The organism is Telluria sp. BA11 (genome assembly GCF_056680305.1).
Genome location: NZ_CM155275.1, coordinates 2471917 through 2528382 on the forward strand (window position 1 = coordinate 2471917; position 56466 = coordinate 2528382).

General features: G+C 65.3%; 53 protein-coding genes and 1 tRNA gene (1 of these 54 only partly in view). 32 read left to right on the forward strand and 22 right to left on the reverse strand.

Annotation, left to right across the window (positions count from 1 at the left end; translation table 11 throughout):
- Positions 1–113: 113 nt before the first annotated feature.
- The 3 genes from AC1MGT_RS10765 to AC1MGT_RS10775 form a co-directional block, all read right to left on the reverse strand.
- Complete coding sequence (locus tag AC1MGT_RS10765; protein ID WP_499504144.1) at positions 114–824, reverse strand: transposase; 711 nt, start codon at positions 822–824, stop codon at positions 114–116.
- Positions 825–1100: 276 nt separating this feature from the next.
- Positions 1101–1781, reverse strand: a complete 681-nt coding sequence (locus AC1MGT_RS10770; RefSeq protein WP_183555085.1) for a response regulator transcription factor — start codon at positions 1779–1781, stop codon at positions 1101–1103.
- Positions 1782–1904: 123 nt separating this feature from the next.
- Complete coding sequence (locus tag AC1MGT_RS10775) at positions 1905–3002, reverse strand: PAS domain-containing sensor histidine kinase (RefSeq protein WP_499504145.1); 1098 nt, start codon at positions 3000–3002, stop codon at positions 1905–1907.
- A 205-nt stretch (positions 3003–3207) separates the two neighbouring features.
- On the opposite strand from AC1MGT_RS10775, the gene AC1MGT_RS10780 reads away from it, so the two are divergent.
- Positions 3208–3456 (forward strand): DUF3297 family protein, encoded by a 249-nt coding sequence (locus AC1MGT_RS10780; RefSeq protein WP_183555080.1) that lies wholly within the window; start codon positions 3208–3210, stop codon positions 3454–3456.
- Positions 3457–3555: 99 nt separating this feature from the next.
- Here the strand turns inward: AC1MGT_RS10780 and AC1MGT_RS10785 are convergent, their stop codons facing one another.
- Entirely contained in the window at positions 3556–6669 is a 3114-nt protein-coding gene (locus tag AC1MGT_RS10785; protein WP_258836829.1) for a DEAD/DEAH box helicase, read from the reverse strand.
- Positions 6670–6903: 234 nt separating this feature from the next.
- On the opposite strand from AC1MGT_RS10785, the gene AC1MGT_RS10790 reads away from it, so the two are divergent.
- Both AC1MGT_RS10790 and AC1MGT_RS10795 read left to right on the forward strand, forming a co-directional pair.
- Positions 6904–9255, forward strand: a complete 2352-nt coding sequence (locus AC1MGT_RS10790; RefSeq protein WP_499504146.1) for a Tex family protein — start codon at positions 6904–6906, stop codon at positions 9253–9255.
- Between the two features lie 10 nt (positions 9256–9265).
- A complete protein-coding gene (locus AC1MGT_RS10795) occupies positions 9266–9715 on the forward strand; it encodes a GNAT family N-acetyltransferase (protein WP_499504147.1) in 450 nt (149 codons plus the stop codon).
- Between the two features lie 21 nt (positions 9716–9736).
- Here AC1MGT_RS10795 and AC1MGT_RS10800 read toward each other — a convergent pair whose 3' ends face one another.
- Together AC1MGT_RS10800 and AC1MGT_RS10805 are read right to left on the reverse strand one after the other, a co-directional pair.
- Positions 9737–10021 carry a hypothetical protein gene (locus AC1MGT_RS10800; protein ID WP_183555076.1) on the reverse strand — a complete coding sequence of 95 codons (285 nt, stop codon included), beginning with the start codon at positions 10019–10021 and terminating at the stop codon, positions 9737–9739.
- A 93-nt stretch (positions 10022–10114) separates the two neighbouring features.
- The gene (locus tag AC1MGT_RS10805) at positions 10115–10513 is read right to left on the reverse strand and encodes a hypothetical protein (RefSeq protein WP_499504148.1); all 399 of its coding nucleotides are present in this window, start codon (positions 10511–10513) and stop codon (positions 10115–10117) included.
- Positions 10514–10545: 32 nt separating this feature from the next.
- Between AC1MGT_RS10805 and grxD the strand changes: the two genes are divergently transcribed.
- Positions 10546–10860 (forward strand): Grx4 family monothiol glutaredoxin, encoded by a 315-nt coding sequence (gene grxD, locus AC1MGT_RS10810; RefSeq protein WP_183555074.1) that lies wholly within the window; start codon positions 10546–10548, stop codon positions 10858–10860.
- 4 nt (positions 10861–10864) lie between these two features.
- A complete protein-coding gene (locus AC1MGT_RS10815; protein ID WP_258836834.1) occupies positions 10865–11467 on the forward strand; it encodes a UbiX family flavin prenyltransferase in 603 nt (200 codons plus the stop codon).
- Positions 11468–11501: 34 nt separating this feature from the next.
- Here the strand turns inward: AC1MGT_RS10815 and AC1MGT_RS10820 are convergent, their stop codons facing one another.
- The 3 genes from AC1MGT_RS10820 to AC1MGT_RS10830 form a co-directional block, all read right to left on the reverse strand.
- Positions 11502–11675 (reverse strand): hypothetical protein, encoded by a 174-nt coding sequence (locus tag AC1MGT_RS10820; protein ID WP_183555071.1) that lies wholly within the window; start codon positions 11673–11675, stop codon positions 11502–11504.
- Between the two features lie 139 nt (positions 11676–11814).
- A complete protein-coding gene (locus tag AC1MGT_RS10825) occupies positions 11815–12228 on the reverse strand; it encodes a hypothetical protein (protein ID WP_258836835.1) in 414 nt (137 codons plus the stop codon).
- A gap of 263 nt (positions 12229–12491) precedes the next feature.
- Entirely contained in the window at positions 12492–13556 is a 1065-nt protein-coding gene (locus AC1MGT_RS10830; protein ID WP_499504149.1) for an MBL fold metallo-hydrolase, read from the reverse strand.
- A gap of 133 nt (positions 13557–13689) precedes the next feature.
- Here AC1MGT_RS10830 and AC1MGT_RS10835 point away from each other — a divergent pair, with 133 nt between their 5' ends.
- The 6 genes from AC1MGT_RS10835 to AC1MGT_RS10860 all read left to right on the forward strand — a co-directional run bounded on the left by AC1MGT_RS10835 (position 13690) and on the right by AC1MGT_RS10860 (position 19116).
- Complete coding sequence (locus tag AC1MGT_RS10835; protein ID WP_258836837.1) at positions 13690–14106, forward strand: MerR family transcriptional regulator; 417 nt, start codon at positions 13690–13692, stop codon at positions 14104–14106.
- Positions 14107–14250: 144 nt separating this feature from the next.
- Positions 14251–15435 (forward strand): isovaleryl-CoA dehydrogenase, encoded by a 1185-nt coding sequence (locus tag AC1MGT_RS10840; protein ID WP_499504150.1) that lies wholly within the window; start codon positions 14251–14253, stop codon positions 15433–15435.
- Positions 15436–15458: 23 nt separating this feature from the next.
- Positions 15459–16658 carry an acetyl-CoA C-acyltransferase gene (locus AC1MGT_RS10845; RefSeq protein WP_499504151.1) on the forward strand — a complete coding sequence of 400 codons (1200 nt, stop codon included), beginning with the start codon at positions 15459–15461 and terminating at the stop codon, positions 16656–16658.
- Positions 16659–16743: 85 nt separating this feature from the next.
- Positions 16744–17412 (forward strand): SDR family oxidoreductase, encoded by a 669-nt coding sequence (locus AC1MGT_RS10850; protein ID WP_499504152.1) that lies wholly within the window; start codon positions 16744–16746, stop codon positions 17410–17412.
- Positions 17413–17431: 19 nt separating this feature from the next.
- Positions 17432–18559 (forward strand): acyl-CoA dehydrogenase family protein, encoded by a 1128-nt coding sequence (locus AC1MGT_RS10855; RefSeq protein WP_499504153.1) that lies wholly within the window; start codon positions 17432–17434, stop codon positions 18557–18559.
- Positions 18556–19116, forward strand: a complete 561-nt coding sequence (locus AC1MGT_RS10860; protein ID WP_499504154.1) for a GNAT family N-acetyltransferase — start codon at positions 18556–18558, stop codon at positions 19114–19116. The genes AC1MGT_RS10855 and AC1MGT_RS10860 overlap by 4 nt, the downstream gene beginning before the upstream one ends.
- 77 nt (positions 19117–19193) lie before the next feature.
- Here AC1MGT_RS10860 and AC1MGT_RS10865 read toward each other — a convergent pair whose 3' ends face one another.
- The 3 genes from AC1MGT_RS10865 to AC1MGT_RS10875 form a co-directional block, all read right to left on the reverse strand.
- Entirely contained in the window at positions 19194–20243 is a 1050-nt protein-coding gene (locus AC1MGT_RS10865; RefSeq protein ID WP_499504155.1) for a S66 peptidase family protein, read from the reverse strand.
- Positions 20244–20486: 243 nt separating this feature from the next.
- A complete protein-coding gene (locus AC1MGT_RS10870) occupies positions 20487–23342 on the reverse strand; it encodes a TonB-dependent receptor domain-containing protein (protein WP_499504156.1) in 2856 nt (951 codons plus the stop codon).
- Between the two features lie 212 nt (positions 23343–23554).
- On the reverse strand, positions 23555–25345 hold the full coding sequence (locus AC1MGT_RS10875; protein ID WP_499504157.1) for an ABC transporter substrate-binding protein: 1791 nt from the start codon (positions 25343–25345) through the stop codon (positions 23555–23557).
- A gap of 215 nt (positions 25346–25560) precedes the next feature.
- Between AC1MGT_RS10875 and AC1MGT_RS10880 the strand changes: the two genes are divergently transcribed.
- From AC1MGT_RS10880 to AC1MGT_RS10890, 3 genes are all read left to right on the forward strand, one after another.
- Positions 25561–26799 (forward strand): nucleoside recognition domain-containing protein, encoded by a 1239-nt coding sequence (locus AC1MGT_RS10880; protein WP_499504158.1) that lies wholly within the window; start codon positions 25561–25563, stop codon positions 26797–26799.
- 10 nt (positions 26800–26809) lie between these two features.
- A complete protein-coding gene (gene dacB, locus AC1MGT_RS10885; protein ID WP_499504159.1) occupies positions 26810–28285 on the forward strand; it encodes a D-alanyl-D-alanine carboxypeptidase/D-alanyl-D-alanine endopeptidase in 1476 nt (491 codons plus the stop codon).
- Between the two features lie 237 nt (positions 28286–28522).
- Complete coding sequence (locus tag AC1MGT_RS10890) at positions 28523–29662, forward strand: GGDEF domain-containing protein (protein ID WP_499504160.1); 1140 nt, start codon at positions 28523–28525, stop codon at positions 29660–29662.
- A gap of 3 nt (positions 29663–29665) precedes the next feature.
- On the opposite strand, the gene AC1MGT_RS10895 is transcribed toward AC1MGT_RS10890, so the two are convergent.
- The 8 genes from AC1MGT_RS10895 to AC1MGT_RS10930 all read right to left on the reverse strand — a co-directional run bounded on the left by AC1MGT_RS10895 (position 29666) and on the right by AC1MGT_RS10930 (position 37937).
- Positions 29666–30277, reverse strand: a complete 612-nt coding sequence (locus AC1MGT_RS10895; RefSeq protein WP_499504161.1) for a M15 family metallopeptidase — start codon at positions 30275–30277, stop codon at positions 29666–29668.
- 14 nt (positions 30278–30291) lie between these two features.
- Positions 30292–31191 (reverse strand): LysR family transcriptional regulator, encoded by a 900-nt coding sequence (locus AC1MGT_RS10900; RefSeq protein ID WP_499504162.1) that lies wholly within the window; start codon positions 31189–31191, stop codon positions 30292–30294.
- Between the two features lie 23 nt (positions 31192–31214).
- Positions 31215–32219 (reverse strand): N-acetylmuramoyl-L-alanine amidase, encoded by a 1005-nt coding sequence (locus AC1MGT_RS10905; protein ID WP_499504163.1) that lies wholly within the window; start codon positions 32217–32219, stop codon positions 31215–31217.
- Positions 32216–33184, reverse strand: a complete 969-nt coding sequence (locus AC1MGT_RS10910; protein WP_499504164.1) for a BadF/BadG/BcrA/BcrD ATPase family protein — start codon at positions 33182–33184, stop codon at positions 32216–32218. The genes AC1MGT_RS10905 and AC1MGT_RS10910 overlap by 4 nt, the downstream gene beginning before the upstream one ends.
- Positions 33185–33220: 36 nt before the next feature.
- Entirely contained in the window at positions 33221–34810 is a 1590-nt protein-coding gene (locus tag AC1MGT_RS10915) for a glycoside hydrolase family 10-like protein (protein ID WP_499504165.1), read from the reverse strand.
- A 90-nt stretch (positions 34811–34900) separates the two neighbouring features.
- Positions 34901–36166: an AmpG family muropeptide MFS transporter gene (locus AC1MGT_RS10920; protein ID WP_499504166.1), complete on the reverse strand. Its 1266-nt coding sequence runs from the start codon at positions 36164–36166 to the stop codon at positions 34901–34903.
- Between the two features lie 48 nt (positions 36167–36214).
- Positions 36215–37093 carry an N-acetylmuramic acid 6-phosphate etherase gene (gene murQ, locus AC1MGT_RS10925; protein WP_499504167.1) on the reverse strand — a complete coding sequence of 293 codons (879 nt, stop codon included), beginning with the start codon at positions 37091–37093 and terminating at the stop codon, positions 36215–36217.
- A gap of 103 nt (positions 37094–37196) precedes the next feature.
- A complete protein-coding gene (locus tag AC1MGT_RS10930) occupies positions 37197–37937 on the reverse strand; it encodes a GntR family transcriptional regulator (protein WP_183555034.1) in 741 nt (246 codons plus the stop codon).
- A gap of 158 nt (positions 37938–38095) precedes the next feature.
- Here AC1MGT_RS10930 and AC1MGT_RS10935 point away from each other — a divergent pair, with 158 nt between their 5' ends.
- From AC1MGT_RS10935 to AC1MGT_RS11000, 14 genes are all read left to right on the forward strand, one after another.
- The gene (locus AC1MGT_RS10935; protein WP_499504168.1) at positions 38096–39424 is read left to right on the forward strand and encodes a serine hydrolase domain-containing protein; all 1329 of its coding nucleotides are present in this window, start codon (positions 38096–38098) and stop codon (positions 39422–39424) included.
- 115 nt (positions 39425–39539) lie between these two features.
- Positions 39540–40775, forward strand: a complete 1236-nt coding sequence (locus tag AC1MGT_RS10940) for a D-amino acid dehydrogenase (RefSeq protein WP_499504169.1) — start codon at positions 39540–39542, stop codon at positions 40773–40775.
- A 65-nt stretch (positions 40776–40840) separates the two neighbouring features.
- The gene (locus AC1MGT_RS10945) at positions 40841–41116 is read left to right on the forward strand and encodes a type II toxin-antitoxin system Phd/YefM family antitoxin (protein WP_499504170.1); all 276 of its coding nucleotides are present in this window, start codon (positions 40841–40843) and stop codon (positions 41114–41116) included.
- A gap of 3 nt (positions 41117–41119) precedes the next feature.
- Positions 41120–41443, forward strand: coding sequence for a type II toxin-antitoxin system RelE/ParE family toxin (locus AC1MGT_RS10950; RefSeq protein ID WP_482896682.1), 324 nt, complete (start codon positions 41120–41122; stop codon positions 41441–41443).
- Positions 41444–41516: 73 nt separating this feature from the next.
- Positions 41517–41975, forward strand: coding sequence for a YchJ family protein (locus AC1MGT_RS10955; protein ID WP_499504171.1), 459 nt, complete (start codon positions 41517–41519; stop codon positions 41973–41975).
- 44 nt (positions 41976–42019) lie between these two features.
- Positions 42020–43627 carry a carboxyl transferase domain-containing protein gene (locus AC1MGT_RS10960; protein ID WP_258836859.1) on the forward strand — a complete coding sequence of 536 codons (1608 nt, stop codon included), beginning with the start codon at positions 42020–42022 and terminating at the stop codon, positions 43625–43627.
- A 10-nt stretch (positions 43628–43637) separates the two neighbouring features.
- Positions 43638–44423 carry an enoyl-CoA hydratase/isomerase family protein gene (locus AC1MGT_RS10965; protein ID WP_499504172.1) on the forward strand — a complete coding sequence of 262 codons (786 nt, stop codon included), beginning with the start codon at positions 43638–43640 and terminating at the stop codon, positions 44421–44423.
- A gap of 15 nt (positions 44424–44438) precedes the next feature.
- Complete coding sequence (bioA, locus tag AC1MGT_RS10970; RefSeq protein ID WP_499504173.1) at positions 44439–45782, forward strand: adenosylmethionine--8-amino-7-oxononanoate transaminase; 1344 nt, start codon at positions 44439–44441, stop codon at positions 45780–45782.
- A gap of 4 nt (positions 45783–45786) precedes the next feature.
- Positions 45787–46974, forward strand: coding sequence for an 8-amino-7-oxononanoate synthase (bioF, locus tag AC1MGT_RS10975; protein ID WP_499504174.1), 1188 nt, complete (start codon positions 45787–45789; stop codon positions 46972–46974).
- A complete protein-coding gene (gene bioD / locus AC1MGT_RS10980) occupies positions 46971–47798 on the forward strand; it encodes a dethiobiotin synthase (RefSeq protein ID WP_499504175.1) in 828 nt (275 codons plus the stop codon). The genes bioF and bioD overlap by 4 nt, the downstream gene beginning before the upstream one ends.
- A 26-nt stretch (positions 47799–47824) precedes the next feature.
- Positions 47825–48850: a biotin synthase BioB gene (bioB, locus tag AC1MGT_RS10985; protein ID WP_332531374.1), complete on the forward strand. Its 1026-nt coding sequence runs from the start codon at positions 47825–47827 to the stop codon at positions 48848–48850.
- Positions 48851–48926: 76 nt separating this feature from the next.
- Positions 48927–50933, forward strand: coding sequence for an acetyl/propionyl/methylcrotonyl-CoA carboxylase subunit alpha (locus AC1MGT_RS10990; RefSeq protein ID WP_499504176.1), 2007 nt, complete (start codon positions 48927–48929; stop codon positions 50931–50933).
- A 41-nt stretch (positions 50934–50974) separates the two neighbouring features.
- Positions 50975–51904: a 2-hydroxyacid dehydrogenase gene (locus tag AC1MGT_RS10995; RefSeq protein ID WP_499504177.1), complete on the forward strand. Its 930-nt coding sequence runs from the start codon at positions 50975–50977 to the stop codon at positions 51902–51904.
- A gap of 3 nt (positions 51905–51907) precedes the next feature.
- Positions 51908–52819 carry a hydroxymethylglutaryl-CoA lyase gene (locus AC1MGT_RS11000; RefSeq protein ID WP_499504178.1) on the forward strand — a complete coding sequence of 304 codons (912 nt, stop codon included), beginning with the start codon at positions 51908–51910 and terminating at the stop codon, positions 52817–52819.
- Positions 52820–52915: 96 nt separating this feature from the next.
- On the opposite strand, the gene AC1MGT_RS11005 is transcribed toward AC1MGT_RS11000, so the two are convergent.
- Together AC1MGT_RS11005 and rsmI are read right to left on the reverse strand one after the other, a co-directional pair.
- A tRNA-Pro gene (locus tag AC1MGT_RS11005) sits at positions 52916–52992 on the reverse strand.
- Between the two features lie 58 nt (positions 52993–53050).
- On the reverse strand, positions 53051–53956 hold the full coding sequence (gene rsmI / locus AC1MGT_RS11010) for a 16S rRNA (cytidine(1402)-2'-O)-methyltransferase (RefSeq protein ID WP_499504179.1): 906 nt from the start codon (positions 53954–53956) through the stop codon (positions 53051–53053).
- An 11-nt stretch (positions 53957–53967) separates the two neighbouring features.
- Here rsmI and AC1MGT_RS11015 point away from each other — a divergent pair, with 11 nt between their 5' ends.
- The 4 genes in view from AC1MGT_RS11015 to AC1MGT_RS11030 are tightly spaced (at most 56 nt apart) and all read left to right on the forward strand, a layout consistent with a single transcriptional unit that may run on beyond the window.
- A complete protein-coding gene (locus tag AC1MGT_RS11015) occupies positions 53968–55284 on the forward strand; it encodes a penicillin-binding protein activator (protein ID WP_499504180.1) in 1317 nt (438 codons plus the stop codon).
- A 1-nt stretch (position 55285) separates the two neighbouring features.
- On the forward strand, positions 55286–55645 hold the full coding sequence (locus tag AC1MGT_RS11020) for a YraN family protein (RefSeq protein WP_499504181.1): 360 nt from the start codon (positions 55286–55288) through the stop codon (positions 55643–55645).
- Positions 55646–55701: 56 nt separating this feature from the next.
- Positions 55702–56298 carry a phosphoheptose isomerase gene (locus AC1MGT_RS11025; RefSeq protein WP_183555000.1) on the forward strand — a complete coding sequence of 199 codons (597 nt, stop codon included), beginning with the start codon at positions 55702–55704 and terminating at the stop codon, positions 56296–56298.
- Positions 56291–56466 carry the 5' portion of a BON domain-containing protein gene (locus AC1MGT_RS11030; protein ID WP_499504182.1) on the forward strand. The gene runs 472 nt beyond the window's last position, so only the first 176 of its 648 coding nucleotides appear in the window; the start codon lies at positions 56291–56293; the stop codon falls past the right edge of the window. Before AC1MGT_RS11025 ends, AC1MGT_RS11030 begins: the two co-directional genes overlap by 8 nt.

Here is a 56466-nt window from a genome sequence, read left to right on the forward strand (position 1 = left end):
TTCTGGTTTGTAAGAGTACTCGTCATTGCAACCTAAGCTCTTGATTTTAAATAGGTTTTCGCAATAAAAAACGGCACGAATAACCGTGCCGTTGTGTCGGGAATTGCGCTGTTTCAGGCTTGTGCGAACGGCGGAAGGGGCGGATTAAAAGGTCGGCCACGCTTGGCTGGCAAGATCTGGCGTTGTGTTTTTTGCTCCAGCTGGCTCTTGAACGAGTCAGACCCCAATGGCTTGTTCCGTAGAATCGAGGTGGTGATGAAATCCACCTCCTCGGATGACAAGCCTTGCTGGACCATGTCGATATACGCCGCTTCGCGCTGGAATGGCGTGTTGCCCAGGGCCCAGAACAGGCTATGGTCGCTGACGAGCGTATCCAGACGCGCGCCGGCGTGGTGGGCATAGCTCGACCATGGGTAGTCGCCGGGGCCAACGGACAGTTGCGCGCGTACCGGATTGAGCTCGATGTAGCGGCTGCAGGTCATGAAATACCGGTCGGAGTCGATCAGCGAGGTGCGGAAACGCCCCTCGAACAAGCCACCGCTGCGCTCGTACTTGTGGTTAAACCATGGAACATAGAGTCGGCCAACCTTCTGCATCATCAGCGCCAGGCCCGTGGCGTCGCTCGGCGTTGCCAGCAGGTGAACATGGTTCGGCATCAAGACGTATGAATGGATTGCCACGTCATAAAACCGCGCGCCTTCCTTGAGCCAGACGAGAAATCGCTGGTAGTCCGCCTCGTCCCTGTAAATGATCTGGCGGTTATTACCGCGCTGGATTACGTGGTGCGGTTGCTCGGGAACGATGAGTCGAGGTTGGCGTGCCATGGCGTCGGATGTGCGTGTGGAATCCGGATTCTACAATGGAAAATGACTCTGTCCCTAATTAAACGCAAGATCTTGCGAAATCCTGCCGACTCTGTCCCTAATTATTTGAGAATGAGTATAGACGCAATTTATCGCCCGACTTTTCAGCCGTAATTGTGTAATCCAGCCAATTTCCAAAAGAAAATTGGCCAATAATTCGACTCTGACCCTAATTGTCTGAGCGGAAATTGGCCAATAATTCGACTCTGACCCTCATTGTGGGAGGGTTGAGGCGGGTCAGGAGAGGGTGAAGCCGGCGGAGAGGCTGTAGCCTTCGCCGTAGGCGCTGCGCAGGGGGAGGTCCTGGCCGAGGCCGGAGCGGGCTTTCTTGCGCAGGCGGTAGACCAGCATGTCGACGCGGCGGCTGGCGTCGGGGTCGTCGCCACCCATGCCGGCGACGATCACGTGGCGCGGCACCGGGCGCGTGTTGATCGTCAGCAGGTGCAGGAAGTTGCATTCCTTTTCGGTCAGGTCGACCACCTTGCCCATCAGCTCGAGCTGGCGCGCGCTCACGCGCAGCATCCACTTGCTCGGGGCCGGCGCCGGGTCCTGCGGGCGTACCCGGCGGTCCAGTGCCTCGATGTGCGCGGCCAGTTCCGGGAACTTGATCGGCTTGGTCAGGTAATGGTCGGCGCCCAGGCGCAGGCCCAGGATGCGGTGGTCGAACGCCACCCGCCCCGTGAGTACCAGTAACCCGATTTCCGGATACAGCTGGCGCATGCGCGGGATGACATTGAAGCCATCTTCGTCTGGCAGCCCGAGGTCGAGCACCACGACCGCAGCCGGCGTGCGCGTCAGCGCCGCCCACATTTCACTGGCGGTCCGGGCGATCGTGACGTCGTGGTCCAGCTCCTTCAGGAACTCGGCCATGTCGTCGGCGTATTCGCCATTGTCTTCAACAATCAGTATCTGCGTCATGCCCTTGCCATATTAGTCACCTGCCCGTCGTTGATACCGATGGTAGCGTTATCCACGCCGAAGCGCGGTCCCGATTATCACTGCTGAGGCTACCTGAAGCAAGGAGTTATTCCTCTATAACCTCTATAAGACCAGCGCCGGCATCCAGAGCCGGAACTCGGCGCCGGCGCCCTGTTGCCCCGGCGCCAGACTCAGCACGCCACCGTGAACTTCGATGATCGAGCGCGCCATGTACAGCCCCAGACCGCTGCCCGGCAGGCCGGCGGCGTTGCGGCCGCGATACCCTTTGTCGAAAACGCGCGACGCATCGTCCGGCGGCACGCCGGCGCCGCCGTCGAGGACGGCGATCTCGACGCCGCCACCGCTGCGCCGCACGCGCACCGTCACATCGGCGGCAGGCGGCGAAAACGCGAGCGCATTGTCGATCATGACCTTCAGCGCCAGCCGCAAGCCTTCCGGCTCGCCGCGCAGGATCGAGGCGACATCGTCGAGCTGCAGTACGGCAGCGCGCCCGGCGGTGCGGATCTGGGCAGCACCCGTCTCGACCAGTTCCCCGACCGTGATGGTGTTGGGCTGGCGGGTGCGCCCGAGCGTGGCCATGCGATCGGGCGACAGGTATTCGTCGAGCATCCCGATCAGGCGGTCGACCGCGGCGCCGATCTTGCGATAGCGAACGCGCACCGATTCCTCGGCATGCGTGGATGTGGCTTCCAGTCGCTGGATCGCGCCATCGATCGTCGCCAGCGGCGTACGGAACTCGTGATTGAGCATGCTGGCAAACCGTTTGTATTCGCTGTCGTGGCCGCGCCGCGCCGACAGGTCGCGCAGCAGGCCGACCAGCGCCGATTTGTCATCGGCCGGCACGATGGCCAGGGCTTCCAGCGCCAGCGGGCGCCGCTCGGCATCGAACAGATCGAATTCGCGCCGGTTGCGCACCCCCGGCTTGCCGGTAGCCATCGCGCGCAACCACGCTGCCAGCGGCGCCAGCGGCGAGGCGCTGTCGCCATCGAGCGCGCTCTGCAGCGTGGCGGCGTCATAGCCGCTCAGGGCTGCAAACGCCGGGCTCAGATAGCGCACGCTTCCCGCCGGCAGTGCAATGGCAAAGGCCACGTCGTCGCCCAGTTCGGCGATCGTGCGCAATTGCCGCCCGGTGAGCATCTCAGCATCGCCGGCAGGGGCCGGCATGGCAGACGTGGTGGCGGCAATCGGACTGGACTTCATTGGACCTCTTTCTTCACCAACAGTTACGGGCGATGTATCGACCAGCTAGTATATCGCGACCGTCACTTGTCTGTGACATATTGCTTTGCAAAATGCAAAATATGGTTTCAGGAAAGAATGAAAGAAGGCAATCCGGCATGGAATCCACGTGGCAAACGAAACAATTGCGCCATACCGGCAGGGTTTGGGCGATAATTTCACCACTATGAACGATACCGCTACCCGCCCCCCGCTCCCAGACCGGCTCTCGATCGATCCGAGCAGCCCATTTCATAACCGTGACGTCTTCCAGCACGATGTCGGCATCCGCTTCAACGACAAGGACCGTACCGACGTCGAAGAGTATTGCATCAGCGAAGGCTGGATCAAGGTTGCCGCTGGCAAGACCCTCGACCGCAAAGGCCGCCCGATGCTGATCAAGCTGAAAGGCAAGGTCGAAGCGTATTACGCGTAAACCTTTGGTCGATACAACAATGGCGGGCTCGCGAGCCCGCCATTTCTTTATATATACCAGCGCCAGCTTGCGCGGCGCTGACAAGCCCTCCCGGATCGACTACTCCGCCAGCGGTGCGAAGATCGCCTGCAGGTCTTCCTGCGTCAGCGCCATCTTCTGCGACTCGCCTTCGGACAGGATCGAGTGCGCCAGCTCCGACTTCTTCTGCTGCAGCAGCTGGATCTTTTCTTCCAGCGTGCCCTTGGCAATCAGCTTGTAGACGAACACCGGCTTGTCCTGCCCGATGCGCCAGGCGCGGTCGGTCGCCTGGTTCTCGGCCGCCGGATTCCACCACGGATCGTAGTGGATCACGGTGTCGGCCGCGGTCAGGTTCAACCCGACGCCGCCCGCTTTCAGGCTGATCAAAAAGATCGGCACCGCGCCCTGCTGGAATGCCGCCACCTGCGCCGAGCGGTCGCGCGTCTCGCCGGTGAGCAGCGCATACGGGATCTTGCGCAGCGCAAGTTCTTCTTCGATCAGCGCCAGCATGCTGGTGAACTGCGAGAACACGAGAATCTTGCGGCCTTCGCCCAGCAGGTCTTCGACCATCTGCATCAGGTCGGTCAATTTGGCCGATACCGCCGCCGTGTTCTTTTTGGACGGCATCGACTTGACCAGACGCGGATCGCAACACACCTGGCGCAGCTTGAGCAGCGCCTCGAGGATCACGATCTGGCTGCGCGCCACACCCTTGCGGTCGATCTCGTCGCGCACTTTCTTGTCCATCGCCAGGCGCACCGTTTCGTACAGATCGCGCTGCGGGCCGGAGAGCTCGATGCGGCGCACCATCTCGGTTTTTTGCGGCAGCTCCTTGGCCACGTTGTCCTTCGTGCGGCGCAGCAGGAATGGCCGGATGCGGCGATTGAGCAGCGTGCGGCGCACCGGATCGTCCTGGCGCTCGATCGGATGACGGAACTGGGTATTGAACGTCTTTTCGTCGCCCAGCAGACCTGGAATCAGGAAGTGGAACTGCGACCACAGCTCGCCCAGATGATTCTCGAGCGGCGTGCCCGACAAGCACAGGCGGTGGCTGGCATCGAGCGAGCCGGCCGTCTGCGCTGCCTTGGAACGGGTGTTCTTGATGTAGTGCGATTCGTCCAGGATCACCAGGTGATAGTGGTGCTTGCGCAGTTCTTCTTCGTCGCGCGGCAGCAGCGCGTAGGTGGTCAGCACGATGTCGGCGCCGTCGATCTGGTCGAACGACTCCATGCGCTCCTTGCCCTGCAACAGCAGCACTTTCAGGCTCGGGGCAAAGCGCGCAGCTTCGTCGAACCAGTTGGCCATCAGGCTCGTTGGTGCGATCACCAGCGCAGGGCTGGTCAAACGGCCCGCTTCTTTTTCGACCAGGATGTGCGCCAGCGTCTGCACCGTCTTGCCCAGGCCCATATCGTCGGCCAGGATGCCGCCCAGGTCATACTCGCGCAGGAACTGCATCCACGCCAGGCCATCGAGCTGGTAGTCGCGCAAGGTGGCCTGCAGGCCGGCCGGCGCCTCGACTTTTTTCACGGCGCCGAACTGGCTCAGTTTGCGGCCGGTCTCGCGCAGGCGCTCGCCGCCGGTCCATTGCAGGTCGACGCCGCGCGCCAGTTCTTCGAGCCGCGCTGCATCGAGCGTCGACAGGCGCAGTCGCGCCTTGATCTTGTCATTGAAATACAGCTCGCCCAGCGTGGCCAGGATGGGCTTGAGGCGGCCCCACGGCAGCGCCACGCGCTCGCCATCGGGCAGCACGGCCAGCATCTGGTCGGACTCGGCGTGCGCGGCCAGCACGCTCGGATCGAATTCGAGCGGCGCGCTGCGAATCAGCTGCACCAGCACCGGCAGCAGCGGCACGCGCTTCTTGGCCACCACGATGCCCAGCTCCAGCTCGAACCAGGCATTGCCTGCTTCAGCCGGTTCGTCGATGTCGGCGTACCAGTCTTCGACCGGCACCACGTCGTAGCGGTACTTGGGCGATTTTTGCAGATGCCATCCAGCGTCGGACAGCGCATCGACCGACTGCTCGGCAAAGCGCAGCCAGTGCGCCTGGCTCTCGAGCTGCAGCGCGCCGGCCATCACGTTCAGCGGCGCCGTCGCCGGCTTGCGGAAACCGATCTCGCCCAGCTTGTCGAGCGCGTCGCTTTCGAGCTTGGGGTCGCGCTCGATGATTTCGGTGAGGTCACCCACCTGGCGCACGACGCGCTGCGACGGGTCGAACGAGACGCGCTGGCCGTCGTAATCAAAAGCCAGCACGGCGAAGTCCTGCCAGCGCGCGGCGCTGCCGTCGGCCAGCTGCACCGCATCGAGCAGCAGGTGCGGAATCGGTTTGACGTCATTACGCAGGCGCTGCGTGAGCGGCTGCGGCAGCGGCATCAGTTGCTGCAGGCCGTGCGCAAGCAGCAGTTGCGAGACGCGTTTCTTGTCGGTGCCGGTGAGCGTCGGTGCCTGCGCCACCAGCGCCTGCAGTTCGGCCAGCGAGATGTCGATGCCGCCGCGATTGAGGTCCAGCGGCCCGCACGACAGATTGTCGATGTACCACGGCGGATCGGTCGGCAGCATGTAGTCGATCTGGTCGGCGGCGCTGTGCGCGGCCGCGCCGCCCACGGGTTCGACCGACCAGCCGAGTTTGGCGACGCGGCCTTCGTCGCGCCAGGCCAGGCTGGCCAGGCGGGTCGGGCCACCCTGCAGCGGGTAGACCAGGCCGCCGGCCATGTCGGCCCACGAGTTCGCCCACAGCAGCTTGCCCTGTTCGAGCAGCATCTGCAGCAGGATCGCGCCGACCTTGCCTTTCGGTTCGGTGGCGCTGGTGCCTTGCGCCGACCCGCTGCGCATGGCGATGAAAAAGCGCACCAGGTCGATGTCGTCGCCTTCGAGATAAGCGGGCGGCGCCGACAGGAGCGAAAAGACTTCGCTGACGGGACTGGCCGCGGCGACGTCGCCGTTCGGCCGCAGGCGCGCCTTGCACAGGCACAGCGCCACGTGGCGCCCGCCGCTGGTGGGCGCCATCACGTAGACGAACTTGTACTGCGCGGCCTTTGGGTCGACTACTTCGTCGGTCAGCTTCGGCTGCGGATGCGCCGCTGCTTCGACCCGCTGCAACCAGCTCACAACCGGCGCCGGCAAGGCCGGAGAACGTGCGGGCGTGCGGGCTGCGGGTGCGTCGCTGGCTTTCTCGCGAAGATAATCGACTGTTGTCATTGGGTCTCGTGGCAGGGTATTAAAAACGGCAATAACGACTATTATCTCGCATACGAACACTTCCGATTTGTTCGTAATCGCACCTTGCAGACAAATGGTGCGCGCACGCAACGCGTGTGTCTTCTGCCAACCGACTGTTCTCTCATGTTCGTGTGACCCTGTCAAGACTGGCGTATCGGCGCTGTTTGCGTATCATTGGCCGCTTGGTCCACGATCCCCGCTTCACCACTGCCTATGCTGCCATCCATCGAACAACGCCTTGCCAAAGAACTCGCCGCCAGGCCAGCCCAGGTGGCTGCCGCCATCGCCCTGCTGGACGAAGGCGCCACCGTGCCGTTCATCGCACGCTACCGCAAGGAAGCCACTGGCGGCCTGGACGACATTCAGCTGCGCCTTCTCGAAGAGCGCCTGCGCTATCTGCGCGAGCTGGAAGACCGGCGCGCATCAATCATCGCGTCGATCACGGAGCAGAACAAGATGACGCCGGCGCTGCTCGAATCGATCGCACTGGCCGAAGATAAAACGCGTCTCGAAGACCTGTACCTGCCCTACAAGCAGAAGCGCCGCACGAAGGCGCAGATCGCGATCGAGGCGGGCCTGGCGCCGCTGGCCGAGACCCTGCTGGCCGACCCGCAGCAGGATCCCGAGGCCATCGCGAAGGACTATCTGCGCGACGCATTCACCAACGCCGACGGTGGCGCCAATCCCGGCGTGCTTGATACCAAAGCGGCGCTCGATGGCGCGCGCCAGATCCTGATGGAGCGTTTCGCCGAAGACGCCGCGCTGCTGCATACGCTGCGCGAGTACGTGCAGGAACACGGCGTGGTCGAATCGAAGGTCGTCGCTGGCAAACAGGACGAAGGCGAAAAATTCGCCGACTATTTCGACTACAGCGAGCCACTGGCCGCGGTACCGTCGCACCGCGCGCTGGCGCTGTTGCGCGGCCGCCGCGAAGGCATGCTCGATGTAGCGCTGCGTCTGGATTCCGAGCCCGAAAAGCCGAAGTGGGACGCGCCGCTCAATCCGTGCGAAGGCCGCATCGCGGCGCGCTTCGGCATCAAGGCGCAGGGCCGTCCGGCCGACAAATGGCTGCTCGATACGGCGCGCTGGACCTGGCGCGTGAAAAGCTTCATGCACCTGGATACCGAGTTGATGGGTGCGCTGCGCGACAAGGCCGAACTTGATGCGATCGGCGTCTTTGCGCGTAACCTGAAAGCCCTGCTGCTGGCCGCACCGGCCGGCCCGCGCGCGACGATGGGTTTGGACCCTGGCCTGCGCACCGGCGTGAAGGTCGCGGTGGTCGACGCCACCGGCAAGGTGGTCGATACCGCCACGGTCTACCCGCACCAGCCGCGCAACGACTGGGATGGCGCGCTGCATACGCTGGGCCTCCTGGCGGCGAAACACAATGTGTCGCTGGTCTCGATCGGCAACGGCACCGGTTCGCGCGAGACCGACAAGCTGGCGCAGGATCTGATCAAGCAGCAGCCCGACCTGAAGCTGACGAAAATCGTCGTCTCGGAAGCCGGCGCGTCGGTCTACTCGGCGTCCGAATTCGCCTCGCGCGAACTGCCCGACATGGACGTGTCGCTGCGCGGCGCGGTCTCCATTGCGCGCCGCCTGCAGGACCCGCTGGCCGAACTGGTCAAGATCGATCCGAAGTCGATCGGCGTGGGCCAGTACCAGCACGACGTCTCGCAAAGCCAGCTGGCGCGCTCGCTCGACGCCGTGGTCGAGGATTGCGTGAATGCCGTCGGCGTGGACGTGAACACCGCATCGGCGCCGCTGCTGGCGCGCGTGTCCGGCCTGTCGTCCACGGTGGCGCAGGGCATCGTCGCGTACCGCGACACGCATGGTGCATTCGCCTCGCGCGCGGCGCTGAAAAAAGTGCCGCGCCTGGGCGAGAAAACCTTCGAACAGGCAGCCGGCTTTTTGCGCGTGATGAACAGCGCCAACCCGCTGGATGCGTCGGCCGTGCACCCGGAATCGTACCCGCTCGTCGAAAAAATCCTGCTCGACGTCAAGCGCGACATGAAAGCCGTGATCGGCGACGGCGCCCTCATTAAAAGCCTGGACCCGGCCAGGTATGCGGACGACAAGTTCGGCGTACCGACCATCACCGATATCCTGAAAGAGCTGGAAAAACCGGGCCGCGATCCACGGCCCGAGTTCACCACGGCCACCTTCAAGGATGGCGTGGAGCAGATATCGGACCTGCGCCCCGACATGATTCTGGAAGGCGTGGTCACCAACGTCGCCGCCTTCGGCGCGTTCGTCGACATCGGCGTGCACCAGGATGGCCTGGTGCACATCTCGGCGCTGTCGAACACGTTCGTGAAAGACCCGCACACGGTCGTCAAGGCCGGCCAGGTGGTGAAAGTGAAGGTGCTGGAAGTGGACCCGAAGCGCAAGCGCATCGCGCTGACGATGCGCCTGACGGACAGCGCGCCGCAGCCGGGCGCGCAGCCTGCGCAGCGGCCCGACCGCAACGACGCCAAACGCGTGCAGCAGCACCAGCGCCAGGAACGCACGGCGGCGCCGGCGGGCGGCGCGATGGCCGATGCGTTTGCCAAGCTGCGCAAATAACAGGCAGCCGATGCTGCGCGTCGTCCACGTGGATCCCGATCACGCCGACGCACGGCGCGTTGTTGCAGAACTCGATGCGGCGCTGGCCGCGATCACGGGCGAAAGCGGCGCGGCCTCGTTCGATCCGCAGGATTGTCGGGGTGCAGGCGCCTGCTTCGTGCTGGCCTACGACGCCGATGGCAGCGCAGTCGGCTGCGGCGCCGTGCGCGCGCTTGCAGGCGATATCGGGGAACTCAAGCGGATGTATGCGCGGCCCGGCAGCGGGGCCGGCGCGCACGTGCTGGCAGAACTCGAGCGGCACGCCGCGGCATGCGGCTACCGCCAGTTATGGCTGTCGACGCGGCGCGTGAATGCGCGCGCGGTGGCGTTCTACAAGCGCCACGGTTACGCGCCGGTGGCGCCTTACGGCCGGTATGTCGGCCGCGCGGCATCGGTCTGTCTCGGCCGGCGCCTGCCCTGACGCCGTTGCTTCAGCTGTGCTTCAGCTGTGCTTGATCAGGATGCCGATCAGGTACACGCCCAGGCAGCCAAACCCGATCAGCAGCATCTTGTGCTGCGGGATCGCCGGCGCGCCCGTCTTCTTGATGTGCAGCGCGTCGCGCACCAGCAGCAGCGCGTAGATCAGCGCGGCGAGTCCCGACAGGATGTCGCCGGGGCTCGGGCGCGTGAACCCCGTATAGATATTCAGGATGCCGGGAATGCCCAGCAGGGCGGCGATCACGAGGTTCGCGTTCGGCGATGGTACGCGGCGGCGGGGTTGCTGCATCGGGTGCTCCGGTGGATGGTGACAAACGGCGCGATCATACCGCAATGCCGGGCGCAGGCCCTGACGCAGGCACTGACGGGGCGCGCCAGATGCTCAGGCGAACAGGGTCGTGTTGCGCAGCACGAGCTTGATCAGGAAGCACCCGGCGAAGGCGCCAAAGCAGATGAAGCCGATCAGCGTGACGCGCGGCGAGGTCAGCAGCGCCAGCCTGCCGGCGCGTCGCTGCAGCGCGCACCAGGCCAGGAACAGCGCCATCATCAACGGGCCGATCTGGACGAAGACGTCGACTGCGCGGCCACCTCTCAGTGCGTTGGCGCCGTCATACAGTGCCGGCAAGCCCAGCAGCGCGGCAAAAACCCACAGGGCCGCGATGGGCAAGGTAGCGAACGTGTTCTTCATCGTGTTTCCCGTCATCTTGAACCGGGCATCATACCGCAGCGCCATGATGGTCACCGATGCCGTCCACGTCGAATTCTTATAGAATGGCGCCATCTACCCATTCCTCTCCAAAAGGCACACATCAAATGAGCGACGTTCAAACCTGGATCAAAGACACCGTGACCTCGACGCCAGTCGTGCTGTTCATGAAAGGCACCGCCCAGTTCCCACAGTGCGGCTTTTCCGGCCGCGCCATCCAGCTGCTGAAAGCGTGCGGCGTCGACAACGTCGCCACCGTGAACGTACTGGACGACGCTGAAGTGCGTCAGGGCATCAAGGACTACTCGAACTGGCCAACCGTGCCGCAGCTGTACGTGAACGGCGAGTTCATCGGCGGCACCGACATCATGAACGAGATGTACGAATCGGGCGAACTGCAGACCCTGCTGAAAAACGGCTGATTGCATGACTGAGCGCCCGCGCCGCATTGTTGTCGCCCTCACCGGCGCGACCGGCGCAACCTATGGCGTGCAGCTGCTCAAGCGGCTGCACGCAACGCCTGGCATCGAAAGCCACCTGATCATTTCCGATGCCGCCACGCTGACCCTGCACCAGGAACTCGGCCTGCAGCGCCGGGACGTCGAAGCGCTGGCGCATGTCGTGCACCGCAACCGCGATATTGGCGCGTCCATTGCCAGCGGGTCGTACCAGGTCGACGGCATGGTCGTCGCGCCCTGCTCGATGAAAACCCTGGCCGCCGTGGCCCACGGTTTCTCGGACAACCTCGTCACCCGCGCTGCCGACGTGATCCTCAAGGAACGCCGGCGCCTGGTGTTGATGGTGCGCGAAACCCCGTTCAACCTGGCCCACTTGCGCAATATGACGTCGGTGACCGAAATGGGCGGCATCATCTTCCCGCCACTGCCGAGCTTTTACCACCGGCCTGCGACGATCGCGGACATGGTCGAGCACACGGTGGACCGTGTCGTGGACTTGCTGGGGATCGAAAATTCCCACGCCGCGCGCTGGGGCGGCATGAAAGCAGAACAGAACGACGTGGCAGGATGAACCGGCATGCCGGCTCGCGCCGGCATGGGTTGTCTCAGCGTTTGTCGTCGTAACGGTTGTCTTCGGACTTTTTCAAGTCACGCGCTTCTTCGAGCATTCGCCGCCGGGCGTTGCGTTCTCGCATCAGTTCAGCATGACGCGCTGCCGTCATCGGCGGCACCGTCATCAAATCCTTGAGCTGGGCGGTATTGGCGTAGTTGTTTCGCATGCGTCAGCTGCTCCTGGGTGAACCTGAAACGGTGGCGGAAACTGCTGCCACCTGATCAGATTATGGACCAGACCAGCCCATTTGTACTGTTCTGCACGACAAAAGTGCAAACCAGCAATAACGCTACTGCGATCGACGTTTACTTCGCGTCCGGCTTCGTATGATTCACGCGCACCAGCATGCGAATGAATTCGCGCGCCAGCTGGCGGTGGTGCTCATCGAGGCGCTGCAGGTCGGCGATCAGCTTGACGTCGGCCGATTCAAAGCGCGCACTGGCAGCACCAGCCTCGCCGGCAGCCTGCTCGGCGCCGCCAAAACGCAACCAGTCGGCAGGCACGCCCAGCCACTGGGCGATCATGCGCAATTTTTCCTGGGTTGGAATGGCTTCACCGACCAGCCACTTGCGGGCGGCATGGACCGTAATCGGGCGGCCCTCAAAGCGGATATTAAATTCTCGCGCCAGACGCGTAGGGCTGTCAGGGGAGTAGTGAGCGTTCTTCAGAGCATGCTGGAGGCGTTCGCTGAAGCTCTCCCGTTCGTTGGTTGAATTCATTGCGGTACTTGTTGTTGGACAAAGGAAGGCTCTTCCAGACGAGAAACCTTATGTTTACACTATACAACTAAAAAGTAACAAACATGTGGTTTTTCAATAGTTTTTACACGCGATTTGCCGTATTCCCCACAGCAATCCTCACAAGAATGCCTGGCATGTAAAATCGTCTGATCGGGAATGAAACAACTACGTACCAGTACTTAGAACGGTCCTGGAGAATGCCCGTCCTGTTCAAGATGTATCCGATGGTGACATATCGGATGTTAATTTCGCGTGAAAACTAACACCCCATCGGCATTTGTCGCCCGGGTCAATTGACCGTCATACCAGAGCTTGTGCAAGTGCGCGAGCGCTTCACCCAGTGCAAAACTGAGCTGGTGCGCATCGAGCGGACGCCGGAACATGATGGGCACGATCTCGGCCGCCGAGCGGGGTACGGCGCAGGCGTCGAGTACCTCCGCCAGCCGGTCAACATGGTGCTCGCGCAATTGCCGGATGCGCGTGTGCAGCCCGCGAAACGGCTTGCCGTGGGACGGCAGCACCAGTACGTTGTCGGGCAGGTCGGCGAACTTGCCCAGCGAGTCCAGATACAGTTGCAATGGGTTGCCCTCAGGCTCCACGGCAAACACCGAGACATTCGTCGAGATACGCGGCAAGACCATGTCGCCCGACACCAGGATGTTGAGGCTCTCACAGTACAACGCGGCGTGCTCGGGCGAGTGACCGAAGCCGGTGATCACGCGCCACAATTGCCCGCCAATTGTGACATCTTGCTTGTCCTGCAACCGGGTATAGGCCAGCGGCACGCTCGGCACCAGTGACGGATAGTAATTACGGCGACTGCCCATCTGGTCCAGCATCGCGGCGTCACGCAAGCCGTGGCGTTCGAAATGCGGGATGGCGGACGGGCCGTCCACGCCCGGCAGCGCCGCTGCCATCATGCGCATGAAACCGAATTCGCCCGTCGTGGTCCAGAACGGCGCAGCGAAGCGCTCGCACAACCAGCCCGCCAGTCCGACGTGATCGGGGTGGCAGTGCGTGGCGATGACCCGTACCAGCGGCTGCCCGGCCAGCCCGTCGGCCAGCAGCTGTTCCCAGGCGGCGCGGGTGGCGTCGGTTCCGGCGCCGGTGTCGATCAGGCTCCAGCCAGTGCGCAGTGCACCGCCCTCTTTTACGTCGTCCTGCAGCAGCCACAGATTGACGTGGTCCAGCGCAAATGGCAGCGGCATGCGGGCCCAGCGCAGGCCGGGGACGATGTCGACCACGGCCCCCGGTGCAGGGATCGTCTCACCAAACGCATACGACAGTTGGGACTCAAGCGCATTCATGCAAATCTTTCCTTTTCAGGCGGAACGGCGGGCGCGCTACAATACGACGCAACGACAATTTACGTTAACGGAAGTTACTGCTTGTTTCGATTTTACGCGATTTTTGGTTGTTTCCCAACCGCTACAGAACCCCATGCCCACTACCTATACCATCGCCGAACTGGCGCGCGAATTCGATATCACTGCACGGGCCATCCGTTTTTATGAAGACCAGGGCCTGCTCAGTCCGAAACGCGAAGGCGTGGGCGGCCGCAACCGTGTCTACACGCCACGCGACCGGACCCGCCTGAAACTGACCCTGCGCGGCAAGCGTCTGGGTTTGACGCTGTCCGAGATCAAGAGCATCGTCGACATGTACGAGTCGCCAAAAGACACGCAGGCGCAGATCGACCGCTTCCTTGCCGTGCTGGGCCAGCAGCGCGTGACGCTCGAACAGCAGCGCGCCGATATCGAGATGGCGCTGGAAGAAATCGTCGCCCATGAAGACGAATGCCGTCGCCTGCTCGGCGGCAATCATGGCGACGGTGAAGCCGGCCGCGACGCTGCCTGAGTCCAGGTACAACGGGCGCTGACAATTTTGTCGGCGCCTTTTTTTTGCCTGCTGTTTGACGTTTACGTTAACGTAACACGCGAGTATGATTGTCGCGCACCCCTTCTCAATTCACCACTCACCACTGTTCACCGCGAGGACGACATGCTGCACCTTCCAGGCCTGACTTTTGACCATGGCGACGATATCGCCGCGCTGCGCGAAGCCGTCCAGCAATTCGCCGCCAGCGAAATCGCGCCGCGCGCGGCCGAGATCGACCGCAGCGACCAGTTCCCGATGGATTTGTGGAAGAAGATGGGCGAACTCGGCCTGCTGGGCATCACAGTGAGCGAGGAATACGGCGGCGCAAACATGGGCTACCTGGCCCACATCGTGGCGATGGAAGAAATCTCGCGTGCTTCGGCCTCGGTCGGCCTGTCGTACGGCGCCCACTCGAACCTGTGCGTGAATCAGATCAAGCGCAACGGCACCGAAGCGCAGAAGCAGCACTACCTGCCCAAGCTGATCTCGGGCGAACACATCGGCGCCTTGGCGATGTCCGAGCCAAACGCCGGATCGGACGTGGTCAGCATGCGCCTGCGGGCCGAACTCAAGGGCGACCGCTACGTGCTCAACGGCACCAAGATGTGGATCACTAATGGCCCGGACGCCGACACGCTGGTCGTCTACGCCAAGACCGATCCCGAAGCAGGCGCGCGTGGCATGACCGCGTTCCTGATCGAAAAAGGTTTTAAAGGGTTCTCGATCGCGCAGAAGCTCGACAAGCTGGGCATGCGCGGCTCGCACACGGGCGAGCTGGTGTTCCAGGATTGCGAAGTGCCAATCGAGAATGTGCTGGGCGGCGTCGGCAAGGGCGTCAATGTCTTGATGTCGGGCCTGGACTTCGAGCGCACCGTGCTGTCGGGCGGGCCGCTCGGCATCATGTCGGCCTGCATGGACGTGGTGGTGCCATACATCCACGACCGCAAGCAGTTCGGCCAGGCCATCGGCGAATTCCAGCTCATGCAGGGCAAGATCGCCGACATGTACTCGACCATGATGGCGTGCCGCGCCTATGTGTATGCAGTCGGCCAGGCCTGCGACCGCGCCAACGGCCCGGAGCAGATCCGCGCCCTGCGCAAGGACGCCGCCGGCGCCATCCTGTACAGCGCCGAAAAAGCCACGTGGATGGCGGGTGAAGCGATCCAGACGCTGGGCGGCAACGGCTACATCAACGAATACCCGGTCGGCCGCCTGTGGCGCGACGCCAAGCTGTACGAAATCGGCGCCGGCACCAGCGAAATTCGCCGCATGCTGATCGGCCGCGAGCTGTTCGGCGAGACCATGTAATGCCTATTCACTCGGAGACCACCATGAACGATCCAGTCGTTATCGTCGGCGCCGCGCGCACCCCGATGGGCGCCTTCCAGGGCGATTTTTCCAGCAAGACCGCCAGTGACCTGGGCGCCGTTGCGATCCAGGCCGCCGTGCAGCGCGCCGGCGTCGATCCTGCCGCCGTCGAACACGTCTACTTCGGCAACTGCCTGATGGCAGGCCAGGGCCAGGCCCCGGCACGCCAGGCGCTGATCAAGGCCGGCCTGCCGATGTCCACCGGCGCCGTGACGCTCTCCAAGATGTGCGGCTCGGCGATGCAGGCGGCCATCTTCGCGCACGACCAACTGGTGGCCGGCAGCGCCGACGTCGTCGTGGCCGGCGGCATGGAATCGATGACCGGCGCGCCCTACCTGATCCCGAAGGCGCGCGGCGGCTACCGCATCGGCCACGCGCCGATGTTCGACCACATGATGCTCGACGGCCTGGAAGACGCCTACTCGCGCAACGAGAAAACGGGCGAGGGCCGCTCGATGGGCACCTTTGCCGAAGAGTGCGTGGCCAGCTACGGCTTCACGCGCGAAGAGCAGGACAACTTCGCGATCGCCTCGGTCAAGCGCGCGCAGGCTGCCGCCACCGACGGCGGTTTTGACTGGGAAATCGCACCCGTCACCGTCACCAGCCGCGCCGGCGACACTGTCATCGACAAGGACGAAGGCCCGCTCAAGGCCAAGGTCGACAAGATCCCGTCATTGAAACCCGCGTTCAAGAAGGATGGCACCGTCACCGCCGCCTCGTCGTCATCGATCAACGACGGCGCCGCCGCCCTCGTGATGATGCGCGAGTCGACCGCCAAAGAACTGGGCCTGACGCCGATCGCGCGCGTGCTCGGTCACGCCACGCATGCGCAGGAACCGAACCTGTTTACCACCGCCCCGATCGGCGCAATGCAGAAGCTGTTCAAGAAAACCGGCTGGACGGCGGACGACGTCGACCTGTACGAGATCAACGAAGCCTTCGCTGCGGTACCGATGGCGGCGATGCGCGACCTGGCCATCCCGCACGAGAAGGTCAATGTGCACGGTGGCGCCTGCGCGCTGGGCCACCCGATCGGCGCCTCGGGCGCGCGCATCGTCGTCACGCTGCTCGGCGCGCTCAAGCGCACCGGCGGCAAGCGCGGTGTGGCAGCGCTGTGCATCGGCGGCGGCGAGGCCACGGCGATGGCGATCGAGCTGGTGTAAGCCCGCCCGCGATGCGCTGCAACGATGAACAAAGCATGCGACTATTGAAGGTCTATCGTTACCAACCCTTCACAAGGAGCACAGCATGCCCACTGTATTGATCGTCGGCGCCTCGCGCGGCATTGGCCATGAAATGGCCGCCCAATATCGCCAGGATGGCTGGCGCGTCATCGCCACCGCACGCAAGCAGGAAGACTGCGATGGCCTCGTCGCGCTGGGCGCCGAAGCGCACCAGCTCGACGTGCTCGATGCCGAGTCGATCGCCGCGCTGGCCTGGCGCCTGGACGACGAAAAAATCGACAGCGCCTGGCTGGTGGCCGGCGTGTATGGCCCCGCTCACGGGAGTTTCCCGACCGGCCCCGAATTCGACACCGTCATGCACACCAATGTGCTCTCGGCGATGCGCCTGATTCCGATCGTCGCGCCGTTGCTGGCCGACTCAAAAGGCAAGCTGGCGGTGCTGTCGTCGCGCATGGGCTCCATCGGCGAGCGCTCGGGCACCGACGGCACGCTGTACCGCGCCAGCAAGGCTGCATTGAATTCGGTGCTCAAGGATGCGTCGATCACCTACGGCGCGCAAGGCGTCACCTGCATCGCCTTCCATCCGGGCTGGGTCCAGACCGACATGGGCGGCAGCGGCGCAGCGCTCACCGTGCACGACAGCGTGCGCGATCTGCGCGCCACGCTGGCCAGGGTGGACGCGGGCGCCAACGGCAGTTTCCTGAACCACGACGGCGAGCCGATCGCCTGGTAACACACGATAACGAGACCCCATGATCCTGTCCGACGAACACCAGATGATCCGTGACGCCCTGCGCAGCTTTGCCCAGGAGCGCCTGGCCCCCAACGCTGCGCGCTGGGACCGTGACCACCATTTCCCGCGCGAAGAGCTAGGCGAACTGGCGGCGCTGGGCGCCTTCGGCGTGGCAGTGCCGGAGCAGTATGGCGGCGCCGGCCTGGATTATGTAGCGCTCGCGCTGGTACTCGAAGAAATCGCGGCCGGTGACGGCGGCGTCTCCACCATCATCTCGGTCAACAACTGCCCCGTGTGCAGCATCGCCATGATGTATGCGAGCGAAGCGCAGAAACAGCAGTGGCTGCGGCCCCTGGCGCAGGGCGAGCTGCTGGGCGCATTCGCGCTGACCGAGCCGCACACCGGCAGCGACGCCGCCGCGCTGCGCACGACCGCCGTGCGCGATGGCGCGCATTACGTCATCAACGGCACCAAGCAGTTCATCACCAGCGGCAAGTACGGCGACGTGGCAATCGTCATGGCCGTCACCGACAAGGCGGCCGGCAAGAAGGGCATCAGCGCGTTCTGGGTGCCGACCAGCACGCCCGGGTACATCGTGGCCGGCGTCGAACACAAGATGGGCCAGCACTCGTCGGACACGGCGCAGATCGTGTTCGACAATTGCCGCATCCCGCTCGAAAACCTGATCGGCGAAGAAGGCATGGGCTACAAGATCGCGCTGTCGGGCCTGGAGGGCGGGCGCATCGGCATCGCGTCGCAGGCGGTCGGCATGGCGCGCGCCGCGTACGAGGCCGCGCTGGCGTATGCGAAGGACCGTGAGAGCTTCGGCAAGGCGATCTTCGAGCACCAGGCGGTGCAGTTTCGCCTGGCCGAGATGGCCATGAAGATCGAGGCTGCGCGCCAGCTGATCCTGCATGCGGCATCGATGAAGGATGCCGGCCTGCCCTGCCTGAAAGAAGCCGCGATGGCCAAACTGTTCGCGTCCGAAATGGCCGAGCGCGTGGTGTCCGATGCGATGCAGGTGTTCGGCGGCTACGGGTATGTCGCCGACTTCCCCGTCGAGCGCATCTACCGCGATGTGCGCGTGTGCCAGATCTACGAAGGCACCAGCGACATCCAGAAGATCCTGATCGCCCGCGCATTGTGACCAGGCCGTTGACCCTGCAGGCGTTGGTGCCGGAACAGCTGCCGCAGCTGTTCATGTACCTCGACGACCAGTTGCAGGAAAACGGCCGCGGCGCCGTGCCGCTGTTCCAGCCCATCTCGCGCGGGCAGTCGCGTCTTCCGCCCGACAAGGCGGCCTCGTTCGCCGCCAGTTTTACCGTGCCGTTCGGCCAGCCGCGCTGGCGCCGCATGTGGCTCGCGCTCGACGGCCAGGGCGCGATCGCCGGCCACGTCGACCTGCGCGCACGGCCCGAAATTGCGGCCTACCACCGCGCGCTGCTGGGCATGGGCGTGCACCGCGATCACCGCGGGGCAGGACTGGGCCGCCAGCTGGTCGAGCACGCGCTGGCGTGGGCCAGCATCACGCCACCACTCGAATGGGTCGATCTGGATGTCCTGTCGGGCAATCTGGCAGCGCGCCGGCTGTACGAGCGCGCAGGGTTCTTCGTCACCGGCGAGGTGCACGACCTGTACCGGATCGATGGCGAGTCGCACGGCTCGGTGACGATGAGCCGGCGCCTTACGCCATACCCGAGGTAGGGTGGACGGGTTTCCCGCCCACGCGTTCAACCCACCTGTCACAAGCCCGCGCGCTCAACAGCACCACCAGAAAACTCTCAGGACACCGCTGCTTCCAGCAGCGTGATCGCCTGCGCCTGCGTATCGAGCGTCGCCCGCACACCCATGGGCAGCGTGAACTGGTTGCGGATATGCCCAATGGAATAGCCGCTCACTGCCGGAATGACCAGCGGATGCAGGTGCAATGCCAGCGTGCGTTCGAGGGTCAGTGACACGTCCTCGTGTTCCGGCCCGCAGTTCTGGCAAATCCCCACCACCAGCGCCGCCGCATTGGCAAAGCCACCGGCCAGGTCGAGCTGCGTCATCCAGCGGTCGATCCGGTACGGCGCTTCGTTCACGTCTTCCAGGAACAGGATGCTGTTCTTGATATCGGCCGCATACGGCGTGCCGGCCAGCGCCGCGACCATCGACAGGTTGCCGCCCATGAGCGGCCCCGTGGCCACGCCGTGCGTGAAGGTATGGAGGCCGAAGTGCGGCTCCTGCACGGCGCGTTCAGCGTTCTCGAGCGACATCGGAATCGTGTAAGTCGCTTGCGGTTCGGTCAGCACTGCCATCATGTGCTGCGTCGCATAGTCGGTCAGCGTCGACGAGGCCACCGGTCCATGGAACGTCACGAGGCCCGTCTGCTTGAAAATAGCCAGGTGCAGCGCCGTGATGTCGGAATACCCGATCAGCACTTTCGGATTACGGCGGATCAGCGCGACATCCAGGCCCGAGAGCAGCGAGATGCAGCCCGAGCCACCGCGGATCGGCCAGATCGCCTTGACCTCGGGATCGGCAAACATCGCATGCAGGTCGGCCAGGCGCTGCTGGACTGAGCCTGCGTAATTGCCGAACACCTCGCGCAGATAGGCGCCCGGCTTGACCCGAAAACCCAGCGCCTCGATATTGCGCACGGCTTTCTCGATGGCGGCATCGTTCGTGTAGCCGCCCGGCGCAATCAGGCCGACGACGTCGCCCCGGCGCAGGCGTGGAGGTTTGATCAGCTTGGGCATGGAACGCGAAGGCACGCGCGCAGCGGCAGCGCCGGACGCGATAGTGGACATGGCAGCGGCGATGGCACCAAAACTGCGGCGGTTAATCTTCATGCGCGGTAGGCAATCCTGAATGAAAAAGGCCCGGGCACAGCCGGGGTCAGGTCTGACATTCAGACACGACCTCAGCCTTAGCCACTTCCAATGGTGTCTTGCACAGTACTAGCTTGGCCCGGTTCTAGCTATTGCCGACTACTCGATTGTCGAGCTCGTGTCCGAATGTCAGACCTGACCCCCGCTTTTCTCTGCGATTGTCGAGCTCGTGTCCGAATGTCAGACCTGACCCCCGCTTTGCGATCAGAAGAACTTGTAGGTCGCCATCATCGTGAACGAACGGCCGCGCGGATCGGCTACGCGCGGCTCCCAGCTGCTGCCGGCGCCGGTGTTGCTGTCGTAGGTGATCGCGAACGGTGGATCTTCGTCCAGGATGTTCTTGATGCCGGCGGTGAGCGTCAGGTTCTTGAAGCCCGTGTAGTTTGCGGTCAGGTGGAAGATCGAGTAATCGTCCACCTTGCTGTTGTACTCGGACGGCTTGATGCGGCCGCTGGCCACACCTGGCAGCACCTGGTCGGTGTACCCCGAGCGGAAGATATTCTGCAGCATGCCGCTCCAGTTGCCGTACTTGTAGGTCACGTAGGCGCTGTGCTTCCACTTCAAACCCAGGTCACCGGTGTACAGGAAGCGGCCGATTTCGCTCTCGCCGAATTCGGCGTTCTTCGTGGCGCGCGACTTCTTCTCGAGCAGGCGCGAACCGTCGATGCCGATGCCCCAGATCGAACCGGTGCTGAACTTGCCGGTCATGCGGGCGCCCACTTCCAGGCCGCGCGTGATGCGCTCGCCGGCATTGAGCCAGCGCTGGTCGACGAACGCCAGGTTACCGGCGGCGTCACGAATGAACTGGTCCTGGAACAGGTTGTAGTTCGCGACCATCGTCGCGAGGTTGAACGAGTCGATCGTGTTTTCCTTGCGGATTTCCCACAGGTCGGCATTGGCCGAGAAGCCGCCGGCCGGCTCGAACACGACGCCCAGGCTGGCCTGCTTGGCGGTCTCTGGCCCCAGCGTGTTCTTGCCGCCGGTGAGCGTGACCGGGTTGACGGCCTGGCAGCCGGCGACCGTCGTGTCGACGCGGCCGCTCGGGCAGGTGGCCGGGTCGGCCAAATCCTTGCCGGCGTACGCGCTCTCGGTCACGCCGTTGAACAGCTGGTTGAACGACGGGGCGCGGAAGCCCTCGTTGTACGAACCGCGGAACATCAGTTGCGGGATCGGCTGGTAGCGGAACGAGACCTTCGGATTGGTCGTCGCGCCAAAGCCCGTGTAATCGTCGCGGCGGACGGCGAACGTCAGTTCCAGCGCCTGCGTCACGGGCACCAGCATCTCGGCATACACGGCCTTGATGTCGCGGCTCACCTTCGGCAACGCGTTGACGTCATCGAACGGCGCATTCAGGATCGCCGGGCGCGCACTGACGGCGCGCAGGTCGCCATTGAACTTGTATTCTTCGCGGCGCAAGTCGGTGCCCAGCGCCATCATCACGGCGCCGGCCGGCAGTTTGAAGACTTCACCCGACAGCGCAGCGTCGAACTGGGTCAGCGTCGTTTTACCGCCGTACATGACGACACCGGCGGCCGAGGTGGCGCGGATCGCATCGATCGCGGCCTGGCTCTGGGTCTGGCCCGGCAGCAGGAACGGGTTGACGATGCCCGAGCCGAGCACATCGCGCAGCGCCGCCGTGTAGTTGTAGCCGGTGCCCAGCAGCGATTCCGATTCGCTGTAGGCGCGCGACAGGCCGACGCGGTAATCGTAGCGGTTGCCGAACAGGGTCAGCGGCCCATCGGCGCCCACCAGCACGCGGCTGGCCTTGGTCTCGGTGGTGATCTCGCGGTTACCGCACTCCATGCAGCGCCAGCGGTACGCAATGGGCAAGCCGTAGTTGGCCGAGATCCCCGGGAAGGTCTTGACCAGTGCGTTGTAGACGTCGTTGTAGGCCGCGCCCGTGCTTGGGTAGAACGAGCTCGGACCGAAGGTCGACGCCGATGGCGAAATCTGGTTCGGCGAGAAGCGCTTGGACACTTCGACGCGCGAGGCGACGCCTTCGGCGAACAGCTCGTGCTCGCCGATGCGGAAGGTGGCGCGGCCCAGCGCGTTGGTGTTCTTGACCGGCTGCTGCAGTACGGCAGCGCGGCCCGTATCCCAGGCGCAGCCATAAGCGGCGCCCGGCGTGTCCCACAGCTTTTCGTCGTACGCGCCCATGCCGTCGATGCTGTCGCAACCGGCACCGCCCGGCAGGTCGAGCAGGCTGATGCCGTTGTAGGCAACGCTGCTGCCCGGCAGGGTCGGGCCGGTGCCGGTACGCGAGAGCAGCGTTGGCGCCAGTGTCGTGGCGAAGATATTGCCGCTCGGCGTACCGCGCGTATCGACCGACACGCCGCGGTTCGGCTGGAAGGTGTTGACGAAATCACGCTGGTTGCCGCGCAGCGCCTTGTTCTCGCTGTGCGACAGGGTCGCCAGCACATTCCAGCCCTGGGTGTCGAGGTCGCCCCAGCCGCCAGTGAGGCTGGCGCGGCCGATTTCGCCGCCGCTCGCCTCGGCCACATCGGTGAAGGCCTGCGCTTCCAGGCCCTTGTAGTTCTTGCGCAGGATGAAGTTGATCACGCCGCCGATGGCGTCGGTGCCGTACACGGCCGACGCGCCATCCTTGAGTACTTCGACGCGCTCGACCGCCGCCATCGGGATCGAATTCAGGTCGACCGCCGAGCCCTTCATGCCGTGCGTCGCGACGCGCCGGCCGTTAAGCAGCACCAGCGTCGAATCGGAACCCTGGCCGCGCAGGTTGGCGCTGGACGCGCCGTTGTTGCCGCGCTGGGCGCCCGACGTGACGTCGGCGTTCGAGGCCAGGTTGTCCGAGCCATTGCCATTGATGTTCAGCGTAGCGATGAGTTGCTCGGCCGTGACGATGCCCTGGTCTTCGATCTGCTTGCGCGAAATGATTTCAACCGGCAGCGCGCCCTCCTTGGCGATACGCTTGATGCTCGATCCGGTGATTTCCACCCGCTGCATCGACGTGTCGGTCTGCGCTTGCGCCACGAGCGGCATGGCAGCAGGGGCCACCGCCCCCATCACGGCAATCAGCTGGGCCAGTTTCTTCAATTTCACGATGTTTCTCCTTGCGTTCCGGGGCGGTCTTCGGCCGGCGCACTGTATTGGACTGCACTGCGCCGACCTGCGTGTCGCATGCCAAGTTGATTCTTGGCATTACGTTATGTTTTCAATTCAGAGTACGCTCACAATTTTGTGACAAGCCAATGAATTATCCGGAGGGGAGTATAACCAGCGGGAATATTTTCTTGCGGAAAAACTAACGGAATCTATCGCTTGCCCCTGACCGAGCGTGCCCTTTGCGCAACATCGATATCGAGGTAGCGCCAGTTCGTGAATTCGACGGGATGGCGTTTGTAGTTTTTCAACCACGGATGCCGCAAATCGCCCGATAAAACATGGGTCAAAGGCACCCATGGGTTGTACGCGTGGAGCAGCTGGTTCATCTCAAAATAGAGTGTGTTCCGCTCTGCACCATCCTGCAGCAACCGTGCTTTTTCATAGCGCACATTGTATTGAGGCAGGTTAAAGCGCGCGTAGTTGGCCCGGCCTGCATTCGGTCCGTACAAGAGCTGATAAAAGTTGTCACCGTCGGGAAAATCGGCGATCCAGTTACTCTCGAACATCTGCACCGTTCCGAGACGCGAGGCCTTGATGATCTCGGTTTTCTTGTCCGACTTGAACACGACGCGCACACCGATGGCATTCAGGCATTTTCGCCACAGTTCATCGCGCAGGCGCCCGCCCACGGTCGCTTCGCTGTGCATCTGCAAGGTCAGCGGTTTGCCATCGGGGGCGCGTCGAAAACCGTCCGGGTCGCGCCTGTCGTAGCCATGGCGGTCGAGCAAGGCATTGGCGAGCGCCGGGTCGTACGGCACCGGACTGCGGTAGCGCGGATCGTAGCCGCGCACATTCGGCGGCAGCGGCGACTCGGCCTTGATCGCAAACCCTTTCTTCAGTAGCGCAATGTCTTCTGCGCTGTTGTAGGCCATCGAGATCGCACGCCGCAGCGCGATGCGGTCCTTGCTGTAGCCGCCCACGACCGGGTCGGTCATGTTCATCCACATATAGTAGGTCTGCAATACCGGAAAGCGCGACAGCACGATGCCGCGCGCGGCCAGCTCGGGTTTCAAAGCGCCATCGTGCACGACCATCTCGGTCATCGATTCGGGGATCTGCTCCAGATAATCGTAGTCGGCATTCAGAAAGCCCAGCATGCGGCCCTGGAATTCCTCGGCGATGCGCACCTCGACCCGGTCCACGCGCGGCAGGCGCTTGCCATTCAGTGCGGCGGCAATCGCCCGGTCTTGCGGGTCGTCGCCCGGCGTGGCTGCGAACACGGCCATGGAGTCCGGATTGGCCAGCAGCACGATGCGATCGCTCCGTTTCCACTCCCCCAGCATGAATGGCCCGGTGCCGATCGGGTGATTGCCCGCCTGGCCCGGATAGGCTTCGATCACTTCGCGCGCCACCACGCTGCTGGCCGCCGTCGCCAGATAAAACAGGAAATTGTTGTCGGGCGCAGCCAGCTGGATGCGCAGCGTGTAGCGGTCCGGCGCCTGCAGGCCGGCCACCGGCACATCCGGGCCAAAGCGCTCGCGCAACGCGGCGTCGCCCGCGATTTTGCCTTCGAACATATAGGCCCAGGGCGACTTGAGCGCCGGGTCGTATAAACGCTTGAGGCTGTAGACATAGTCGGCCGCCGTGACTTCGCGCTTGCGGCCCTTGAACGCAGGGTCGGGCGTGAAATGGATGCCGGGGCGGATGCGGAAGGTGTAGGTCAGGCCGTCGCTGCTGACGGTCGGCATGGCCGTGGCCGTGTTGGGGCGCAGCGTGGCCGGACGCGCCAGGTAGTCGTAGCGCAGCAGCGGGTCGAACAGGTTTTCCAGCAGCGACAGCGTGGCGTTGTCGGACGCGACTGCCGGGTCGAGTCCGGTCTCGCTGGTCGAGAGGAACATGTGCAGGACCTTGTCCTGCGCCTGGGCCTGCGCCTGCACGACCGGGCATGACACAAACAGGGACAGCGACAGCAGCGCAGCAGCGGCAGAGCGAAATTTCATGACGGCAGATCCTTTGGAGCGTCCCATCGGGCGTGCCGTATCATAGGCGCGCTGCGCCTTGGCAAGCAACGCTCATAACTTTTGCGCATGGCGCGGCTGCATTCTTTCATCCACACGGCTTGCCCTTGGCCCCTGGGCGCTGCACAATCGTCCGAACCCGGCGGCAACGCTTCGATCAGCACCGATCAGCACCTCTCAGCATTTACTGGTTATCGATGGCACTCAATTACATCTGGACAGGCTTCTTCCTCGTCGGCTTCCTCGCAGCAATGGCGCAGTGGCTCTTCCTCGGCGACACCGAAATCTTCAAGCGCATCATCGACGGCACCTTCGATTCGGCCAAGATGGCCGTGATGGACATCGCCCTGCCGCTGGCCGGCGTCATGACGTTCTGGCTCGGGATCATGAATGTCGGCGAGAAGGCCGGCGCCATCAACCTGTTCGCGCGCGTGATCGGCCCGTTCTTTTCGCGCATCTTCCCCGGCGTGCCGCGCAACCACCCGGCCAATGGCCACATGGTGATGAACTTCTCCGCCAATATGCTGGGCCTCGATAACGCCGCCACACCATTTGGCCTGAAGGCCATGGAAAGCCTGCAGTCGCTCAATCCGAACAAGGACGAAGCGACCGATGCGCAGCTGATGTTTTTGGTGATCCAGACCTCGGGCCTGACGATCATCCCGCTGGCCGTGATGGCCCAGCGCGCGGTGCTGGGCGCGGCCAACCCGGCCGACATCTTCATCCCGACGCTGATCGCGACCTACACCGCCACCATCTTCAGCATCATCATGGTGGGCCTGCGCCAGCGCATCAACCTGTTCGATCCGGTGATCTTTGCCTGGATCGGCGGCACCGCAGCGCTGATCGCGTCGATGGTCCTGTCCTTCACCTACTTCCTCGACAAGACGCAGATCCAGCTGGTGTCGTCGGTCGCGGCCAACCTGGTGCTGTTCGGCGTCATCGCCGCGTTCATGACCGGAGCGCTGCGCAAGAAGGTCAATGTGTTCGAGGCCTTCATCGAAGGCGCCAAGGGCGGCGTCGAAACGTCGATCAAGATCATCCCCTACCTGGTCGGCATGATCGTGGCGATCAGCGTGGTGCGCAACTCGGGCATCCTGGGCATGGTCACGAGCGGCTTTGCCTGGGTCTTCAGTGCGCTGGGCCTGCAGACCGATTTCGTCGGCGCGCTGCCGACCGCGCTCATGAAGTCGCTCTCGGGTAGTGGCGCGCGCGCCATGATGATCGATGCGATCAAGACCTATGGCGTCGACTCGTTTGTCGGCCGCCTGGCCAGCATCATGCAGGGCGCGTCGGACACCACGTTCTACATCATCGCGCTGTATTTCGGCTCGGTCGGCATTCGCAAGACGCGCTATGCGGTCAGCTATGGCCTGCTGGCCGACCTGGTCGGCATCATCGCCGCGATCTTCGTGGCCTATCTCTTCTTCGGTTAAGGATTCACGCATGTTCAAACGCGCCACCCTCGTCCTGTCGCTGCTGTGCGCCACGTCGCTCGCCCAGGCCCAGCTACCGGCGCCGGTGGCGCAACTGATGCAGCAAAGCGGCATCGCAGCCAGCGAAGTGGGCCTGCTCGTGCTGCGCGGCGACGTGGCCGTGCTGTCGCACCAGGCGGCGCTGCCGATGCAGCCGGCATCGACGATCAAGCTGGTGACGACGCTGATCGGCCTCGAGCGGCTTGGACCCACGTTCCGCGGCCGCACCGAGCTGCGCACGACCGGCGACGTGAAAGATGGCGTGCTGCGCGGCAGCCTGTATCTCAAGGGCGGGGCCGATGCCGACCTGGCCGGCGAGCATCTCGAGGCCATGCTGCGCGCGCTGCGCTACCAGGGCATCGAGCGCATCGAGGGCGACCTGGTGCTCGATCGCAGCCTGTTCCAGCCGGCGCGGCCGGACGTCGGCCTGCCGCCGTTCGACGAGTCGCCCGACGCGTATTACAACGTGATTCCCGACGCCCTCCTCCTCAACAAGAACATGCTGCAGCTGGACATGCGCGCGACCGGCGTTACCCTGCAACTGCGCATGTACCCGGAACTAGAACGCGTGTCCGTCACGTCGGCGATGACGCTGGTCGAGCGCGATTGCGCGAAGTGGGAAGACGGCTGGCAGCTGCCCGAGACGCGGCGCGCGCCCGATGGCCGCATCGAGGTGGTCTTGCGCGGCACCTTCCCGAAGAACTGCAACCGCAGCTACAGCGTCAATGTGCTCGACCGCGACGATTACGTGGGCCGCTTCGTGCGCCGCGCCTGGACCGATCTGGGCGGCACGCTCAGTGGCCGCACGATCACCGGCGCCACGCCGCTGGACGCGCGCGTGCTGGCCGCGCACGCCGCGCGCGCCTTGCCCGAACTGGTCCGCGACATCAACAAGACGTCCGATAACACGCTGGCGCGCCTGCTGTTCTTGAGCCTGGGCAGCCTGCAGGGCGATCCCGTCGACGGCAGCCTGGCGCTGCCGTCCGGCGAGGTCACCACCTTCGCACGCGCCGACAGCGCGGTGCGTGACTGGCTGCGTGCGCAGCGCATCGACGACACCGGGTTCGTGATCGACAATGGCTCGGGCCTGTCGCGCACCGAGCGCATCAGCGCGCAGCAGATGGGCAGCCTGCTGCAGGCGGGCTTGAAGAGTCCATGGGCGCCCGAATTCCAGGCCAGCCTGCCGATCGGCGCGGTCGATGGCACCATGCGCCGGCGCCTGGCCGGCACGCCGGCCGCCGGACGCGCGCGCCTGAAAACGGGCACGCTGCGCAACGTCACCGCCGTGGCCGGCTATGTGCCGGATGCGAATGGCAACCTGTGCGTGGTGGTGGCGATGGTCAACAGCGAACGGGCCGGCGACGGGCGCGGGCGCGCCGTGCTCGATGCGCTGGTCGACTGGGTGGCGCGGTCGGGAACGACACAAGCGGTAGCGGCGCAGCGTTGATACAAATTGTCACGGGATTGAACCGGCTTATCTTGCGAAATTAACAAAGTAATTAATGAACTGATACATTTTGTTAGTTTCAAGTAAGAAAACTTTGTCACAATAGTCATTTGTCCGACACCGCTACCGGTGATCGGTCCGGCCGGCGCCGACGCCGGATCATCCTGTCCTGTCCGACTACCGCCGAATGATGAATCGTGTGTCGCAGGCATCATCACCTGCCGCATTGTCCATCGCATGCACATCCATTACCTGACCGGCGAGTTCGCGCGCAGCACCAGCGAAACTGCTTTCCTTTCCAGCCAGATCGAACGCACGCGCGCCATGCTCGGCTTTACGCTGCTGTTCTGCGTCGCGTTCTTCCTGTCGTTTTTTGTGACGGATATCGCGGTTCTTGGCATGGCCGCAGCACTGCGCGACACGCTGCCGGCACGCCTTCTGGTCGCGGCCATCGCCGGTTCCTGGGCCTGGCTGGCTTATTGCCGTCCGCTGTCAATCCGTGCCATGCGCCTGGCGGCGTCGCTGTCCGAGGGCATCGCGCTGGGCTGCTTCATGGTGGTGGCGCTAGCGCGGCCGCATGAAGTGCACTGGCATGCGATGTCGATGCTGATCATGCTGGTGGTGATCTACCTGTATATCCCGAACCGTCTGGTGTATTCGACCGCGCTTGGCACGGGCGCCTCGATCGTCTTCCTGGCGCTGGTCACGTTCATGCTGCCGCCAAGGCCCGTGTCCGACCTGGTCACGATGGCCATGCTGCTGGTGCTGATCAACACGTTCGGCATCCTGGCGGCGCGCCGCTACAACTGCGTCGCGCGCGAACAGTTCCGGCTGCAGATGACACTCAAGCAGCTGGCCCAGCGCGACCAGCTCACGGGCTGCTACAACCGCCACTACCTGCACGATCATCTGCTGGAGCATGAGCTGCAAAGCGCGCGCCAGCGCCAGCATCCGGTGTCGGTCATCCTGTGCGACATCGATCACTTCAAGCGCATCAACGACACGTTCGGGCACCACGAGGGCGATGCGGTGATCCGCACCTTTGCCAGTTTGCTGCACGGGATGGTGCGCGACGGCGTCGATGCCGTGGTGCGCTACGGCGGCGAGGAATTTTTGCTGGTCTTGCCCGATACCGGCCTGACGCAGGGGGCACGTCTGGCCGAAGACCTGCGCGCGGCGTTCGCGGCCAACCGGGTTGCGCCCGTTACCGATGGCCCCGGGTTGCAGACCACCGCCAGCTTCGGCCTGGTCACGTTCGATTTCGCCCGCGACGACGGGCGCATCACGCTGCCCGACCTGATCCTGGCGGCCGACAAGCGGCTGTACGCAGCCAAGCACAATGGCCGCAACCGGGTCGAAGCGATCGCGATGAACTGACGGCTACAGCACGCGCTGAAAGGTGCGCCGCACCAGGTCGCGGTCGCCGCAATCGAAGTGCCACCATTCGGTTTTGATGCCCAAAAAGCCCGCCGCCAGCATCGCCTCGCGCAGCAGGCGCCGGTTGGCCACCTGCACTTCGGTGAGGTGGCCGGCCAGCAAAAACCCCTCTTCGAGCGCCGGATGCGACAGCTCGGTCATGTCGTCGAAGCCGGTGCCCATGTCCAGTTCATGGCCAGCTGCATCGACCAGCGTCAGGTCCAGCGCCATGCCGTACGAGTGGATCGAGCCGCGCGCCGGATCGGCCAGGTACAGGCGCAGGTCGGTGCCCTCGAGCGCATCCCACAATTGCTGCTGGACGCGCTGCGGCCGCAGTGCATCGAGCACCAGCACCGTCAGGTCGGGCCGGCGCGCGGCCAGCCACGCCACCACGCGCTCGAGCGCTGCAGCTGCCTGCACATGCAGCCAGGCGCAATCGAACGGCGAATACAGATCGCGCCCGACGAAGTTGTTGGCGGTGGCGTAGCGCAGGTCGACCCGGATGCCGGCGATGCTGTCCAGGTGCCGGAATGCCGGGCTGGCGGCAATGTCTTCGCTGGCGATGAACGCGTGCATGGTGCTGAAGAATCCTAGGCTGGTTCGAGACAGGCGCGCGCGGTCGCGCCGATGCAATTGGCCAGCTCGCGCGCGCCGTGCGACAGCGGCGCGTGGCTGGCGGTCAGCAGGTACAGGTGCACGGGAATCGACGGCGACCACTGGCGGCACTGCACCTGGCCCGCTGCCGCCGATGCAGCCGTGAACGGATCGACCACCGCCGTGCCGGCGCCGGCTTCGACCAGCGAGCGGGCGATCTGGTAGGTTTGCACGACGGTGCGAAACACCGGTTGTACGCCCTGCGCTTCGCAGGCCGCCATCACCATCTCGCCCAGCGGATCGCGATCGGCCATGCCGATCAGTTCACCCGTCAAACCATCGGCCGCGATCGGCGTGCGGCATTCGGCGTCGCTCCAGGTGCCGCGCGGCGCCATCACCGTCAGCAGGCCGTGCGCGATCGGCTCGGCCACGATGCCGGGATGGCGCGGGTCCTGCAGCGACAGGCCCACATCGGCTTCACCCAGGCGCAGTGCATTGACGATTTCGCTCGTGTGGTGCGTGGCCAGCTCGCACCGTGTTTCAGGGAAGGCGCGGCGCCAGGCGGTCATCCCGGCTGGCAGCACGCTCACTGCAATGGTCGGCGTGGACACCAGGCGCACGGTTTCCACCGCGCGCCCCTTCAGGCTCGCGGCCAGACGGCGGATGCCCTGCAGGTCGCGATGGAGCTTTTCCGTTTCGATGAACAGGCGGTGCGCTTCCGGCCTGGGATACAGCTTGCCGCGCACGCGCTCGAACAGCGGCATGCCCAGTTGCAGCTCGGCGTGCTGCAGCACCTTGGTCACGGCCGGCTGCGAGATATGCAGCACCTGGGCGGCGCCGCTGATGGTGCCGACCTGCATGATGGCGTGGAATACTTCGATATGACGCAGACGCATCGCTTATCCCCCAATCGCGGAAATCATGGCGTGGTAATGACTGGCGTGGCCGGGGCCGGGGCGGTTTCCGGCGTCGGCTCGACCGGCAGGACGGGCGTCGGTTCGGGCAAGGTCGGTGTCGGCATCGGTATCGGTATCGGTGTCGGCATCGGTGTCGGCATCGGTACTGGCATCGGCGCTGGCATCGCAGCTGGCGCCACGGGCGCCAGCGCTGCCGGCACCACCGGCGGCGGCGTGTTCGCCGGCGTGGTCAGCACTTCCAGCAACGCCGCTGTCTCGGCATCGGCAACGCCCGAAATATCGCGCGGGCGGTACTTCATCTGGAACGCCGCCAGCGTGGTGCGCGTCGCTTCATCGTACATGCCGCTTTGCACCAGGCCGAAGCCGTGCATGGCCAGCTTGCGCTGGAACCAGGCGACGTCCGGCAGCAGGGCTTCGAAGGCCGGGCGCACGGCGGCGACGCGGTTCGCGTCCGGCCACAGCACCAGACCTTCCTGCGCCAGGCGCTGCCACGGGAACTGCGGCCCCGGATCCTGCTTGCGTAACGGCGCGATATCGCTGTGACCGAGCACGTTCTCGGGCGCGATGCCGTGGCGCGCGACGATGTCCTTCACCAGCGGCAGCAGCGCATCCATCTGCGCCTGCGGGAACGGCGCATAGACGCGGCCCTGCGGCGTGTCCTTCCAGCCGGCATTGACGATCTCGATGCCGATCGAGCTGTTGTTCAGTTGCGTGAAGTTTTTCCAGCTCGAGTTACCCGCATGCCAGGCGGCGCGGTTCTCATCGACCAGGCGGTAGATCTTCGGCTGCGCTTCGTCGGTCAGCAGATAGTGCGAGCTGACCTGCTGCTGCGTCAGGATCTTGATCGAGGCCGGCGTGTTGGCCACCGTGTAGTGCAGCACCAAAAAGCGCGCGCGGCTCGACTGGCCAACCGCATCGTAGGTGGTGTCGTACTTCGGCGTGGTCGGGGCGGTGGTGGTACAACCTGCCAGCACGGCCAGGGCGAGAGCGGCAAAGATCGATTTCATGGGGATTCCTCGTTGATGTTCTTGTGGGTTGCACGCGCCGGCGGCGTGGCGGCCGGTTGCAATGCCAGCCGCGCGGCGCCGTGATGGGCGCGCAGGCCGGTCTGCGTGAGCACCATTCCGGACGGCAGCGCGGCGCGCATCGTCTCGATGATCAAGGGGTGCAGTTCGCTCGCGCGGCCGGCCAGCACCACCGGGCGCGGGCCGAAACGGCGCGTGAGCGCCAGCGCCAGGCGCGCCAGTTCCAGGCCCGCTTCGCTCAGGATCGTGGCGGCGGCCGCATCGCGCTCGGCGCTGGCGGCAACGGCCAGCGCCAGCTTGCCGATCGCGCCGCGCTCGCCCTGATAGATGAACTGGCGCGACACATTCCAGTCGGCGCCGCCGATGTGTTCGAACACGGCCTGCGCCAGCGGCGAATCCCGCCAGCAGCCGGGCTGCTCGTCTTCGTTGCGCCAGATGTGGCGCAGCGCTTCGCGCGCGATCCAGAAGCCCCCGCCGCCATCGTCGAGCAGCACGCCGCGCCCGCCGGCGCGGTGGAACACGTGGTCGGCGTCGATGTAGGCGCCGATCGAGCCGGTGCCCGCATACACGAGGTAGCCGGCGCCGGGCGCGAAATTGGCGCGATACGCCAGTTCGATATCGTTCGACAGCGTGACGGCGCTGGGCGCAACGCCCAGCAACTGGGCCAGCCACGATTGCAGCAGTTCGTCGTCGCCGCCGAACCCCGTCAGGCCGGCCTGGATGCGCAGCGGACTGGCATGCGCGAGCACTGCCGCCGCCAGGTCTTCGAGACTCGCGCGCACCGCTGCCCGTCCGTCCGACGTGGCCATCTGCAGCGCCGACAGGCCAGCCACCACGCCGTCGGCCAGGATGGCGCCGCCGGGGGCCGCCAGCGCCCAGCGCGTCTCGGTGCCGCCGGCGTCGATCCCCAGGCCAAACCCGCTCACGTTGTCACGATCAGATGGCATATCAAAATCCGCCCATAAAACCCGATGCTACCTGCATTACGCTTTGCCCCATACACGCACCCGTGCGCCTTCGTTGCCCAGGCGGTCGACAGCGCTGACCACCACGATCTCGGCCGCGCCCAGCGTCGCGTCATCCGGCACCGACCAGGCCACGCGCACCGCCGGGACCACGGCGAAGCGCCATTGCCCGCCATGGCGCGACCAGACCGCGTACAGCGCATTGGCCTTGCCCGCCTTGAGCGTCAGGTCGACCGAGCGCGCGCGGCGCGAAGCCCCCACCAGCGGCGTACCGGGCCGCTCGGTGCCCAGCCACGTCGTCGCCGGCACCAGCGCCTGGCCAGCGTAACGCGTCGTGCGCAGCTGGTCGGCGATGCCTTTGCGGTTCTGCATCAGGGCGACCATGCTGAAGTGGACGTGGCCGGTGGCCAGCGGCCGCGTACGGGTCAGGTCGACCTGCGCCAGCACCTCCTGCGGCTCGTATGCCTTGGTCGGCGCACCGATGCGGCTCGTAAACAGGCCTGGCCAGATGTGGCGGCGCTGCGGATTTTGCCTGATCCAGTAATCGAGCAGCACGCCGTAGGCCTGGCCCGGCGGCGTGATCGGCCAGTACAGCTGCGGCACGAAGTAATCGAGCCAGCCTTTCTCGAGCCACAGTTCGGCGTCGGCATACAGCTTGTCGTACTGCGAAAAGCCGTTGATGCCGGGCGGACGGCGGTCCGGGCGGCCCAGGCCAAAGGGACTGACGCCGAAGCGTACCCAGCTCTTTTCGGCGTGGATCCCCTTGTACATCGCTTCGATCAGGCGGTTGACGTTGTCGCGGCGCCAGTTGGCGCGATCGAGCTGGCCGCCGCCGGCCAGGTAGCGGTGCCAGGCCGGATCGTCCGGGAAGTCCAGTTCGCGCGTGCCGGTGCGCCCGTCCAGGGCTGCGGCGTTGCCGGCGACCTGCGGCGCGGCGTCGATCGGGTACGGATAAAAATAATCGTCGATGTGCACGCCGTCGATGTCGTAGCGGCGCACGACGTCGAGGATCACGTCGAGCGTCTGCTTGACGGCGGCCGGCTCGCCCGGGTCCATCCACATGAATTTGCCGTAGCGCTTGACGATCGCCGGATTGGTGTTGGTGATGTGGTTCGGCGCCGACTGGCCGCGTGAAGCGTCCATGCGCGCACGGTAGGGATTGAACCAGGCGTGCAGCTCGATGCCGCGCGCATGCGCCTCGGTGATCCAGTACGCGAGCGGATCATAGAACGGTTGCGGCGCCTTGCCCTGGATGCCGCTCAGGTATTCGGTCCACGGCTCGAGGTTCGACGGATAGATGGTGTCGGCGGCCGGGCGCACCTGCAGCACGATCGCGTTCAGGTTCATGGCCTGGGCGCGGTCGAGGATGGCGAGCACTTCCTGCTGCTGCTTGGCGGCGCTCAGGTTCGGTCGGCTGGGCCAGTCGATATTGGCAACGGTGGACACCCAGGCGGCGCGAAACTCGCGCGGCGCGGCCGGCGGCTCATTACCGCCGATGAAAGTCGTGGCGCCCGGTTTGGTGGGCTTGGTGCCGCAGGCCGCCAGGCCCAGGGCGACGGCGCTGGCCATGCCGAGCGTGAAAGTGCGTTTGTTCAGGTTGGGAAGCAAAAAAAGAACTCCTTGATGTTGCTGTACCGGAGGTTGACGCTCCGCGCCGGCGCCACGTCGGGCGCGGCAGCGCGGGCGTCAGCCGTCCGCTTATTTTTTTCCGAATTCCGGATCGATCTTGACGAGCGCCGCCACGATGAAGGCGGGAATGGTCGCAAGACAGGTCCAGATGAAGAAGTGCTGGTAGCCGAGGTATTCCTGCAGGTCGCCGCTCCACATGCCGGGCACCATCATCCCGAGCGCCATCAGGCCGGTGCAGATCGCATAGTGCGCGGTCTTGTTCGGGCCATCGGCCACCATGATCATGTACATCATCATTGCCGTAAAGCCGAAACCGTAGCCGAACTGCTCGAGCGCGAGGAAGGCGGACACGATCATCAGATCGGTTGGCTGGGTTTGCGACAGGTAGACGAAGACCAGGTCGGGTACGTGGATCGCGAACACCATGACCCACAGGCAGCGCTTGAGGCCCACGCGCGAAATCAGCCAGCCGCCGGCCAGACCGCCCAGCGTCAGGGCGATGATGCCCACCGTGCCATAGGCAATGCCGTATTCGGCGGTCGTCAAACCCAGGCCGCCAGCGCTGATGGGGTCCTTCAAGAATGGCGCCACGAGTTTCAGAAGCTGCGCTTCACCGAGGCGGAACGTGAGGATGAACGCGACGATCATCCAGATATCGCGCTTTTTGAAAAAGGCGACGAAGGTGCCGATGAAGTCGCGCAGCGGGTTGTCGCTCTTGGCGACGGCGTGGTCATCCTCCGGCACCGGCAGCGCCCACTGGTGCCACGCAAAGGCGGCGAAGAACAGGCCGGCCAGCACGTAGAACACGATCGACCAGGCCTGGCGCACGTCGCCCAGGCTCACGGCCAGGTAACCGGCCAGCACGACGAGCGGGCCTTGCCCGAACAGCGTGGCCAGACGGTAGAAGGTGCTGCGCACGCCGACGAACGCCGCCTGCTGCTTCTGGCGCAGGCCCAGCATGTAGAAGCCGTCAGCCGAGATGTCGTGGGTGGCCGAGCTGAACGCCATGATCCACAGGACCGCCAGGCTGACGACGAAGAAGGTGGGCAGGTGCAGCACGGTGCCCACCGCAATGAGCGAAGCGCCGACGGCCAGTTGCAGCAGCACGGTCCAGCGCCGCTTGGTGCCGAACATGTCGACGATCGGTGACCACAGCGGCTTGATCACCCACGGCAGGTACAGCAGGCTCGTATAGAAGGCGATGTCGGAATTGGAAATCCCCATGTCCTTGTACATGATGACCGACAGGCTCATCACGACGACATATGGAATCGCCTGGGCAAAGTACAGGGACGGCACCCACAGCCACGGGCTGTTCGCTTGCGGTTTTTGCATGACTCTTTCGTGCGCCGTGCAGGCCGGTGCTGCTGAAAGGGCGCGTGCTTACGCGAGCGCCTGGCGCACGCTGCCGCGCGCCGCTTCCAGCAGCGCTTGCGCCTGCTCGACACTGGTTTGTTTGGACAAGGCCACGATCGCGGTCTTGACGTGGAAGCCGCATTGTTCCAGCACCGCCTGCGCGGCCGCCTCGTCGGCGCCGGTGGCAAAGCTCGTCAGGCGGATCGCACGTCGTACCAGTTTGGCATTGGTGGCCTTCAAGTCTACCATCAGGTTGCCGTAAACCTTGTTCAAACGCACCATCAGGGCGCTGGAAAAGGTGTTCAGCGCGATCTTTTGCGAGGTGCCCGCTTTCAGGCGCGTGCTGCCCGAAATGACTTCGGCGCCCGTGTCGAGCGTGATGCCGATCTCGGCCTGCATGGCCACTGGCGCATCCGGATTGTTGGCAAAGCCCACCGTCAGCGCGCCAGCGGCGCGGGCGGCGCGAAGCGCGCCCAGCACGTACGGCGTGGCGCCCGATGCTGCCAGCGCCAGCACGACGTCGTTCGGACCCACGTCCACACCCGCGATATCCGCAGCGCCCTGCTCCAGATCGTCTTCGGCGCCTTCGACCGCAGCGAACATCGCGCCGTGGCCGCCGGCCAGCAGCGCCACCGCACGTTCGGCGGGCCAGGAAAAGGTGGGGTACAGCTCGACGCTGTCGAGCACGCCCAGGCGGCCCGAGGTGCCGGCACCGACATAGACCAGGCGTCCGCCTGCTTCCATGCGCGGCACTGCGGCTGTCACGGCAGCGGCGATGCGCGGCCCGGCCTTGCGTACGGCGTCCACCGCATGGAACTGGTCATCAACGAGGGCATTGACCAGTTCCGTCGTCGGGTACTGGTCGAGCGCGGTGTGCGCCAGGGAGGGGGTTTCGGTATTGAGCATCGCCGTCTCGAACCTGCACAGTTTGGTTAAAACCAGTGTAATACCACTTTGACAAGCGCTTCCATGAAAGGATCGGGCGCCGTCATGCCGCCAGGTTATGCATTCAGGCTTGCCGGCGCAGCTCGGCCACGAAATCGTAATGGTCGCTGCGGCAGTAGGAATGGGTCAATTCAACCGGCTGGCCCGATTCGAGATACCCCACGCGGGTAATGAACAGCACCGCGCGCCCTTCGGGCACCTCAAGGCGCGTGGCCAGTTCCAGGTCAGCATTCATCGCGCGGATGTGCTGCAGTGCGCGCACCGGCAGATGGCCCGACTTGGACAGATGCGCGTACAGGGACGCCGCCACCAGCTCGGGGCGTGGCAGCACGGCGGCCGGGATCACGCTCACTTCATAGGCCATGACGATGTCGTCGGCAAAGCGCAGGCGCTCGAGGCGCGCCACGCGCGCACCGGGCGACAGACCGAGCGAGAGCTGCTCGTCGGCGTCGGCCAGCATCGTGTCGCGCCGCAGCCATTGCGAGCGTGGGGTGTAGCCGCGCTGCTGCAGTTGTTCGGAAAAGCTCGACAGCGTTGACAGCGGCTGCTCGATGCGCGGTGCGATGTAGTTGCCCGAGCCGCGCCGGCGCACCACCAGGCCCTGGTCGACCAGCTGGTCGATTGCCTTGCGCGCCGTGACGCGCGAGACGTCGAGCTGCTCGGACAGCATGCGCTCGGACGGCAGCGCCTGGTCAGCCTGATAACGGCCATCGCGCACGTCCTGCGCCAGCTTGCGCGCAAGCTGCTTGTAGAGCGGCGAATTGTCGTCGTGGTCGACCTGGAATCCGGGGCTGGGGCTGTTCATGGCGTCGTGGCGAAGGGGGCTGGCATACCATGGAAGCATACCACTTGCGACCAATACAAAACGGTTATGCCCTGCGCACGGGTATTCATTGGTCAAGGGTTTCGCGCAGTCCGTATGCTGGACCGATAGTCACAATCACGCAACGCCAAGGGACGAACATGAATCACGGCAGGCGCACCCTGCTCGGCATGGCCATGCTGGGGACGATGGGACCATTATTTGCAGCGATGCCGGCCGGCGGTGGTGCGGGCGATGCCCTGCAGCGCCAGCTCGACGCCGAACTGGCGGCTATCGCCGACGATCCGGCCTGCCCGCTGGCCAGCCTATCGGTGCTGGCGCTGCGCGCCGGACAACCGGTGTACGAAGGCGCGTTCGGGCGGCGCACGATCGGCAACGGCGTGTTCCCCGACCGCCCGGCCACGCCGGCGACGCTGTACCGGATTGCGTCGATCTCGAAACTCGTCACCACGCTCGGACTGATGCGGCTGCTGGAAGCCGGCCGCGTCGACCTGGACGCCGACGTCTCGGGCTACCTCGGCTTCACGCTGCGTAATCCGCATTTCCCGGCCCAGGCGATCACGCTGCGCCAGCTGCTCGTGCACACGTCGTCGCTGCGCGACGACGCCGTCTACTTCTGGCCGGCCACGACGGCGCTGAAAGACGTGGTCACGCCGGCGGCGCAGCCGATGTGGTCAAGCCTGGCCGGACCGGGCGCCTACTACACCTATTGCAACCTGGGGTTCGGCATCATTGGCACGATCATGGAGCGCGTCACCGGCGAACGGTTCGACCTGCTGATGACGCGCCTGGTGCTGCAGCCGCTCGGGCTGCAGGCAGGCTACAACCCGGCCGGGTTGCCAAAGGCCGCGCAAGACAATATCGCGACCATCTACCGCAAGCGCGCCGTCGACAGCGAGGTCTGGACGCCGAACGGGCCATGGATCGCCCAGGTCGACGATGTCGGCGCGCGGCCACCGGCGCCGCCCCCCGGCCTGGACGGCTACGTCCCGGGCACCAACGCAACACCCTTCAGCCCGACCGGCGGCTTGCGCATCGCCGCGCGCGACCTGGGCGTCATCATGCGCATGCTGATGGCCGGTGGCGTGCATGGCGGCGCGCGCCTGCTGCAGGGCGCGACGCTCGAACGCATGTTCGCGCGTCACTGGTCGTACGACGGCGTGGGCGGCAATGGCAATCCGCTGGGCAGCATCCTCAGTCCGCGCGGATTCGGCAACGCCCACTATCCGGACCGCCCCGGCCTGCGCCTGGCGCCCGGCTTCGATGCCGTGGGCCACCTGGGCGACGCCTATGGTCTTCGCTCCGTGTTCGCCATGGACCGCGCACGCGGCCATGGCGTGGTCGTGCTGGCCGGCGGCACGGCAACGGACCCGGCCGCCACGCCGGGGCGCGAGACGGCACTGGCGCGTTATGAAGAGCGCATCGTGGCGGCCTTGCACCGCCGCGCGATCCTCGGGCTGGCGGATTGACCGGCATGGGGGCGCGTACATATATCGCGGTTATGAGCGCGCGCGCTAGATTCATTGGCAGTGCGTGCCGGCTGCCCCTAAGCTCCCTGTCCCCACCCGAAAAAAAGAGTCCGGCATGCAGCACATAATCGTCATTGGCGGCGGCGTCGTCGGCCTGGCATCCGCCTGGTGGCTGCTCGAAGCTGGCCACGAGGTCACGCTGCTCGAGCGCGCGCCGGACGTGGGCAGTGGCGCCAGCTACGGCAATGGCGGGCAGCTCAGCTACCGGTACGTGGCGCCGCTGGCCGACGCCGGCATCCCGCTCAAGGCCTTCAAATGGCTGTTCCAGGCCGACGGCCCGTTGCGCTTCCGGCCCGAGGCCGACCTGCGCCAGTACCGCTGGCTGGCCAGCTTTTTGGCCCACTGCCGCACCGACGTCAACCGCCGCACCACCGCCAAGCTGCTCGAGCTGGGTGAGTTGTCGCGCCGGGCGATGGCTTCGCTCTCCCTGGTCGTGCCGCCAGAGCGTTTTGGCTGGCGCGACGCCGGCAAACTGGTGGTGTTTCGCACGCGCGCCGCATTCGATGTCGCCGCCGCCAAACCGGATGCGGGCCAGATCTGGTCGCCCGAAGAATGCACGGCGCATGAACCTGCGCTGGGCGCGGCCCAGCACCTGCTGGCCGGCGGCATCTATAACCCGGGCGAGGCCGTGGCCGACTGCCACGCCTTCTGCGTGGCGCTGGCCGAGCGGCTGGGTGAGCATCCGCGCTTTCGCGGGGTCGTCAACAGCACCGCGCTGGGGCTGCGTGCAGAGCGGGGCCGCATCACCGGCATCGACACCGTCGGTGGCCTGGTCACGGCCGACGCCTACGTGCTGGCCGCCGGCATCCAGAGCCGCTCGCTGGCCGACACGGTGGGCATCTACCTGCCGCTGTACCCGCTCAAGGGCTACAGCCTGAGCGCGCCGATCCGCCAGGACGACATCGCGCCCGAGATCAGTGTGACCGACTTCGAGCGCAAGGTGCTGTACGCGCGCATCGGCGACCGCTTGCGCGTGGCGGCAATGGTCGACATGGTGGGCGAGGATGTCTCGCTCGACGCCAAACGCGTTGCAGGCCTGACGCGCCTGGTGCGCGAGACGATGCCGCGCGCGGCGGATTATTCGCAGGTGTCAGCCTGGGCCGGATTGCGCCCGGCCACCCCGGGCAGCGCGCCGATCATCGGCGCCACGCGCTACGACAATCTGTGGCTCAACGTCGGACACGGGCCGCTGGGCTTCACGTTTGCCTGCGGCAGCGCGGCCGTGCTGGCGGATCTGGTGCAGGGGAAGGCGCCGCCGTTTGCGCTTGATGGCTTGACGCTGCGCGGTTAGTACTATATTTAGTACGCAATTTAGACCTGTGGTGCTATGATCAGCGATCTTCCAGCGGAGGCACCATGAACTTTTCCAACATCCAGCCCATCAGTTATTTGAAAACGAATACCAGCGATGTGGTCAAGTTGGTTCAGGAAACCCATGATCCCGTGGCCATTACTGTCAATGGCCGGGTGCAGGCAATCGTTCAGGACCCGGTGAGCTATCAGAAGACGCAGGACCAATTGACGATGCTACGGCTGCTTGCCCATGGCAGGAAGCAAATTGAAGACGGCAAGGTCACCGGTCATGATGACTTTTTTGCGCAACTGGATGCACAAGACAACGCGCCCGAATAGATCATGAAGATCATCTGGACCGAATCTGCCCAGGACGACCTGCTCACGATCCGCCAATACCTGAAGCAATCCGAATCACCGGACTACGCCAGAAAGGTGACGCAGCAAATCCGCGATGAAGTGGCATCCCTGATGCAATGGCCCAATAAAGGGACGCTCGTAGGCGAGCTGGAAGAGCTCAACCTCCCCCGGTACCGTCAGCTTCTGGCCGGTCAACACCGCATCATTTTTGAGCGTGGCGATCGTGAATGCTTTTATATTTACATCGTTTGCCATACGAGCCGCGATCTGGCAGCACTGTTACGTCGACGAATCCTGTCGAGTTAGCCGACTGGTCTGGCGAGGCCTTCCCAAAGCACCCACCTGACCATCGTTGGTGAAATCGCGGATAATTGCCGCCATGCCTTCCCGCCCCACCTCCCCCTGCCCCTGCGGCGGCCCCTCGTTCGACAGCTGCTGCGGCCCGTTCCTGGCTGGCGCGGCCTTGCCGCCCACCGCCGAACACCTGATGCGCTCGCGCTATACCGCCTTCACGCTGGGCAACGAGGCATACCTGCGCGCCACCTGGCACCCCAGCACCCGGCCGCAGGAACCGATCGTCGACAAGGAGCCCGTGCGCTGGCTTGGTCTGGAGATAAAAACTGCTTTACGTTTACGTCAACGTAAAGCAGAATTGCCGGACGTTCCAGGCGACCAAAACCACGCGCGCGACGAAGACCACGTCGAATTCGTCGCCCGCTTCAAGGTGGGCGGGCGCGCGCACCGTCTCCACGAGTGCAGCCGCTTCGTGCGCGAAGCCGGCCCCGATGGCGCGCCACGCTGGTTTTACCTGGACGGCAGTTTCCCCGACAAGCAGTAAGCGCTGCCAGGCACCCAGGGCAGCGACAGACCAGAGGACGGCACATGCCCCAGATCGAAAGCAAACTGAACCCGCGCAGCGAGGATTTCAAGGCCAATGCCACCGCCATGCAGGCCGTGGTGGACGACTTGCGCGCGCGCGTGGCGCAACTGGCCCAGGGCGGCGGCGCCGAAGCCAGTGCGCGTCACCTCGCGCGCGGCAAGCTGCTGCCGCGCGAGCGTGTCGAACATCTGCTCGATCCGGGTACGCCCTTCCTCGAATTTTCGCAACTGGCCGCGTATGAGATGTATGACGGCGCCGCGCCCAGCGCCGGCATCATCACCGGCATCGGCAGGGTAAGCGGCCACGAATGCGTGATCGTCTGCAATGACGCCACCGTCAAGGGCGGCACCTATTACCCGATGACGGTCAAGAAGCACCTGCGCGCGCAGGAGATCGCCGAGCAGAACAACCTGCCCTGCATCTATCTGGTCGACTCGGGCGGCGCCAACCTGCCAAACCAGGACGACGTGTTCCCCGACCGCGACCACTTCGGCCGCATCTTCTACAACCAGGCGAACCTGTCGGCCAAGGGTGTCCCGCAGATCGCCGTGGTGATGGGCTCGTGCACCGCCGGCGGCGCCTACGTGCCCGCGATGAGCGACGAGTCGATCATCGTCAAGGACCAGGGCACAATTTTCCTCGGCGGCCCGCCGCTGGTGAAAGCGGCGACCGGTGAAGTCGTCAGCGCCGAAGATCTGGGCGGCGGCGACGTGCACACGCGCCTGTCGGGCGTGGCCGACCACCTGGCGCAGAACGATCCGCATGCGCTGTCGCTGGCGCGCACGATCGTGTCGAACCTGAACCGCGTCAAGCCGCAGCAGGGCGAACGGCGCGCGAGCGTCGAGCCGCACTATCCGGCGTCGGAACTGTACGGCGTCATCCCGGTCGATACGCGCAAACCATTCGACGTGCGCGAAGTGATCGCGCGCGTGGTCGACGGCAGCGTGTTCGACGAATTCAAGGCGCGCTACGGCACGACGCTCGTGTGCGGCTTCGCCCACATCTTCGGCATGAAGGTCGGCATCATCGCCAACAACGGCATCCTGTTTTCCGAGTCGGCGCTGAAAGGCGCGCACTTCATCGAGCTGTGCTGCCAGCGCAAGATTCCGCTCGTGTTCTTGCAGAACATCACCGGCTTCATGGTCGGACGCAAATACGAAAACGAAGGCATCGCGCGCAACGGCGCCAAGATGGTCACGGCCGTGGCCACGGCTGCGGTACCGAAGTTCACCGTCATCATCGGCGGCTCGTTCGGCGCCGGCAACTACGGCATGTGCGGCCGCGCGTTCTCGCCGCGCTTCCTGTGGATGTGGCCCAATGCGCGCATCTCGGTGATGGGCGGCGACCAGGCCGCGTCGGTGCTGGCCACCGTCAAGCGCGATGGCATCGAAGGCCGCGGCGGCCAGTGGTCGCCCGAAGAAGAAGCCGCGTTCAAGCAGCCGATCCGCGACCAGTACGAGCACCAGGGCCACCCGTATTACGCGTCGGCGCGCCTGTGGGACGATGGCGTGATCGACCCGGCCGATACCCGCACCGTGCTGGGCCTGGGCCTGTCCGCCGCCATGAACCAGCCGATCGGCGACACGACGTTCGGCGTGTTCCGCATGTAAGGGAATGACGATGACCTACGAAACCCTGCTTGTGACCGTCGCCGACAAGGTCGCCACCGTCACGCTGAACCGCCCCGACCTGCGCAATGCCTTCAACGAAGGGGCGATTGCCGAACTGGCGCGCGTGTTCGATGAACTCGGCGGCCACGACGCCGTGCGCGCAATCGTCCTGGCCGCCAATGGCCCGTCGTTCTGCGCCGGCGCGGACCTGAACTGGATGAAAAAGATGGCCGGCTACTCGCATGACGAGAACGAGGCCGACGCCATGCGCCTGGCCGACATGCTGCGCACGATCTACCTGTGCCCCAAGCCGGTGGTCGCGCGCGTACAGGGCGATTGCTACGCCGGCGGCATGGGCCTGGTGGCCGCCTGCGACATCGTCGTTGCGAGCGAGTCGGCCGGTTTTTGCCTGTCCGAAGTGAAGCTCGGGCTGATTCCGGCTACCATCTCGCCTTACGTGATCAAGGCGATGGGCGAACAGGCGGCGCGCCGGTACTTTATAACGGCCGAGCGGTTCGATGCGGCCGAGGCGCAGCGCATCGGTGTCGCGCACGCCGTCGTGGCGCCGGAAGCGCTCGACGCGACCGTCGCCGGGATCGTCAAGGCGCTGGTGAACAACAGCCCGCACGCCGTCCGGCAGGCCAAGACGCTGGTGCGCGAAATCGTCGGCCAGCCGGTCGACGACGCGCTGTTGCGTGACACGGCCGGGCGCATCGCCGCGATCCGCGCATCGACCGAAGGCCGCGAAGGCGTGGCCTCGTTCCTTGAAAAGCGCAAGCCGACATGGATTAACTAGTATTGGAACTTTATAGTGACGCAGCAAACCACCTCCTCCGACTGGATCGCGCGCAGCCTGCGCAGCGTCTGGCATCCCTGCACCCAGATGCAGCATCACGAAGAGGTGCCGCTGATCGCGGTCAGCCACGGCAAGGGGCCGTGGCTGTACGACTATGACGGCAAGCGCTACCTGGACGGCATCAGCTCGTGGTGGGTCAACCTGTTCGGCCACGCCAACCCGCGCATCAACGCCGCGCTGAAGGACCAGCTGGACAAGCTCGAACACGCGATGCTGGCCGGCTTCACGCACGCGCCCGTGGTCGAGCTGGCCGAACGCCTGACGGCGCTCACCGGTCACGCGCTGGGCCATGCCACGTTCGCCTCCGACGGCGCATCGGCCGTGGAAATCGCGATGAAGATGAGCTTTCACGCGTGGCGCAATGCCGATCAGTCGGCCAAGCAGGAATTCGTCTGCCTGCAGGGCAGCTACCACGGCGAGACGATCGGCGCGCTGTCGGTCACCGACGTGCCGCTGTTCAAGGACGCCTACGGCCCGCTGCTGCGCGCGTCGCACGTGGTGAGCGCCCCCGATGCCCGCAACGCGTTCGAGGGCGAGACGGCGCAGGACGTCGCGCGGCGCGCGATCCTTGAAGTGAAAGCGCTGTTCGAAGAACGCGGCGACAGGATCGCCGCCATCATCGTCGAGCCGCTGGTGCAGTGCGCCACCGGCATGGCGATGTACGACCCGCTGTATCTCAAGCTCTTGCGCGACCTGTGCGACCAGCACCGCGTGCACCTGATCGCCGACGAGATCGCGGTCGGCTGCGGGCGCACCGGCACCTTCTTCGCCTGCGAGCAGGCCGGCATCTGGCCGGACTTCCTGTGCCTGTCGAAAGGCATCAGCGGCGGCTACCTGCCGCTCTCGCTCGTGCTCACGCGCGACGACATCTACCAGGCCTTCTACAGCACCGACATCACGCGCGGCTTTCTGCACTCGCACTCGTACACCGGCAATCCGCTGGCCTGCCGCGCGGCGCTGGCCACGCTCGACATTTTTGAAGAAGACGACGTGTTGAACCGCAACCGCGAGCTGGCCACCAGGATGACGGTGGCGCTGGCGCCGCTGGCCGACCATCCGCGCACGCGCCACTTCCGCCAGCGCGGGATGATCTTCGCATTCGACGCGGTCGAACCGGATACCGATCTTGCCTCGACCTTCGCGCGCCGCTTCTTTTCGACGGCGGCCGAGAACGAACTACTGCTGCGCCCCATCGGCCGCACCGTGTACCTGATGCCGCCGTACGTGCTGGACGAAGAAGAAGTCGCGGGCCTGGCGGCGCGCACGATCAAGACGTTCGAATCCGTCATCGCGGGATGATGTGATGGATCTGATCGCCACCATCGACCGCCAGCTCGACACGCTGGCCGCGCGCAGCCTGACGCGCCGTCGTCGCATCACCGATGGCGCCTGCGCGCCACGCCAGCTGGTCGACGGACGTGACCTGCTGGCCTTTTGCAGCAACGATTACCTGGGCCTGGCCGCGCATCCGCAAGTCATCGAGGCGCTGCGTGAAGGTGCGCAGCTGTACGGCGCCGGCAGCGGCGCCTCGCACCTGGTGTCGGGCCACAGCCGCGCCCATCACCTGCTCGAAGAAACGCTGGCCGCGTGGATGGCGCCGCATCTCGAGCAGGCGCGCGCGCTGACGCTGTGCACCGGCTACATGGCCAACCTGGCGATCCTCAGCGCCCTGGGCGTCGATGCCGATGCGATGATCTTTTCCGAGGCGCTGAACCACGCCTCGCTGATCGACGGTGCCCGGCTTGCAAAAGCGGGCGTCACGGTCTACCCGCATGGCGACGTCGAGACGCTGACGCAACGCCTGGCCGCCAGCAGCGCCAGCACGAAGATCGTCGTCACCGACAGCGTGTTCAGCATGGATGGCGACCTGGCGCCGCTGCCGGCGCTGCTGGCCGCATGCGAGCGCCACGGCGCCTGGCTGGTGGTCGACGATGCCCACGGCTTCGGCGTGCTGGGCCAGAACGGACGCGGCGCACTGGAACACTTCGGCCTGCGCTCGAGCAACCTGATCTACATGGGCACGCTGGGCAAGGCCGCCGGTGTCGGCGGCGCTTTTGTCGCCGCGCACGCCAGCGTGATCGAATTACTCATCCAGCGCGCGCGCCCGTATATCTACACGACGGCCTGCCCGCCGGCGCTTGCACACGCCTTGCTCGCCAGCCTTGCTATCATGGGCGGTGACGAGGGCGCCGAACGGCGTGCGCACCTGGCACGGCTGGTCGAGCAACTGCGTGGTTCGCTGCGTCTGGAACGCTGGCAACTGGCAGCGTCGACCACCCCGATCCAGCCCGTCATCATCGGCAGCAACGACGCTGCGCTGCACGCCGCCAGCCGCCTGCATGCGCAGGGCTTGTGGGTGCCGGCGATCCGCCCGCCGACCGTGGCGCCCGGCACCGCGCGCCTGCGCGTGACCTTGTCCGCCGCCCACGCCACGGATGACGTGGCGCGGCTGGCGCAGGCGCTCAACGAACTGGAAAAGGCCGCACCATGAACAATCTGAATGACACCGATGCACCGGTCATCGCGCAACCCGCACTGGACCCCGAGGTCGACCTGACCGAGTTCGATGAACCCGTGCTGGAGCCTGAACTCGAACTGCGCGCCGACGACCTGCCAATGCGCTTTGCGTGCTTCGTCACCGGCACCGACACCGAGATCGGCAAGACGCTGATCTCGGCCGCCATCCTGCACAAGCTCGTGGCCACAGGCCAGCGCGCCTGCGGCATGAAGCCCGTTGCGGCCGGCACCGAACTGCGTGACGGCGCGCTGCACAACGACGACGCCGATCAGCTGATCGCGGCCGGCAACGTGCACCTGCCGGCATCGCTGACCACGCCCTACCTGCTGCGCGAACCGGCCGCGCCCCACATCGCCGCCGCGTTTGAGGGCGTGACGATCGAACTGGTGCCGATCCTGGCCGCCTTTGCCGAGATCCAGGCCGCGTCCGACGCGGTCGTGGTCGAAGGCGTGGGGGGCTTCCGCGTGCCCTTCAACGACGACTTCGACAGCGCCGACCTGGCCGCACAACTGAACCTGCCCGTGATCCTCGTCGTCGGCGTGCGCCTGGGCTGCATCAGCCATGCGCTGCTGACGGTCGAGGCGATCGTGGCGCGCGGCCTGGTGCTGGCCGGCTGGGTCGCCAACACGGTCGACCTTGAGATGCGCTTTGCGCAAGAGAACATCGAGGCGCTGACCCAGCGTATCCCGGCGCCGCTGCTGGGCCACGTGCCGCGCCTGAACGAACCGACGGCTGCTGCGGCAGCCGAATTTATCGACCTCGCCGGACTGCCAGGCTGGCCGTCCACGCGGGTCTAGTTTTTGAAGGAACCGAAATGACCAATATGAACACTGTCGCCCTGCACCGCCCAACGGCAGCCATCAAGCCGCCCGAGAATGCAACCTGGCCGCTGGCCGACGTGCTCGCGCTGTTCGACCTGCCGTTCACCGAACTGATGCACCGCGCGTCGACCGCGCACCGCCTGAATTTCCCGGATGGCGACGTCGAACTGGCGACCCTGTTGTCGATCAAGACCGGCGGCTGCGAAGAAGACTGCGGCTACTGCCCGCAGGCGGCGCGCTACGACACCGGCGTGGAAGCCAAGAAGCTGCTCGACATCGACACGGTGCTCGACGCGGCGCGCGCGGCCAAGGCCAGCGGCGCGACGCGCTTCTGCATGGGCGCAGCGTGGCGCAGCCCGAAAGAGCGCGACATGGACAAGGTCGAGACGATGGTGCGTGAAGTCAAGGCATTGGGCATGGAAACCTGCGCCACGCTGGGCATGCTCGAAGCCGGCCAGGCCGAACAGCTCAAGCGCGCTGGCCTGGACTACTACAACCACAATATCGACACCGCGCCGGACTTCTACAACAACGTCATTTCGACCCGCGAATACCAGGACCGCCTGGACACGCTGGGCCGCGTGCGCGAAGCGGGCCTGAAGGTCTGCTGCGGCGGCATCGTCGGCATGGGCGAAACGCGCGAACAGCGCGCCGGCCTGATCGCGCAACTGGCGAACCTGAACCCGTATCCGGAATCGGTGCCGGTCAACCACCTGGTGCAGGTGGCGGGCACGCCGCTGCACGGCATGGACAAGCTCGACCCGATCGAATTCGTGCGCACCATTGCGGTCGCGCGCATCACGATGCCGCAAGCGCGCGTGCGCCTGTCGGCGGGCCGCCGCGAAATGGGCGAAGCCGTGCAAGCGATGTGCTTCATGGCCGGCGCCAACTCGATCTTCTACGGCGACAAGCTGCTGACCACCGAGAATCCGGAAGCCGACGACGACCGCGTGCTGCTGGAAAAACTGGGCCTGAAAACCCGCGCCGCGACGCTGGACTCGGCGCCGAAGGAAGCCTGCAGCTGCTAAGCGCACTATCTGCGCGGCCGGGGAGACACGGCCGCGCAAGCACCACCCGAACAACCATAAGCGAAAGATAACGCGCATGTTCACCAAACTCCTCATCGCCAATCGTGGCGAGATCGCCTGCCGTGTCGCCGCCACCGCGCGCCGCATGGGTATTCGCACCGTCGCCGTGTATTCCGAGGCCGACGCCGGCGCCAAGCACGTCGCGGTCTGCGATGAGGCCATCCTGATCGGCCCCGCCGCCGCGCGCGACAGTTATCTGCGCGGCCAGAAAATCATCGAAGTTGCCAAGGCCACCGGCGCGCAGGCGATCCACCCCGGCTATGGCTTCCTGTCCGAAAACGCCGAGTTCGCCGACGCCGTCCACGCGGCTGGCCTCGTGTTCGTCGGCCCACCCGCGGCATCGATGCGCGCGATGGGTTCGAAGTCCGCCGCCAAGCAGCTGATGGAGAGCGCCAACGTGCCACTCGTGCCGGGCTACCACGGCGACGAGCAGGATCCGGCGTTTCTGCGCGAGCAGGCCGACCGCATCGGTTACCCGGTGCTGCTCAAGGCCAGTGCCGGCGGCGGCGGCAAGGGCATGCGCGTGGTCGAGCGCTCTGAAGATTTCGAAGGCGCGCTGGCCTCGTGCAAGCGCGAAGCGATTTCCAGTTTCGGCGACGACAAGGTGCTGGTCGAGAAGTACCTGATCCGCCCGCGCCACATCGAGATCCAGGTGTTTGCCGACAGCCTGGGCAACTGCGTCTACCTGCACGAGCGCGATTGCTCGGTGCAGCGCCGGCACCAGAAGGTGCTGGAAGAAGCGCCCGCCCCCGGCATGCCGCCGGAGCGCCGCGCCGCGATGGGCGAAGCGGCCGTGAACGCCGCGCGCGCGGTCGGCTATGTCGGCGCCGGCACTGTCGAATTCATCGCCAACCAGGACGGCTCGTTCTACTTCATGGAGATGAACACGCGCCTGCAGGTCGAGCATCCGGTGACCGAAATGATCACCGGGACCGACCTGGTGGAATGGCAGTTGCGGGTCGCCTTTGGCGAAGCGCTGCCGAAACAGCAGCATGAACTGGGCATCCACGGCCACGCGATCGAAGCGCGCGTGTATGCCGAAAATCCCGAGAAGGGTTTCCTGCCGTCGATCGGCACCTTGCGCCATATGGACGTACCGCGCGCGGTCGCGTTCGAGCTGGGCAGCGACGGCGCCAATCCAGCCGCCGTGCGCGTCGATTCCGGCGTGCGCGAAGGCGATGCGATTTCGCCGTTCTACGATCCGATGATCGCCAAGCTGATCGTCTGGGGCGCGGACCGCACCCAGGCACTGGCGCGCATGTCGCAGGCGCTGAGCGAGTTCCGCATCGTCGGGCTGGCCACCAATATCGCGTTCCTGAAACGCCTGGTCGAGGGCGAGGCATTTGCCACGGCCGACCTGGACACGGGCCTGATCGAGCGCCATGGCGCGACGCTGTTCCCGCCTGCCACGCCGGCGCCGCTGGGCGCACTCGCGCTGGCCGTGTTCGCGCTGCGCGAGGACGCGGCCAACGCGGCCAACGACCCTGATCCGTGGAGCCAGGCGAGCGGCTGGCGCATGAACGGCGACTACCGCCGCGTGCTGTCGTGGTCCGATGAATTCGGCGCCTACCGCATCGGCCTGACCTACCGCCGCGACGGGCTCGAGATCGACCTCGATGGCCAGGCGCAGCGCGTGGAGCGCGTCGGTCGCACTGGCGACGACCTGGCGCTGCGCCTCGGCGAGACGGCCGTCCAGGGCGTCGTGCGCCGCGACGGCGACGTGTTCCACGTATTTACCGGCGGTCAGCATTTCACGCTGACGTACAATGATCCGATGGCCCACGCCGGCGAAGTCGAAACGCTCGGCGGTCGCCTGACGGCGCCGATGCCCGGCAAGGTGGTGGCGGTGCTGGTCCAGGCCGGCGCCACCGTGGTGAAGGGCGAACCGCTCGTCATCATGGAAGCGATGAAGATGGAGCACACGATTGCCGCGCCGGGTGATGGCGTGGTCGAGGACGTGCTGTACGAGGTCGGCGACCAGGTTGCCGACGGCGCGCCGCTGCTGGCCTTCAAGGCGGCGTAAGCAACACCCATAAAAACCACCCTACACGATGAGGGGGAGACATGCGTATTGTCCTGTACCGGGGCGATGGCGTCAGCGAGCCTTGGGAACACGCGTTTGCCAGCGTGCTGCCAGGCATCGAGACCGTCATCTGGAAAGAAGGCGAGCAACTGGCGCACTGCGATTACGCGGTGCTGTGGAATCCGGCGCCGGCCCTGCTGGCCCAGCTGGGTGACGTCAAGGCGATCTTCCTGATGGGCGCCGGCGTCGATGCGCTGCTCAAGTTTGGCGATGCCTTGCCCGACGTGCCGCTGGTGCGCCTGGGCGACGCCGGCATGGGCGTGCAGATGGCCGAGTATGTGGCGCATGCGGTGCTGCGCTACTTCCGCCGCTTTGACGAATACGAGCAGCAGGCCAGGCACGGCGCCTGGAATCCGCTGCCCCAGCATCCGAAAGAATCGTTCACGATCGGCGTCATGGGCCTGGGCCGGCTGGGCATGCCGGTGGTCGAGGCAATGCGCCATTTCGGCTTTCCCGTGCGCGGCTGGAGTCGCAGCCCGAAAGACATCCCGGGCGTGCCGACCTATGCCGGCTTGGCGCAATTCGGCGACTTTTTGCACGGCACACGCGTGCTGGTCTGCCTGCTGCCGCTGACGCCGGACACCACCAACCTGCTCGACCGTCACAACCTGGGCAAGCTGGCACCGGGCGCGTATCTGATCAACGTCTCGCGCGGCGCGATCCTGGCCGAACCCGATTTGATGACGCTGATCCGCTCCGGGCACATTGCCGGCGCCACGCTCGACGTGTTTCGCCACGAGCCGCTGCCGGCCCAGCACCCGTTCTGGAACGAGCCGCGCATCGCCCTCACCCCGCATATTTCGGCGCTCACCATGCGCCAGGACGCCGTGCGCCAGATCGTCGCCAAGATCGACGCCCTGGAACACAGCCAACCGGTCGATGACCTCGTCGACCGCCAACGTGGATATTAAGAAATGACACCCCTGCCAACGAAGGTCAAGATTGTCGAAGTCGGCCCCCGCGACGGCCTGCAGAACGAAAAAGAAGCGCTCGGCGCTGACGTGAAAATCGAACTGGTCGAGCGCCTGGCGCGCGCCGGTTTCGTCAATGTCGAGGCGGCCGCCTTTGTCTCGCCCAAGTGGGTGCCGCAGATGGCAACGTCCGCCGAAGTGCTGGCCCGCATCGAACGCCGGCCCGGCACGATCTATTCGGCGCTGGTGCCGAACATGCAGGGCTTCGAGGCCGCGCTGGCCGGCAAGGCCGACGAGGTCGTGGTATTCGGCGCAGCGTCCGAGGCGTTTTCGCAAAAGAACATCAACTGTTCGATTGCCGAGTCGATCGCGCGCTTTGAGCCGGTCGCGCGCGCTGCCAAGGAGCACGGCCTGCGCCTGCGCGGCTCGATCAGCACGGCGTTCGGCTGCCCGTACCAGGGCGCCGTGTCGCTGGACGCCGTGGGCGACGTCGTGGCGCGCATGCGCGACCTGGGTTGCGACGAGATCGATATCGCCGACACGATCGGCGTAGCAACCGCGCGCCAGACGCAGGCCGTGATGCTGCGCGCAGCGCAGGCATTCCCGATGGGCCAGCTGGCTGGCCACTTCCACGACACGTATGGCCAGGCGCTGGCGAATATCTATGCGGCGCTGGAAGTGGGTGTAGCGATTTTCCACTCGTCAGTGGCGGGTCTGGGCGGCTGCCCGTATGCCAAGGGTGCGACCGGCAATGTGGCGACCGAAGACGTGCTGTACCTGATGCAGGGGCTGGGGATCGAGACGGGCGTGGATCTCGACCAGGTGGTCGATGCCGGGCTGTTCATCTCGGCACAGCTGGGCCGCAAGAGCATCAGCCGCGCCGGCAATGCGCTGGCGGCCAAACGGGCGGGTTGACCTGCAGGCCCCCGGTGTTCCGGGGGCTGTTTCAAGGAAAACGGCCGCACAACGAAAAAAGCCGACAACTTGCGTTGTCGGCTTTTCTCTTAATGCTGGTCGGAGTACAAGGATTCGAACCTTGGACCCCCTGGTCCCAAACCAGGTGCGCTACCGGGCTGCGCTACACTCCGAAGAAGCAAGATAATACCGGCTTGCCGTCACTTGGTCAAGGATTTCGCGTCAAAATCCTCACTCACCCCGGATCTGCAGTGCCCGCTCATACAAGGCATTCTTCTTGCGCCCCGTGATCTGCGCCGCCAGATTGGCCGCCTGCTTGACGCTGCATTCGGTGAGCAGGATCTGCAGCACGCGCTCGGCCTCGATGTCTTCGGCGTCGCTCGCTTCCACTGCGCCCTCGACCAGCACGACGAATTCGCCCTTCTCGCGGTGCGCATCGGCCTTGACCCAGGCCAGCGCGTCACCCAGCGTGCAGCGGTGGATTTCTTCGAACATCTTGCTCAGTTCGCGGGCAAACACGACCTGGCGGGTCGGCTCGAACGCGGCCACCAATGCTTCGACGCAATCGACGATCCGGTGCGGCGCCTCGTAGAACACGAGCGTCGACGTTTCGCGCGTCAGGGGCGCCAGCGCCGTTTCGCGCCCCTTGGCCTTGGCCGGCAGAAAGCCGACAAAGTGGAAGCGATCGTTGACCAGGCCGCTGGCCGACAGCGCCGTGATCGCCGCCGACGGCCCCGGCAACGGCACCACGTTCAGGCCGGCAGTACGGACCGCGTCCACTATGCGCGCGCCCGGATCGGACACGCCCGGCGTGCCGGCGTCGGACACCAGCGCCACCCGCTGGCCGGCACGCAGGCGCTCGACAATCTTGTCGGCCACCTCGCGCTCGTTGTGCTGGTGCGCGGCGATCGTGCTCTTGCTCAAACCAAAGCGTTGCAATAACGCGCCAGTCTTGCGCGTGTCTTCACAGGCGACGACGTCGGCCAGGGCCAGCAGGTGTAAAGCACGCAGGGTGATGTCGGTGACGTTGCCAATCGGAGTAGCCACGACATACAGCGTTGCGGTAGGATAGGACTGCTGGGCCGCCTCGCCCATGACGGGAAGTCGGGCGATGTCGATGGTCTGCTGTTCTGTCATATAGGGTTCCGATGCTGAAGAAAAAAAATCTCACGGGCTTGATTGCCGCTTCTCTCACGACACTGCTGGCCGCGTGCGGCAGTACGCCCCTGCCACCCGATACCGGTTGTGGCATGCCAGGCGGATTGTGCGGCCCAGGCGCGTCAGTGACAAGTGGTGCGCCTGCCGCACCTGCCGACTCTGCTTATACACCACCTGCGTCGCGTTCCGATAGCGGTGTCCAGACCAGTCCGGTCGAATTGCCACCGAGCGCCGACGGCAGCACGCCAAGTGCAGCAGCGGCGCCAAGCGGCCCCACCGTCCGCGTCGCGCTGCTCCTGCCCCTCGAATCGCAGGCGCTGGCCCAGCCAGCCGAAGCGGTACGCGCCGGCTTCATGGCCGCGTACGACCAGCAGCGCGGCAACGTCACCGTCAACCTCGTGCCCACCGGCGACTCGTCGCAAGCCGCGCTCGACGCCTACCGCATGGCGGCCGCCGAGAACGACATCGTCGTCGGTCCGCTCGCGCGCCCTGCCGTGGCAGCCCTGGCCACCAGCGGCGCCGTCACCAAGCCGACCATTGCGCTGAACCACCCGCAGGTGGCGTCCGCGCTGCCGTCCAAGATGCTCGTCATCGGCTTGTCGCTCGAAGAGGAAGCGCGCCAGGTGGCCGACTGGGCTGCCGGCGAGCAGCCGTCCGGCCAGGCACTGGTGCTGACCGGCCGCGCCACCTGGCAGCAGCGCCTGTCGGGCGCCTTCAGCGCGCGCTGGTCCGAGCTGGGCCGCACCCAGACCACAGTCGAGCTGCCCAATGCGGGCGGCTACGTCGACGGCAATGCGCTGGCCGACCTGCGCGCGCGCCTGCAATCGCAGCCGCCGCAACTGGTCTACGCCGCACTCGACGCCAACAGCCTGCGCCAGGTGCGCAGCGCGCTCGGCACCTCGATGCCCACCTATGGCACGGCCTCCGTCAACCCGGGCCGCGACCCGGCCAGCATCCCGCCTGAGCTGGTCGGCGTTCGCATCCTCGACCTGCCATGGACCGTGCAAGCCGATCACCCGGCCGTGGCAAGCTACCCGAGCTGGAGCAGTGGCGGCCAGGGCCTCGACCTGCAGCGCCTGTACGCGCTGGGCATCGACGCCTACCGCATCGCGCGCGAACTGTCGCTGCGCCCGTCCGGTGCATTCGAGCTCGACGGCGCCACGGGCCGCCTGTCGATCGACATGGGCCAGGGCGCACGCGCATTCCGCCGCGTCGAAACCGGTGTCGTCGTGCGGGATGCAATGCCTGGCGCCGATGGCGCCGCCGTGACCGGCCGCGTCTTCGAAGCGGTCTCCACCGGCCAGTGACATGTGGCCCGGGCGCCTGTCCCTACGGCAGGCCCAGGGCCACCAGTATGAACTTGCCGCCAGCGCCTACCTGCGCCGCCGCAAGCTCGCGCTGGTGGACCAGAACTTTCGCTGCAAGGGCGGCGAAATCGACCTGATCATGCGCGACGGCGCCACGCTCGTGTTCGTCGAAGTGCGCCAGCGCGCCAGCAGCGCACAAGGCGGCGCCGCAGCCAGCATCACGCCGGCCAAGATCCGGCGCCTGGTCTGCGCGGCCCAGGTCTACCTGCTGCGCTTTCCCGTCACCCCGCCCTGCCGCTTCGACGTCATCGCCATCGATGGCGAACAGATCGAGTGGCTGCAGAACGTGATTGAAGTGTAAGCAATTTTTACCGACCTTGCCCAGTGTCCCTTGCTACTACACTATAATCCTCGGCTATGAATACACAACGCATCCTCGCTCACTTCCAGGAGAGCGCTGACCTGAAGATGAGGTCGGCTGCAACCCTGGCTCCCCACATTTCCCAGGCGGTCGAGCTCATGTTCGGCGCCCTGTCCAATGGCAACAAGATCCTGGCCTGCGGTAACGGCGGTTCGGCCGCCGACTGCCAGCACTTTGCTGCCGAGCTGGTCGGGCGCTTCGAACGCGAGCGCTTCCCGCTCCCAGCCATCGCGCTGACCACCGACACGTCGATCCTGACTGCCGTTGGCAACGACTACAGCTTCCGCGAAATCTATTCCAAGCAGGTGCAGGCCTTTGGCCAGGCCGGCGACATCCTGCTGGCCATTTCCACTTCGGGCAACTCGGGCAATGTGCTCGCTGCGGTCGAAGCGGCGCTCGAGCGCGAAATGCGCATCGTGGCGTTTACAGGCAAGGACGGCGGCCAGTTGGCCAAGCTGCTGACCGACGCCGACGTCCACGTCAACGTCCCGCATTCGCGCACCGCGCGGATCCAGGAAGTTCACCTGTGCGCCATTCACTGCATCTGCGACGGTATCGACGTCGCGCTGTTCGGAGGAGACGAGAATGCGTAATACCCGCCGGCCTATGGCCGTGCTGTTGACGAAAGTCGTTCTGGGCTCGGCCCTGCTGGCATCGCTGTCGGGCTGCTTCGGCCTGATCGTCGGCGCCGGCATCGGCAGCGCCGTCTCGGCAGTCGACCGCCGCACGCTGGGCGCCCAGACCGAAGACAAATCGGTCAC

Coding starts and splice junctions, on each gene's coding strand:
- AC1MGT_RS10790 (WP_499504146.1), top strand. CDS start 6,904: ATGCTGCCATCCATCGAACAACGCCTTGCCAAAGAACTCGCCGCCAGG.
- AC1MGT_RS10880 (WP_499504158.1), top strand. CDS start 25,561: ATGGCACTCAATTACATCTGGACAGGCTTCTTCCTCGTCGGCTTCCTC.
- AC1MGT_RS10965 (WP_499504172.1), top strand. CDS start 43,638: ATGACCTACGAAACCCTGCTTGTGACCGTCGCCGACAAGGTCGCCACC.
- bioF (WP_499504174.1), top strand. CDS start 45,787: ATGGATCTGATCGCCACCATCGACCGCCAGCTCGACACGCTGGCCGCG.
- AC1MGT_RS10895 (WP_499504161.1), bottom strand. CDS start 30,277: ATGCACGCGTTCATCGCCAGCGAAGACATTGCCGCCAGCCCGGCATTC.
- AC1MGT_RS10905 (WP_499504163.1), bottom strand. CDS start 32,219: ATGAAATCGATCTTTGCCGCTCTCGCCCTGGCCGTGCTGGCAGGTTGT.
- AC1MGT_RS10930 (WP_183555034.1), bottom strand. CDS start 37,937: ATGAACAGCCCCAGCCCCGGATTCCAGGTCGACCACGACGACAATTCG.
- AC1MGT_RS10940 (WP_499504169.1), top strand. CDS start 39,540: ATGCAGCACATAATCGTCATTGGCGGCGGCGTCGTCGGCCTGGCATCC.
- bioD (WP_499504175.1), top strand. CDS start 46,971: ATGAACAATCTGAATGACACCGATGCACCGGTCATCGCGCAACCCGCA.
- AC1MGT_RS10770 (WP_183555085.1), bottom strand. CDS start 1,781: ATGACGCAGATACTGATTGTTGAAGACAATGGCGAATACGCCGACGAC.
- AC1MGT_RS11025 (WP_183555000.1), top strand. CDS start 55,702: ATGAATACACAACGCATCCTCGCTCACTTCCAGGAGAGCGCTGACCTG.
- AC1MGT_RS10780 (WP_183555080.1), top strand. CDS start 3,208: ATGAACGATACCGCTACCCGCCCCCCGCTCCCAGACCGGCTCTCGATC.
- AC1MGT_RS10945 (WP_499504170.1), top strand. CDS start 40,841: ATGAACTTTTCCAACATCCAGCCCATCAGTTATTTGAAAACGAATACC.
- AC1MGT_RS10855 (WP_499504153.1), top strand. CDS start 17,432: ATGATCCTGTCCGACGAACACCAGATGATCCGTGACGCCCTGCGCAGC.
- AC1MGT_RS10850 (WP_499504152.1), top strand. CDS start 16,744: ATGCCCACTGTATTGATCGTCGGCGCCTCGCGCGGCATTGGCCATGAA.
- AC1MGT_RS10995 (WP_499504177.1), top strand. CDS start 50,975: ATGCGTATTGTCCTGTACCGGGGCGATGGCGTCAGCGAGCCTTGGGAA.
- AC1MGT_RS10840 (WP_499504150.1), top strand. CDS start 14,251: ATGCTGCACCTTCCAGGCCTGACTTTTGACCATGGCGACGATATCGCC.
- AC1MGT_RS10820 (WP_183555071.1), bottom strand. CDS start 11,675: ATGCGAAACAACTACGCCAATACCGCCCAGCTCAAGGATTTGATGACG.
- AC1MGT_RS10805 (WP_499504148.1), bottom strand. CDS start 10,513: ATGGCGCCATTCTATAAGAATTCGACGTGGACGGCATCGGTGACCATC.
- AC1MGT_RS10785 (WP_258836829.1), bottom strand. CDS start 6,669: ATGACAACAGTCGATTATCTTCGCGAGAAAGCCAGCGACGCACCCGCA.
- AC1MGT_RS10765 (WP_499504144.1), bottom strand. CDS start 824: ATGGCACGCCAACCTCGACTCATCGTTCCCGAGCAACCGCACCACGTA.
- AC1MGT_RS10835 (WP_258836837.1), top strand. CDS start 13,690: ATGCCCACTACCTATACCATCGCCGAACTGGCGCGCGAATTCGATATC.
- AC1MGT_RS10815 (WP_258836834.1), top strand. CDS start 10,865: ATGACTGAGCGCCCGCGCCGCATTGTTGTCGCCCTCACCGGCGCGACC.
- murQ (WP_499504167.1), bottom strand. CDS start 37,093: ATGCTCAATACCGAAACCCCCTCCCTGGCGCACACCGCGCTCGACCAG.
- AC1MGT_RS10775 (WP_499504145.1), bottom strand. CDS start 3,002: ATGAAGTCCAGTCCGATTGCCGCCACCACGTCTGCCATGCCGGCCCCT.
- AC1MGT_RS10845 (WP_499504151.1), top strand. CDS start 15,459: ATGAACGATCCAGTCGTTATCGTCGGCGCCGCGCGCACCCCGATGGGC.
- AC1MGT_RS11015 (WP_499504180.1), top strand. CDS start 53,968: ATGCTGAAGAAAAAAAATCTCACGGGCTTGATTGCCGCTTCTCTCACG.
- AC1MGT_RS10795 (WP_499504147.1), top strand. CDS start 9,266: ATGCTGCGCGTCGTCCACGTGGATCCCGATCACGCCGACGCACGGCGC.
- AC1MGT_RS10960 (WP_258836859.1), top strand. CDS start 42,020: ATGCCCCAGATCGAAAGCAAACTGAACCCGCGCAGCGAGGATTTCAAG.
- AC1MGT_RS10950 (WP_482896682.1), top strand. CDS start 41,120: ATGAAGATCATCTGGACCGAATCTGCCCAGGACGACCTGCTCACGATC.
- AC1MGT_RS10900 (WP_499504162.1), bottom strand. CDS start 31,191: ATGCGTCTGCGTCATATCGAAGTATTCCACGCCATCATGCAGGTCGGC.
- grxD (WP_183555074.1), top strand. CDS start 10,546: ATGAGCGACGTTCAAACCTGGATCAAAGACACCGTGACCTCGACGCCA.
- AC1MGT_RS10865 (WP_499504155.1), bottom strand. CDS start 20,243: ATGAAGATTAACCGCCGCAGTTTTGGTGCCATCGCCGCTGCCATGTCC.
- AC1MGT_RS10935 (WP_499504168.1), top strand. CDS start 38,096: ATGAATCACGGCAGGCGCACCCTGCTCGGCATGGCCATGCTGGGGACG.
- AC1MGT_RS10875 (WP_499504157.1), bottom strand. CDS start 25,345: ATGAAATTTCGCTCTGCCGCTGCTGCGCTGCTGTCGCTGTCCCTGTTT.
- rsmI (WP_499504179.1), bottom strand. CDS start 53,956: ATGACAGAACAGCAGACCATCGACATCGCCCGACTTCCCGTCATGGGC.
- bioB (WP_332531374.1), top strand. CDS start 47,825: ATGAACACTGTCGCCCTGCACCGCCCAACGGCAGCCATCAAGCCGCCC.
- AC1MGT_RS10890 (WP_499504160.1), top strand. CDS start 28,523: ATGCACATCCATTACCTGACCGGCGAGTTCGCGCGCAGCACCAGCGAA.
- AC1MGT_RS10830 (WP_499504149.1), bottom strand. CDS start 13,556: ATGAATGCGCTTGAGTCCCAACTGTCGTATGCGTTTGGTGAGACGATC.
- AC1MGT_RS11020 (WP_499504181.1), top strand. CDS start 55,286: ATGTGGCCCGGGCGCCTGTCCCTACGGCAGGCCCAGGGCCACCAGTAT.
- AC1MGT_RS10825 (WP_258836835.1), bottom strand. CDS start 12,228: ATGAATTCAACCAACGAACGGGAGAGCTTCAGCGAACGCCTCCAGCAT.
- dacB (WP_499504159.1), top strand. CDS start 26,810: ATGTTCAAACGCGCCACCCTCGTCCTGTCGCTGCTGTGCGCCACGTCG.
- AC1MGT_RS11000 (WP_499504178.1), top strand. CDS start 51,908: ATGACACCCCTGCCAACGAAGGTCAAGATTGTCGAAGTCGGCCCCCGC.
- AC1MGT_RS10920 (WP_499504166.1), bottom strand. CDS start 36,166: ATGCAAAAACCGCAAGCGAACAGCCCGTGGCTGTGGGTGCCGTCCCTG.
- AC1MGT_RS10800 (WP_183555076.1), bottom strand. CDS start 10,021: ATGCAGCAACCCCGCCGCCGCGTACCATCGCCGAACGCGAACCTCGTG.
- AC1MGT_RS10910 (WP_499504164.1), bottom strand. CDS start 33,184: ATGCCATCTGATCGTGACAACGTGAGCGGGTTTGGCCTGGGGATCGAC.
- AC1MGT_RS10955 (WP_499504171.1), top strand. CDS start 41,517: ATGCCTTCCCGCCCCACCTCCCCCTGCCCCTGCGGCGGCCCCTCGTTC.
- AC1MGT_RS10990 (WP_499504176.1), top strand. CDS start 48,927: ATGTTCACCAAACTCCTCATCGCCAATCGTGGCGAGATCGCCTGCCGT.